This window comes from Undibacterium sp. (genome assembly GCF_030683615.1).
GTDB classification, from domain to species: Bacteria; Pseudomonadota; Gammaproteobacteria; order Burkholderiales; family Burkholderiaceae_D; genus Undibacterium; species Undibacterium umbellatum.
Genome location: NZ_JAUXQE010000005.1, coordinates 286,248 through 343,062, shown reverse-complemented (window position 1 = coordinate 343,062; position 56,815 = coordinate 286,248). Strand labels below are relative to the sequence as shown.

Sequence of the window (56,815 nt, the reverse complement as noted above, 5' to 3'; positions counted from 1 at the left end):
ATTTTAGCATCGCCCATGCAAATTGCTCGAAATTGTCAGGATATCTGTAAAGAAAGCAGTACACAGAAATTAAAACAGGCAATCGCCAGTTAGCCTGGAGAATTGCCTGTTTTTTTTACACTGCCAATTTATTACACAAACAAGTAATTTTTAACGGCTAAAGGGTTTACCGTTTACTGACAGACTGCCTTGCTTCCATTCAATTTTGGAATTCAACATCTTGCCATTACGCGTGATAAAACCTTGTCCTTCAAAAGCCGAGATTTGCTGATTCAGTGAAGCCAGCGCCGCCTTTTGCATTTCAGGGTCTTTTTGCGAGGTTCCAGCCATTTGAGCAACCAATGTCTCGGTTAAAGTGATATCCAGATTACTTTGTATTTTTGAAATCATCATTATGGGATTGGCGATATCAGTTGCTGTAGCACCAGCAAGTTTGGCAGAACCGACCAGCTTGGCCTCTCCATCGGCTGTCATCACACTCAGACGTTCCAGCACCAACTCTGGGTCTTTTTGCAAAATCAGCGGAGCGACTTCATCCCATACTACTTTCAACGTCCCCAACTTTTCTGGATCACTCATCGCGTTTGTATAGGCAGTAGAAATTTTCGCCAGCGATGGGCCGTGCAGGCGCTTGACACCATAGTCATAATGGAAGTCACTGAAAGCCTTCTGGTCCAGAACAAATTTGCTGACACCAATTTTTGCTGCCAAATCGACCAACTCATCTTTCATACTGGCATCAGTACTCAGCTTGAACTGTTCCAGCGTAAAGCTTTTTTGCGGCCCCTCAGGATCGGTGACATTGATGCTGGCGATCGAAGCTTCTGTCTTGCCCAGATAAAGGCTGTTGGCAGGATAAGCCCTGCTGACATCGCCTTTCAAGCTAATTGCACCCAGTTTGAATGACAGGCCATCTGCACCATCTACTGATAATCCGGGCGCGTTGAAATTGACATTGATATCTTTGTAATCTTTAACAAAGCCGACTTCCATCGTCAAACCCTGCCAGACGACTTTTTCTTTATCCTTTTCAAGCACAGTATTAAATGCCGGGCTGGAAATATTGACGCGACCGCCACCGCCGTAGTTCAACTTGGCAGAAATCTCCAGCGGATTGGCTGTACCAAATACCTTCGCAAGTTGCGCCTTGGTTTCTTCATCCAAAACCAGCTCTGTCTTGATGGAAGCTGCACCAAATCCGCTAAAACCAGGCAAGGGGCCGTGCTGAATACGATTGATAAAGCGCAGCTGTACAGGCTTGGCTGCTTTTTCTGTTGGGGCAGGCACAGTTTCAGCTGCACTTCCCGATGCATCTACTGGCTCTTCTGCAACATCGTCATCTGACTGATCTGCGGCATCTGGCCCAGGAAAATCAGGCTTTTTTAGGCCTGGGAGATTAGCCAGTGTCAATTCCAGCGTTGTCTCTTGCACCGATGAAAACACGCCACGCTGATAATCTTGCTTGATCACTTTGACATAGGGAGAAAACTTGGACTGATCATTGGATTCTGTCAGTTTGGCTTCCACCTGTTTTCCGGTGTACCAGGATGCTGCCGGATATGACGCCGCCAAAACCACTACCACCGCGATCAATTTCATACTTTTGTTCACAAACTTTCTCCGTTTAAACTGCCGATATGCCATTTTTTGGCTTTAGCCAATGTGGCCAGCGAGGAGTGTAGCAAGCTTCTTTTGGATTGTCATTCTTGCATTCTACAAAGCAGACTTAAGTATGTGAAAAATCCGGCATTTGGCCTGGCCTTACCATCAAAATAGGGATGGCAAGCTCCAGCTCGCCATCCCCGCACTTTTCAGGTATTTTCTTCAGTCTGTTTTAACTGCTCCGTATGGTTGCCAAAGCAAGTTCCGAAGTATTTAATGCTCCCTCAACAAAGCCCTGGTAATCGGAATAAGCCTCACCAACGATATGGATGTTCTTGGCACCGCTGCCAAAGTCAAATGCCTTGAAAACATCCATGACCTTCCATGAACGCACCCCTGGTTGCCAGCCGTGATTGGCCGCTCCATAAGGTGCCCTGGCCCAGTCGCGTATGCCATAGGTGACGATGGAATCCTTGATAAAGTCGCGTGTGTCTTCCAGCGATTTTTCTTCAAACATATGCTGGGCCTGGTCTGTCAGTTTCAAGCCGGAACGTTTGATATCGACGAGGCGTTTGACATCGCGCGCGACGAACAAAGAGAACGCATCGACGATCTTGACGTTCTGGTCGATCTCGGCGCGGTCATGCTTGTCGGTTTCCATGACATAGTGCTTCCAGAACTCTGTCGATGGGCGGTCCATGTACAGCAAGACCATGCCGTGACCATCCTTGTCCTGTCCTTGCGGGCGGCGGAAATAATGGATTTCACGGGTAGGCAGGCAACTCGCATATTGCTGCGGACGCTGCGAATAATCCCACCACGGTGAATCTGTGACGAAAAACAGTTTCAACATCGGGAAACCATTCACCGCATCTAGCTGTGAAGAGACGTGCTCAGGCAGGCAGGATGCCAGCTTCACCAGCGGCATTCTTGGCAAAGCCAGGATCAACCTGTCGGTCTGCAACTGTATATTGCCATTCTTGGTATGCACATCCAGCTCCAGCCTGGGCTGGCCCATCGCGATTTGCTTGAAGCTGGTCAGCATATGACCTCCCGCCAGAGTGACATTACTGAGGCCGCGCAACTTGGCCATCAGGCTCTCGGTCAGTTTTGCCGTGCCACCATCCACACTGGCCAGTTGCTGTCCTACGGTTTTCAGGGCGCGCAGCCACCAGATGATCCATTCGATTGCATTCAGGTTTTCCGGGATCATGTGATAGAAAGTGCCAGTATCGCGCAGCTTGGTCAGTGCCAGATGGCTGAGTGCACCTTCGGCAGACATGGCGTTCCAGAAACCCATGCTCCACAGCGGTTGGCCATTCAGTTGTGCATGTTTGCGCATGCGCTGGTAATCAGCCTCAGTTTGGGCATCTATCCAGGCCTGGTTTTGTGGGTCTTGCCCCAAGATCAGCATGATGCCGCGCTTGAGCAATTGCAGGGAATTGAGGCCCATTTCTTCTGCGGGCAAATCATAGGTTGGTGCGTTGACTTCTTCACCTTCGGGGCCGCTGAACTCGGTCAGCTTGACGCCGAGGTCACGGCACAATTTATCAAAGCGCGGTTGCAGGGTAGGCTCGAAACGCATGGGGCCCCATTCAGCAATGAAGCCATCCAGATCTTCAGTTTCTATGCGGCCACCCCAGCGGTCGGATGAGGCTTCCAGCACCACGACTTTTTGCCCGGCCAGCGCCAGACGCCAGGCGCAATACAGACCAGAAATGCCGCCGCCGGCAATAATGACGGGATGATAATTCATATCAGACCTCTAGTATTCATTTGTCCACTCGGACGAGAGCGTCATTTTGCCTGCAAGCGGCCTGAATATAATTCGTATTACTGATCAGTCCGTCATTATTTACCGTATTAAATAAGACACTAACGCTGACTCAAACACCACGCGCCCGGTCAGCATGAAATTGCTGGACAAACTCAGGGAAGCGCTCGTCATCGAGTGCTTTACGGATGTTTTTCATCAAATCCAGATAGTAATGCAGATTGTGAATGGTATTCAAACGTGCGCCCAGGATTTCACCGGTGCGGTGCAAATGATGCAGGTAAGCGCGTGAGAAGTTCTTGCAGGCATAGCATTCGCAAGTCGCATCCAGCGGCTCTTTTTCTTCCTTGTAACGCGCGTTCTTGATCTTGATATCGCCAAAGCGGGTGAAGATCCAGCCATTGCGCGCATTGCGGGTAGGCATGACGCAGTCAAACATGTCTATGCCATTGGCAACACCAGCCACCAGGTCTTCTGGCGTACCAACGCCCATCAGGTAATGCGGCTTGTTTTCTGGCAGCTTGGGGCCGACATGCGCCAGTACGCGCATCATGTCTTCTTTAGGCTCACCTACAGACAGGCCGCCGATGGCGATGCCGTGGAAATTCAGTTCATTCAAGCCAGCCAGGGATTCATCGCGCAGGTGTTCAAACATGCCACCCTGGACGATGCCGAACAAGGCATTCGGGTTTTCGCCCTGGTTGAATTCATCGATGGAACGCTTGGCCCAGCGCAAAGACATGCGCATGGATTTACCAGCTTCCTCAGTCGTCGCTGGTCTGCCATCGATCTCATAAGGCGTGCATTCATCAAATTGCATGACGATGTCAGAATTCAGGGAGCGCTGAATCTGCATGGAAATCTCTGGCGATAAGAACAGGCGCTCACCATTGATAGGCGAAGAAAACTTGACGCCCTCTTCGGTGATTTTGCGCATCGCACCCAGCGAAAATACCTGGAAGCCACCAGAGTCAGTCAGGATAGGTTTGTCCCAGCCCATGAAATCATGCAGGCCACCAAACTTGTTGATCACATCCATGCCAGGCCGCAGCCACAGGTGGAAAGTATTGCCGAGGATGATATGTGCATCAATCTCTTTCAATTCCAGCGGCGACATCGCCTTAACCGAGCCATATGTACCAACTGGCATGAAGATTGGCGTTTCTATTTCACCATGGTTGACTTTGACACGGCCACGACGTGCAGCGGTAGTTTTATCTTTTTTAATCAGTGTAAATTCAAGCATGGTCTTCCCCGGAGGAATTGGTCAGCAACATGGCATCGCCATAGCTGAAAAAACGATATTGTTGAGCAATTGCATGTGCATAAGCGGCGCGGACGCGATCATACCCGGCAAATGCCGATACCAGCATCATCAAAGTAGATTTTGGTAAGTGGAAATTGGTGATAAGCCTGTCTACGGTTTTGAATACATAGCCGGGCGTGATGAACAGGCGGGTGTCATCACTACCAGCCTGCAAGGCACCAGTTTGCGAGGCAGACTCGAGTGCGCGCATGCTGGTAGTGCCAACAGCGACCACTTTACCACCAGCGGCTTTGATGGACTGCACGGCGGCCACGGTCTCCTCTGGCACGGTATACCATTCGCTGTGCATCTGGTGATCTGCCAGGTTTTCGGTACGCACAGGCTGGAAAGTGCCTGCGCCCACATGCAGGGTCACATAGGCGAGTTTGATACCCTTGTCCTGGCAACGCTGCAAAAGCGCCTCGTCAAAATGCAGGCCAGCCGTTGGTGCAGCTACCGCACCCGGCACGCGGTTATACACGGTCTGGTAACGCTGCTCGTCAAAGTCATCTGCATCATGTTCTATATAGGGCGGCAAAGGCAAACGGCCATAAGTTTCCAGCAGCGTGAAGATATCAGACGGGAAATACAGGGTAAAAAATTCACCGACACGCTCACCGACGACCACGTCGAAACTGTCAGCCAAACGGATTTTACTGCCTGGCAGTGGCGACTTGGAAGCGCGCATCTGTGCCAGTACGCTGCGTTCCTTGTCATTATTCGACAGCACACGCTCCACCAGCATCTGTATCTTGCCGCCACTTTCCTTGACGCCAAAAAAGCGCGCCTTGAGTACGCGGGTATCATTAAATACCAGCAAATCACCGGCGCACAGTTGATCAATGACATCAGCAAAATGCCGGTCTGTCAATTGATCACCATCTACATGCAAGAGGCGCGAAGCGGTACGATCGGGCAAAGGAGTTTGCGCGATCAGTGCTTCAGGCAGTTCAAAATCAAAATCACTTAGGGAGTAAGACATGCAAAAATTCTACAAAAAACGAAGGTAAAACAGGAAAAACAGACATAAAGCTACTTTACACTGTATAAAATACCAGTAGAATGCACACTATCGTAGCAAACCCGGGTAAGATCACAGACAAACAGCCTGAAACCCAAGGTTTTGTGAATTTCCTGAAAAAAGTAAGCTAACAGCAAAACCCACCATTTTACACCCCATGGCCGCTGAAGACCAAAGTGCAAGTGCAGAGTTAAAAAATACACAAGCTGATCCAGCTATAGCTGGCATCACTGCCTTGCCTGAGTCCAGTCCCAAAAAAACCGTAAAAAAAACCAAAATTCCTCCTAACACCGCAGCCAAGGCCAGTGAAAAACTTGCCAAACTGGGCCTGCGCAAGGACATGGATTTTGTCTTGCACCTGCCCATGCGCTATGAAGATGAAACTGAAATCGTCAGCATGCGCGATGCCTCTTTCCGTGGTGGCAGCAGTGTGCAGGTTGAAGGTGTAGTCACAGAATGCGATATCCAGTACCGCCCGCGCCGCCAGTTGGTGGTCACCATTGCGGATGATAGCGGGCAAGTCGTGCTGCGCTTTCTGAATTTTTATGGCAGCCAGACCAAGCAAATGGCCGTAGGTGTAAGAGTGCGGGCGCGTGGTGAATTACGCCATGGTTTTTTTGGTGCAGAGATGGTGCATCCGCACTACAAGATCGTCAATGAAGGCGCGCCATTACCGACTGCACTGACACCAGTTTATCCATCTGGAGAAGGTGTGCCACAAGCTTTATTGCGCAAGGCCATTGCCAATGCCATGACACGCGTCAACTGGCGCGATACCTTGTCGCCTGCCCGGCTGGCCGACCTGCATTTGCAGGATTTTGAAAGCAGCATACGCACCCTGCATAATCCACCGCCAGATGTCGATCAACATAGCCTGATAGAACGCGAACACCCGGCATGGGAACGCATGAAATTTGATGAATTGCTGGCACAACAATTATCACTGAAGCGCGCACAAATTACCCGCCGCAGCAAAGGCGCAAATGCCCTGCCATTAGTGGGCGAACTCAGTAATGCTTTCCTGCTGAACCTGCCGTTTTCCCTGACCAGGGCACAAGAAAAAGTATTGGCCGAGATACGCGATGACTTGCGTGAAGCCTTCCCCATGCAGCGTCTGTTGCAGGGCGACGTAGGCAGCGGTAAAACCATCGTTGCGGCACTGGCAGCAGCGCAAGCCATAGACAATGGTTTTCAGGCAGCGCTGATGGCGCCGACAGAAATTCTGGCCGAACAGCATTTCAGGAAAATCGCTGCCTGGCTGGAACCCCTTGGTGTTAAAACCGCCTGGCTGACCGGCAGTCTGAAGAAAAAAGAAAAAGACGCGGCAAATGCATTGATCACTTCCGGCGAAGCACAACTGGTGATAGGCACCCACGCTCTGATACAAGACAGTGTGCAATTCAAGAAACTGGGCCTGGTTATTGTCGATGAACAACACCGCTTTGGCGTCAGCCAGCGTCTGAATTTGGCCAACAAGACTGAGGCAGGCAAGGTACCACATCAACTGATGATGTCGGCCACGCCTATCCCCCGCACACTGGCGATGACGTACTACGCTGATCTTGAAGTGTCCATCATTGATGAATTGCCACCAGGCCGCACACCTATCGTCACCCGCGTTATCGACCAGAACCGCCGTGATGAAGTCATTGCCCGCGTGCAGGCTGCAGGGCAGGAAGGCAAACAAGTTTATTGGGTATGCCCACTGATAGAAGAATCAGAAACCCTGCAACTGCAAACGGCAACTGACACGCACACCATGCTTGCCGAAGCCTTGCCAGAACTGAAGGTAGGTCTGGTACATGGCCGCCTGAAACCGGCAGAAAAGCAGGCCACGATGGAAGCCTTCATCCGCAATGACAGCCAGGTGCTCGTAGCTACCACCGTGATAGAAGTTGGCGTCGATGTACCGAATGCCAGTTTGATGGTGATAGAACATGCCGAGCGTTTTGGCCTCTCGCAATTGCACCAGTTACGTGGCCGCGTAGGCCGTGGTGCCGAAGCCAGCGTCTGCCTGTTGCTGTATCAAGGTCCACTGGGTGGCACTGCCAAGCAAAGGCTGGCCACCATGCGCGAGAGTAATGATGGTTTTGAAATTGCGCGCAAGGACCTGGAATTGCGCGGGCCCGGTGAATTTCTCGGTGCGCGTCAATCCGGCGAAGCCATGTTACGCTTTGCCAACCTGGAAACCGATCAATGGCTGGTAGATAAGGCACGCAATCTGGCCGATGAATTATTAAAAAATGACCCTGTCACCGTTGCCGCTCATCTGGAGCGCTGGCTGGGATATAAAGAAGAATTTTTACGAGTATAAAAACCTATGCTGAATATCGTTAATGTTGATGTCAATAATCCACAGCATGCCAAAAACCTGGTCAGCATGCTTAATATGTATGCGCTTGATCCCATGGGTGGTGGCGAAGCGCTGTCTGATTATGCACAAGCTAATTTCATTAGCGAACTCAAAAAACGCAATACCGTGCGCGCCATTCTCGCTTATGTGGATGATCAGGCTGCCGGTTTTGCGATTTGCATAGAAGGTTTTTCCACCTTTGCCTGCAAATCTTTATTGAACATCCATGACTTTGCTGTGCACCCTGATTTTCGTGGTCAGGGCATAGGTAATAAAATGATGCAGCACCTGACTGCACTTTCTGAACAACAGGGTTATTGCAAGATGACGCTGGAAGTATTGGAGGGGAATACCCGTGCGCAAAATCTATATCGTGCAGAGGGCTTCGCACCGTACAAATTAAACCCGGAATTTGGTGGCGCGATCATCATGCAAAAGAAAATTGGCCAAGCCTGATTTCATCACATTGCCTGATGGAGATCAGCCAAACTTCTCCACCATGAAATCCACAAAACTGCGCAGCTTGGGCGTGCGGTATCTGTCCTGCAGATAAACCACGCTCAGCGCACGACTGGGCAGTTCATAGCCGGGAAATAATTGCACCAAAAACCCGGCCTTCACATCTGCCTGCAACAGTATTGCTGGCTGCAAGACGATGCCCAGGCCATGCAAGGCAGCAACCCGTAAAGCCTGGCCATGATTGACTTGCAACCTGCCGGTAACGGGGATGCGATAAATCTCATCCTGATCCTGCATGCGCCAGTTGGTAATGGCTGCCGGACTAAAAGACAGACACTCATGCTGCATCAGATCTTCTGGCTTTTCTGGCATGCCCTTGCGCGCCAGGTAGTCAGGTGAGGCGCAGATCATCAAGCGATATGGGCGCAATGATTTGGCGATGAGTGCTGAATCGGGTAAATCACCTATGCGTATCGCCACTTCAAAACCCTCTTCGAGCATATCCATAACGCGATCAGACAAACTCACATCGACGCTGACTTCAGGATAGCGCGCCAGATATTCTGACAATGCAGGCATCAGCGCCTCAGTACCAAAACTGACTGGCGCAGTAATGCGCAGCTTGCCTGCCGGGGCCAGTTGCAGGTTTTGTGCCTGCTTATCGGTTTCAGCGACCAGCCTGAGGATCTCCTTGCAACGCGCATAGTAATCCTCACCAAAAGCAGTCAGGTGCTGACGCCGGGTAGTCCTTTGCAGCAATTGCATGCCCAGACGTTTTTCCAGCATACGCAAATGATTGCCCGCCATGGTAGCCGAAATCCCACAAGCCATGGCCGCCCTGCTCAGGCTGCCTTTTTCCACGGCAAGAACATAGACCTTCATGCTGTCGAGCAAATCCATTCAACACTCCTGATTATAGATGTATCAATCATAGACTTATTTATCTCATTTTAGTTTCAAATAAGAATAGAGCCTTGTTTGCAGCCTTCGCTGGCAAACAAAAGCAATTCCCACACAATTTTTGGAGCTATACCATGTCTATCACCACACTTGCCTCCCGTTTTGCCAACCGCACCGTTCTGATCACAGGCGGAGGAACCGGCATGGGCAAAGCCGCCGCCCTGCGCTTTGGCCGTGAAGGAGCCAATGTCGTCATCGCTGGCCGCCGTCCTGCAGAAATTAATCTGGTTGCCGACGAAATCAAGGTAGCAGGAGGTATTGCCCTGGCTATATCCGCCGATGTCTCTGATGCAGAACAAGTCCAGGCACTGGTGCAAAAAACCGTCTCCACTTTTGGTGGCTTGCACATGGCCTGGAATAACGCTGGCATCCTCGGCGGCTTCCAGCCCTTTCAGGAAACCAGCCTGGCTGACTTCGATGCCGTCATGGCGACCAATCTGCGCGGCGTCTTCGCCTGCCTGAAACACGAAATTGCCGCCATGCAGGCAGCCGGTGTCGGCGGAGCCATCGTCAACACCTCCTCCTGGACCGCTCACGGTGCCATGCCCGGCCTGTCAGCCTATGCCGCAGGCAAAGCCGCCCTTGATGCCCTGACGCGCACGGTAGCAGTCGAAGTCGGCCCCCTGCAAATCCGCATCAACAACGTCAGCCCCGGCATCATCGCCACCCCCATGGCAAGTGGCGTGCTTGCATCCAGAACATCTGCACTGCCGTTCGAGAAGCAAACCCCATTGCAGCGCATAGGCCAGCCCGAAGACGTTGCCGATGCAGTGCTGTGGCTATTGTCAGACGATGCGCGTTTTGTGACCGGGCAAAGTTTGCTGGTGGATGGTGGCTTTACCATAGGCGGCTTGCGTCCCTGGTTTAATGGGTTTGTGGCGGAGCATGTTTGAGGACGAGAACCTTTGTTGTACATTTGAGTTTTTATAAAAACGTCTATCCTTCGTGGATACAAGCCGGGTCTCGGCCCGGCGGCCGAAATACTTTCTTTGCTTCGCCAAAGAAAGTATTCAAAGAAAGGCGACCGCAGACTCGCCCTGCGGGTGCATACGCTACGCTCCAGCATAATTTTTTGTACTGCACAAACGGGTGCCCCCTTTAGGGGGCGACGACGCCTGGGTCGCCTTTTTGGCACACTTTTTTGGCGAAGCAAAAAGGTGTGTAGCTGCCGGTCTACCACCGGCCTGCAATCGTAATTCAACAAGTGCAGGCATTGGAAATGTGCATCGGTGATGTTCGGCATGCTACGAACGCGACTGGAGCGCCAGCCCGGTGGAATGACGTATTAAGGGGTTGGGTAAAATGTAAAGCAATGGCTTCGGCAAAAGCCATCCGAGAAAAACTGTATCAATTTGCCGGGATGTGCAAATCCACATAAGCAAATCCTCCCTTCCTACCCCATAGCCAAAATCACAACTACCGCCCTCACCTCATGTCAAGGTAAAATCCCCCGCAGACTTTTTCTGACTACAAACGCATAAATGCCAAACTCACCGGCTCGTGCACACACTACATAAGGATCAGCAATGACTATAGATTTCAAAGGCCGTGTCGCCATCGTGACCGGTGCAGGTGGTGGTTTGGGACGTGAACATGCGCTGGCGCTGGCTGCGCGTGGTGCAAAAGTGGTGGTAAATGATCTGGGTGGGGCGCGGGATGGTTCCGGCGGTTCGTCTGCCGCTGCGCTGGCCGTGGTCGAAGAAATCCGTGCTGCTGGTGGCGAGGCGATAGCCAATGGTGCATCGGTCACCGATTTTGACGCAGTACAAGCGATGGTGGCAGACACCATGGCACAATGGGGGCGGGTTGATATCCTGGTCAACAATGCCGGTATCTTGCGCGACAAGAGTTTTGCCAAGATGGACATTGTCGACTTCAAACTGGTGCTGGATGTGCATCTGATGGGTGCAGTACATTGCTGCAAGGCAGTCTGGGCCATCATGACAGAACAAAAATATGGCCGCATCGTCATGACTACTTCTTCTTCAGGTTTATATGGCAATTTTGGCCAGTCCAATTATGGTGCCGCCAAGATGGCTCTGGTTGGACTGATGCAAACGCTGGCGCTGGAAGGGGCAAAGTATGATATTCGTGTCAATAGCCTGGCACCTACAGCGGCAACACGCATGACGGAAAGCCTGTTCCCGTCAGAATTCCTGGCTGCATTGCAACCATCTGATGTGGTACCAGCCATGCTGGTACTGGCGTCTGAGCAGGCACCTAGCCGTGCCATCCTGTGTGCGGGCGCTGGCAGCTTTGAAGCCGCGAATATCACCCTGACACAGGGTGTCTGGGTAGGTCGCGGCGATGATGCACCTGAGCAACTGGCAGCACGTCTGGCTGAAGTTCGTCAACGAGATGGTGAAACTGTGCCAGAAAGCGGCGCAGCGCAAGGGCATCTGGAACTGACCAAGGCGATGAGCCAGACCAAAGGCTAATCCTGCACATGTTGATTCAAGAAGGAGTAGCACATCACGGCTACTCCTTTGTCATGCACCATAAATCAGGCTCAAGACACTGCGCCAGATCAATCATGATGCAAACAGTTTGCGACTCACAAAGAATTTAATTTCAAGCAGAGTATGTGCCAAAACAGGTAGATATCGTATATACAGTATGACTGTCAGAAAATACTCCCCCCTGTAATTGTTAAATTCAGGAAAAAATTTGCGCTCTGTACAAAGCTCTTGCTGACGCTGCCCTCAGTCTGTGCCAAACTAACGGCATGACACTCACAGAATTAAAATATATTGTTGCCGTAGCCCGGCAAAAACATTTTGGCCATGCGGCAGAAGCCTGTTTTGTCGCCCAGCCTACGCTGTCTGTCGCCATCAAAAAATTGGAAGATGAACTGGGCGTCACCATTTTTGAACGTGGTGGCACCGAGGTCTCGACCACCCCCCTGGGTGCACAGATTGTTGCCCAGGCTGAACGCGTGCTGGAACAAACTGCTGCCATCAAGGAAATCGCCAAACAAAACAAAGACCCGCTGGCTGGCCCTTTCCGGCTCGGCGTTATTTATACAATCGGCCCCTACTTGCTGCCTACCCTGGTGAAAACCATGATACAGCAGGTGCCGCAAATGCCTTTGGTGCTGCAAGAGAATTTCACCGTCAAACTAATGGAGTTATTGCGTCAGGGTGAACTGGATGCCGCCATCATGGCCCTGCCCCTGCCAGACCAGGGCATGATGATACAACCGCTATATGACGAGCCTTTTGTGGTTGCCATGCCGCGTGACCATGCATGGGTAGAGCGCAAGGAAGTCTCGGCCGAAGAATTGAAATCAGAAACCATGCTCTTGCTGGGTAATGGCCATTGCTTCCGCGACCAGGTGCTGGAAGTGTGCCCGGAAATGTCACGCTACTCGACTGCTGGTGATGGCATTGCACGTACCTTTGAAGGTTCTTCACTGGAAACCATACGCCATATGGTGGCTTCTGGCATAGGCATTACGGTATTGCCTATGGCATCAGTACCCGACATGGATGCCAAGGATGGCATGCTGCGCTACCTGCCCTTTACTGCACCGGCACCCGACCGTCGCGTCGTGATTGCATGGCGCAAGAGTTTTACCCGTCAGGCGGCGATTGAAGCCATACGCAAGGCTGTGCTGGATTGCGATCTGCCTGGCGTCACCATGCTGGACGAAGCGCCCAGCACTCAATAATTTTTATCCCCCCGTACCATGAGCAAAGTTGTGATAGCAACCGCACGCCTGCAATTGCGGGTACTGATGCCCGAACATGCCCCCATGATGCAGCAATATTTGCTGCTCAACCGTAGCCACCTTGCCCCATGGGAACCGGTACGTGACGAAGATTTTTTCTCCCTGGAAAAATGCGAAGAACGGCTGCTTTCCAGCTCACGCCTCATAGAAGCTGGTCTGGCCTTGCATTTTGCAGTTTGCATGGATGAAAAGATGATAGGCATTTGCAATTTCAGCAATATCGTCCGGGGTGTATTTCATGCCTGTCACCTGGGTTATGCAATTGCAGAAAAACAGCAAGGCCAGGGCTATATGCAGGAAGCAGTGAGGGCTGGCATTGCCCACATGTTCCAGCAACAGGGCCTGCATCGCGTCATGGCCAATTACGTGCCTGAAAACCTGCGCAGCGCCGCCTTGCTGGAGCGTCTGGGTTTTGAGAAGGAAGGCTATGCCAAGTCTTACCTCAAGATTAATGGCATCTGGCGAGACCATATTTTGACTGCCCTGGTCAATCAAAATAACTGAGCGAGACAATTAACCTCACAGTCACACCCTAGCAAACTGCTCATCTTTGAGTAGAGCGAAAAGTATATATTGCGGTCTTTTGCGAAACTCGCTGGTGAAATTAGGGTCTATCACAAAAAACCCAGTTCACCACATTTCTACAGAAAGCTTCAGTTCATGTCATTGTCCCGGATCCTGGCAGTACTCGCCTGCGCAGCAGCCAGCTTTTTAACCTTTGACAGCCTTGCACAAACCACTGGCGACACACAAAATTCCAGCCCTGCGGCCCATGGTGAGACCAGCCGCCCTAAAGTTGCCCTGGTTTTATCTGGAGGAGGGGCGCGTGGTTTCGCCCATATAGGTGTCTTGCGTGCCTTGCGCAAAATGCGCATACCGGTGGATATGGTGGTCGGCACCAGTATAGGCGCTGTCGTTGGTGGTGCTTACGCTGCCGGTCGCTCTGCGGATGAGCTGGAGCAAATCGTCCGTGAAACCGATTGGGAAAGCGTACTGGCTGACCGCCCGGCCCGCTATGACCTGGATTTCCGCCGTAAAGAAGAAGACTTGATGCTGCCTTCACGCATAGAATTTGCGGTCACCAAGTCTGGCGTATTTTTACCGCCAGCAGCCGCAGGCAATGCCGCGCTGGAAAACGCCCTGACGCGCCTGATGCCTGAAGGCATGCGCGACCAGCCAGTCAATCAATTGGCACTGCCCTTCCTGTCTGTCGCTTCTGATTTGCTGACTGGTGAGATGGTGGAATTGAATGACACCCCTCTGCTGATGAGCATGCGTGCCTCACTCGCCTTGCCGGGTGTTTTTGCCCCTGTGCGTATCAAGCAAAAACTGGTTGTTGATGGCGGACTGGTCAGTAACCTGCCGGTAGAGCTGGCACGTGCCATGGGTGCGGATATAATCATTGCCGTCAATGTCGGCACGCCCCTGGCGAAGGAGAACGAACTCAATAGTGCCATTGATGTCACCAAACAAATGCTGCAAATCCTGACTGAGCAAAATGTGCAGCGCTCGATCAAGGACTTGCGCAAGACGGACGTGTTGATAGCACCAGAATTATCCGGCATCAGCTTTCTCGATTTTGGGCAATTTCAGCGATCCATAAAAGCAGGCGAAATCGCCGCCAACAAAATGGCAGCGCAACTGACTGCCTTGCGCGTACCAGACGAGCAATACGCCATTTTTGAGGAGCAGCGTTCCAATATTAGCCAAACGACAAAAAAAGCCACTGATAAACTGCCGCTGGCAAAAATCGAAGTCGAAGGTCCTCGCTATATCAATCCCCAGGCATTGATAGCGCAGACTGGCTTGAAGCCCGGCCAGGCTCTATCCCAGGAGCAGATCAGGCAAGCATCCGCCAAGCTGTATGGCCGTGGTGACATAGACAATATAGAAACGATCATCTCTGACGAAGATGGCAAGCGCAACGTATTGATTAAACCATCAGAGTCAAATTCCAGCCGTAACAGACTGCGTGTTGGACTGGAACTGACCAGTGATTTTGCTGACGAAAATCGCTTTGGCCTGAGCGTCTTGCATATAGCATCTTCACTCAATACTTACGGTGCTGAACTGCGGAGCCATGCACGGATAGGTAGCATACGTCAGTTCGGCACACAATTTTGGCAACCACTGGCAACTGGTTCCCCCTGGTATATCGCCCCGTCTCTCGAATACAATGGCCGCTCCGTGGATTTGTATGACGAAGGTCGCAAGAGTCTGCGTATCGGTGTGCGTGGCACTCAAGCCAGTTTGGCGTTTGGACGCCAGCTTGACAACTGGGGCAATATAGAAGCAGGGGTCAGACGTAGTTTTGGCAAAGTCGATATTCTCTTGCCCGCAATAACGGTTCAAGACAGCTTGCGCGCCTATGGCACCACGCAATTCTTGCGCTTCCGTCTGGACACTCTGGATTCACTTGCCAATCCAACCCGAGGTGTTTTGTTGGATTCTTATTTCGAGCATTCGCCAGCAAAAGGATCAGTTGGACCATCACAAGCACAATCAGAAGTCTTGGCAATGGCTGCCTTTCAGTCTGGGGATTGGGCTGGCCACCTGTACGGAGAATGGGGTAAGTCCATGCAGGGCAACGCTCCCTCACCACTGGGTGGTTTCTTGCGTCTTTCAGGCACAGCAAATAATTCGCTTGAAGGGAGTACCTCGGCTTTTGCGCGTGTCGTTCTCGCACGCAAGATCGGATCCTTGCCCACGGCAGTTGGAGGAGCGATCAGAATAGGTTTTTCTGCAGAGTTAGGAAACAACTATGGTCGCGGACAGTCACTGAAGCTTGGAAATTTAAAACAGGCCGGCAGCGCCCACATATCTGTCGATACCCGTTTTGGCCCGCTGTTCTTTGGTGCCGGTGCAACGCGTGGCAATGGCTCTTCGCTCTATCTTTTCCTCGGTCCCATCTGGTGAATCTGGTGAGTCAAACCTTTGACTGGCGCTGCAGCCTCAGGGCGACGCAGCGCGGTAAAGGCAGAAAACTCCCAGGATCTGAAACCAACCAGCAGGGTAAAACCATCACGCTCTTCTGGCCTTAAACGACGGTCATCCTGATGCAAACGAGCCAGTTCAGCTGCCAGCTGCTGGATCTTTTGCACCATTTCCATGGCGCTATGCGATGACACTCTGGCTGGGACAAAAAGCAGGGTTTCGCCCTGTCCATCAAAACTGCCAGCAAAATAATCCCCTACCACCACATCACGGAAATACTGCTGTACCGGACCATCAGCACGCCAATGAAAAGCTGGCGAGACCTTCAGGCGATAGCGGTTCAAAGGGCGCAATTCTATGACATCCAGTTTATCCAGGGCGATCAGATGCAAGACGCATTCTGCTTCCGACAAGTGATAGGTTTCTATGATCTGCTCCAGGGTCCAGTGCCCCAGGCAACAAATCGCTACCAGTAATAACTTGGGGTCTGCCATCAGCGATTGTTCTTGCGCCAGGCTCAGGGTATCGGCATGGGGCGTGACATCGGCGGCCTGGCGCAATACATCTTCCATGGCGATGCCAGACGCCTTGCAGATTTCCGCCAGGCGCGACAGGCTCATATCCTTTTGCCCAAACATGCGCTTCATGCTGGATTCACTCATACCTATCCGCTCTGCCAGCATTTTGTACGTTACGCCTGCTGCACGTAATTCAGAACGCAAGACTTTCAAGACTAATTCGGGTGAGCTCATGAGGACATCCTGACTAAATGTGAAATTTTGCAAATGGTATCGCAATTCAACACCAAAGATACTGAATAACAATTCTTTCAGCAATTTTCTGGTACGTTTTTTTAATTATTGCGACACTTCGACCTGCAAATACGGTGTGAAGTTCAATAGCGGGAAATCTCAGAATTGAAATACGCTGATTGTGACCAAGTTAATGGCGATTTCAGCCGCGGTGATTCAGTCTAGAGGGAACAGGAATGAAAACAAGAAGCGATATGGGTGATAGCAGTGACACGATACGCAGATATGTCACAGCGCTACTCCTGACTATTGTCGTGTTTGGTCTCGGTTACATTTGTGGCCAGCAGACAGGCAAAGCTGTCCCAGCATTTGAGAAGGCGAATGGATTGAGTGGACCACCCAGTCGCGCCAGTGCGCGCTCTGAATTTTTTCAACAGCAAAAGCCGCAGCGCAAAGCTGCGCTGATAGTCTGAGTCACTCAGCAACCCTGACTACGTCAGATGCGTTTGGTAGTCACTGGATCAAACCAGTGCACGACATCCGGCGCAAAGCCAACCGATGTGCGTTGACCTGCTTGCACCGCCGTGCCTGCAGGTGTGCGTATAACCATGGGTTCACCACCGCATAGACCATGGACCAGCAAATCTGCCCCCAGCGACTCTACCAGTTGTACTTCAAGTGGCAAGCCTGGCATGCCTATGAACAAATGTTCTGGACGCACGCCCAGTATCAGTTCACGATTGGCGACGCACTCTGCTTGGCTTTGCGCCAGCGGCAATGACACCAGAGCCTTACCTATCTGCATTTGCCGGCCATTTTCTGTGAGCTTGCCACGCAAGAGATTCATGGGTGGAGAACCGATAAAGCTGGCGACGAAAGTAGTGGCTGGTGTTGCATACACTTCTGCCGGTGTACCTATCTGTTCAGCGACACCACCATTCATGACGATCATGCGCTGGCCCAGAGTCATGGCCTCGACCTGGTCATGGGTGACATACAGGCTGGTGGTGCCTAGAGCCTTGTGCAGGCGCTGGATTTCCAGACGCATTTGCACCCGCAATTTGGCATCCAGATTCGACAGCGGTTCATCGAATAAAAATACTGCAGGTTCCCTGACAATCGCACGCCCCATGGCAACCCGCTGGCGCTGACCGCCAGACAATTGGCGCGGAGTCCTGTCCAGCAAAGCACCCAGTTCCAGTATCTGCGCGGCTTTTTGTACCCTGGTTTCTATATCGGCTTTGGAAAAACCGCGTATCTTCAAACCATAAGCCATGTTCTGATACACGCTCATATGTGGGTAGAGGGCATAGTTCTGGAACACCATGGCAATATCCCTGTCCTTGGGTTCCAGCTCATTGACGACCCTGTCACCAATGACGATATCGCCAGAAGTAATTTCTTCCAGCCCCGCCACCATGCGCAAGAGTGTCGATTTGCCACAGCCAGAAGGACCAACCATGACGATGAATTCTCCATGGTTGATATCCATGGAAATGCCATGGATGACAGCAACTGCCTTATCGCCCTTGCCGTAAGTCTTGGTAACGTTTTTAAAGTGTAGTTGTGCCATAAGGTATTTGTATAACGTGTTTCTTTAATTTATTTTTCTGAGTCAACGAGACCTTTAACAAACCACTTCTGCATGATGACTACCACCAACCCAGGTGGCAACATCGCCAGTAACAGGGTCGCCATCACCATATTCCATTCGACTGCAGCATCTCCGCCCGCAATCATGCGTTTGATACCCACACCTATCGGGTACATATTCTGTTCTGTCGACACCAGCAAGGGCCACAGATACTGATTCCAGCCATAAATGAACATGATGACGAACAGGGCAATCACATTGGTACGTGAAAGCGGCCACAGAATATCTTTAAAGAAGCGCAAGGGACCAGCACCATCGATGCGTGCTGCTTCCGCCAGCTCATCGGGCACGGTTAAAAAAAACTGCCTGAACAAGAATGTCGCCGTTGCCGAGGCGATCAACGGTACAGTCAACCCGGCATAGCTATTGAGCATGGACAAGTCAGACACCACCTTATAAGTCGGACTGATACGCACTTCAACAGGCAGCATCAGGGTGACAAAAATCATCCAGAAAAACAGCGTACGGCCAGGAAAGCGGAAGTAAACGAGCGCAAAAGCAGACAACATGGAAATCGAAATCTTGCCGACGGCGATCATCAGCGCAGATACCAGGCTGACCCACATCATGCGCCCCACCGGGCTGCTGGCGACATTGCCTGATGTACCGGTCCCCAGCACTGCCTGCAGATTGATCCAGAGCTGGTCGCCCGGTATCAGGGACATAGGTGCCAGGGCAGACTGTTCAGCCGTCTGGCTGGCGGCAACAAAGGCAACATAGATGGGAAAAGCCACCAGGCTGACTCCAAGTATCAGGATAAAGTGGCTGAACATACCCAGAAAAGGTCGGCGTTCTATCATGCTCAATACTGCACTTTCTTTTCTATGTATTTGAACTGCAGCACAGTCAATGCAATCACTATCGTCATCAGTATCACGGACTGCGCGGCAGCACTGCCAAGATCACCGCCCTTGAAACCATCATTGAAAACTTTGAATACCAGAATCTCGGTATCCTTGCCAGGACCGCCCTGGGTGGTCGCCTCAACAATTGCAAAGGTATCAAAAAAAGCGTAGACGATGTTCACGACCAGCAAGAAGAAAGTTGTTGGTGTCAGCAATGGGAAAACGATGGTGAAAAAGCGCCTCCACGGCCCGGCACCATCTATGGCAGCTGCCTCTATCAGCGACTTGGGTATGGATTGCAAACCCGCCAGGAAGAATAGAAAGTTATAGCTGATCTGTTTCCAGATCGCCGCCAATACAATGAGTATCATCGCGTGACGGCCATTCAAGAGATTATTCCACTCAATACCAAAATGGCGCAGGCCATGGGCAACAATACCCAGAGTTGGATTGAGCAAGAACATCCACAGCACACCTACTACCACAGGTGACACCGCATACGGCCAGATCAGCATAGTCTTGTAGATGGAACTGCCCCTGACTACCCTGTCAGCAAAAACAGCCAGCAGCAAAGACAGGCTCAGGCCCAGAACAGCCACCAGACTGGAAAACAGCGCGGTGGTCTTGAATGCTGCCAGATAAGTCTCATCGGCAAACAACATCTTGAAATTATCAAACCAGACAAACTGCGTGGACATGCCAAAGGCATCCTGCAACAAGACGGATTGATACAAGGCCTGCACCGCAGGCCAGAAAAAAAACAGCACCGTTACCAATAACTGCGGCAAGAGCAACAGATAAGGCAACCAGGCCGAACGAAACCGCGCACGCTTTTCCAAAAAAACCTCTATTGAGTTAGGGACAGACCGAAAGGCTCACCACAGAGGCACCGAGACACAGAGAAATTCAAGAGAAAATCTGTGTAAGTCCAAGAGAAGTAAGCCTCAGCATTAAGCTTTTGACCTTCTCTGTGCACCTCTGTGTTGAGAGGTCTTGATCTTGACCTTACTTATTCGCTTTTTCGAAACGATCCAGCAATTCATTGCCCCGCAAAACAGCATTATCCAGCGCGGCCTTGGCTGATTTTTTACCACTCCAGACTGATTCCAGTTCCTCATCCATGATGGTGCGTATCTGGACAAAACTGCCCAGGCGAATGCCACGGGATTTGTCTGTGGTCTTGACAATCATCTGTTGCACGGCAACGCCAGGGCCAGGTGTTTTTTCATAGAAACCAGACTTCTTGGTCATCTCGTAGGCGGCATTGGTGATGGGTAGGTAGCCAGTTTCCTGATGCCATTTGGCCTGCACCTCTGGCTGTGAGAGAAACTTGTAGAACCTGGCGACACCCTTGTATTCCTCTGTCTTTTTGCCATTCATGCTCCACAGTGAAGCACCACCGATGATGGTGTTTTGCGGTGCACCTTTGACGTCTGAATAGTAAGGAAGCGGTGCGACGGCAAATTTGAACTTGGCATTCTTGGAAATATTACCGTAGGCAGAACTGGATGAAGTCAGCATGCCACATTCGCCAGAATAGAACTTGGCTTCCGGCTCATTCTTGCGACCTGCATAAGTGAAATAACCTTGCTTGGCCCAGTTTTCCAGATTTTCTATATGACGTACATGCAGCGGACTGTTGAATGTCAGGCGTGCGTCGAGGCCGCCAAAACCATTGCCTTTGGAAGCAAATTCCACGTTGTGCCAGGCTGAAAAACTTTCCAGATGCACCCAAGTTTGCCAGCCTGTGGTGTAAGCACACTTTTCGCCACTGGCTTTCAATCGACCAGCCGCAGCAACCACTTCCTGCCAGGTTGTCGGTGCCTTATTGGGATCCATCCCGGCTTTGGTGAACATATCCTTGTTATAGTAAAACACGGTAGTTGAACTATTGAAAGGGAAGGACAGCATTTCACCCTTGGGTGAAGTGTAATAACCTGCTACTGCGGCCACATAACCGGATGCATCGAATTTCTCACCTGCGACTTTCATGACTTCAGATACCGGCTTTACCGCCCCCTTGGCATACATCATGGTCGCCGTGCCAACCTCAAACACCTGCAAGATATGCGGCGCATTACCGGCACGGAAGGCCGCGATACCCGCCGCCAGGGCTTCGTCATAACTGCCTTTATAGACAGCAGTGACCTTGTATTCATTCTGGCTTTTATTGAACTGATCAGCCAGCGCGGTCACACGGTCGCCCAGTGCGCCTGTCATCGAATGCCACCAGTTTATTTCTGTCACTGCATGGGCAGAGCCGGCAAAGCTCATCAATACAGCGGCACTGGCCCAAGCCAGTTTGGTATGCAATTTCATAGATAGCCCCGGAAAACTCGTCATAATTATATGAATTTATTGCAACATCACGCCGAGCAGATGACCTGATGGTTTCAGGCTTTCAGGCAAGCTCTGAATGTAGCAAATCGCTAAGATATCACTCGAAACTACCCTCTGTATAGATAACACTTATAATTCTGCCATGCGCAACAACAAAGCTTAATCATGAATTTCTTGCTGACTCGCCTGGGCTGGTACATCAAACTGGTCAGACTACACAAGCCCATAGGCATACTTTTACTGCTCTGGCCAACTTTGGCAGCCCTGTGGATAGCTTCGAATGGCCAGCCAGACTGGCAACTGGTAGTGATTTTTAGCCTGGGTACGGCTCTGATGCGATCAGCCGGATGTGCGATTAATGATTATGCTGACCGCGATTTTGACCGCCACGTAAAACGCACGGCAGACCGGCCGCTGACCAGCGGCAAGATATCCGGCAAAGAAGCTGTGGGTGTTGCCGTTGTGCTGGCGCTGATTTCTTTTTGCCTGATCCTGCCCCTGAACAGTTTGACCAAGATGCTTTCAGTGGGCGCAGTAGTGGTTGCTGGTAGCTATCCTTATTTCAAGCGGTTCTTTGCCATTCCCCAGGCTTATCTGGGCATAGCCTTTGGTTTTGGCATCCCCATGGCTTTTGCCGCAGTGCAAAATACTGTACCTTTGGCGGCCTGGATACTGTTGCTGGCAAATGTTTTCTGGGCCGTTGCCTATGATACTGAGTATGCCATGGTGGACAGGGATGATGATTTAAAGATAGGCATCAAGACTTCTGCCATTACCTTTGGCAGCTATGATGTGTTCGCTGTTATGCTGTGTTACGCCATCAGTTTCGCGTTGATATCGCTGGTAGGCTGGCAATTGGGGCTGAGCACATGGTTTTTTGTTGGTATGGGTGTCGCAATAATTTTCGCGCTCTACCACTACACCCTGATACGCGAACGTGAACGCATGGCCTGTTTTGCAGCTTTCATCAATAACAATTGGCTGGGTGCCGCAATCTTTGCTGGCATTGCTATTGACTATGCAGTAAAGTAAGTCAATAACTTGCAACTTATCCAATGCATTTTTCTTGCGCTGACGCAAACTCCTCAGGCTCTTTTTGAATAGACTGAAGTTCACTTACCAACCAGAAAGGACGAATCATGAGTACAGTAGACGAACATAGAGAACAATTGATGAATGACTTGCATCTTGTCATCCGTGATGCTGAAGAACTATTGAAGAATACCGAACAGCATGGCAGCGAAGGTTTCCAATCTGCCAAAGCCCGATTTGAAAAAACCTTGAGAAATGCCAAGGCAGAAGTAGAACGTATAGAAGACCTAGTGGTTACCCGTACCAAGGAAGCTGCCAAAGCGACTGATGTGTATGTCAAGGAAAACCCATGGCAGTCTGCAGGTATTGCTGCTGGTGTAGGCTTGCTGGTGGGCTTGCTCATTGGCCGTAGCAGATAAGTAATGGCCATCAGCGACTCGCTGAGACAAGTTGTCACGACATTTGGCAATCTTGTCCACACCCGGCTGGAACTGGCTGCCGTCGAACTGGAAGAAGAGTTGGCGCACTTTTCTTCTGGTTTGCTTTGGTCATTGACAGCGCTTTTTTTTGCCGGCATTGCTGTCATGCTGGCGGTACTGACTGTGGTTGCCGCTTTTTGGGACACCTACCGCTATACGGTCCTGCTCAGTTTGCTGGCGCTGTTTGCGCTGCTCTCATTTGGCATATTCACCTGGCTACGGAGCAAATTCCGCCGCAAGCCTGGTTTCCTGTCACACAGTTTGGCTGAATTGAAAAAAGACGCTGCCAGCCTGCGTGGCAATGACGCCAGTGAAAAAGGACAGGTGTAAAGCATGGGCAATCATCAGGAAAGACTGGCATTGAGACGCCAGGCATTATTATTGAAGATACAGGCAGAACGCAGCCTGATGACAATACATTGTAAGGACTTCAAACAATCCATGGGCATGGCCGATGTCGCTGCAGGTTTGCTTGGCAAAGCCGGGCAAATAGCACGTCAACGCCCATTGCTAGGAGGTATAGCCATCGCAGCAATTTTGGTGCTAAAACCCAGAAGGATATTTTCTTTTGCAAAGTCTGCATTGCTGGGCTGGGAAACCTGGCGCAGCGTAGCGACGATAGTGCAACGCATGCGCGCAGATGCGATCGATACCAGTAACTGACAGTCAACTGCCAGGCAAGTAGTTCAGGCGATTGCTCCTGATGTAGCAATCGCCGCTGCCAGAGCTGATTCAAACAATAGCTTGCCTAATCACAGACTCTCTTTGCCAAACTCGTCACCCAGCTCTTTACCCCTGTGAGCGGCGGCCTTGATGGCATTCACAATGGCCAGTTTGACCCCAGCGTTTTCCATGCTGCTTAACGCTGCATAAGTAGTGCCACCCTTGGAGGTAACGCGTTCACGCAGCACACCGACTGGTTCCGTGGCCTGTGATGCCAGTTGCGCTGCACCGGTAAACGTCGTCATCGCCAATTGCAAACCCTGTTCCGGACTCAAACCCAGTTCGATGGCAGCCTGCTGCATCGCTTCAATGAAATAAAACACATAAGCCGGGCCGCTCCCCGATACCGCAGTCACCGCGTCCAGTAAACTTTCATCTTCCAGCCAGATGGTTGCACCCACCGCCTGCATGATATGTTCAGCCATTTGTTTTTGCTCTGCACTGACAGCGTCCAGGGCAAACAGGCCGGTCATGCCCTGGCCTATCAATGCCGGTGTATTGGGCATGGTACGCACAATTTTTTCATAGCCCCCAAGCCATCGCGCCAAATCAGTAGCACGTATCCCAGCAGCGATGGAGATCAGTAATTGCGCATCCACGTAAGGACCCAGCCCCTGCACAACTTCACGCAATTGCTGAGGCTTGACGGCCAGGATAATCGCATCCATCTCGGCCAGCCTGGCATCGATTGTCAGCGCTGTTGTCACACCATAGTCGCTGACCAGCTTGTCTAGCGACGCCTGGCTCAAGTCTATGACGTGGATATGTTCAGCAGTGGTAAGGTTTTTTAGCAAGCCGCCTATCAGTGCATTTGCCATATTGCCACCGCCTATGAAGGCGACTTTTTTCTTATTTTGCATAGTTCCGGTTTCCAAAAATAGCTGTTCCTATCCTGAGCATGGTACTTCCTTCGGCGATTGCCGCATGCATGTCCGCACTCATGCCCATGGACAGTGTATCCAGCGTTATTCCTGCAGCCTGTATGGCATCGCTCAACTGCTTCAATTGTCTGAATGCCTTTCTTTGCACCTGCTCATCATGGCTGGCTTCCGGTACGGCCATCAAGCCACGCAGTTGCAGACCCGGCAATACTGCAATTTTTTTTGCCAGCACCAAAGCTTCTTCAGGTAAAACGCCACTCTTGCTTGCCTCGCCACTAACATTAACTTGCAGACAAATATTCAGTGCTGGCATCTCTGCAGGCCTTTGCTCGGACAAGCGCTGGGCGATTTTTTCCCTGTCGACTGAATGTACCCAGGCAAAATGCTCGGCGATGGGGCGGGTCTTATTACTTTGTATAGGGCCTATAAAATGCCATTCGAGCTGAAGTTGCGGCTTTTTTGCCTGTACTTCCTGCATCTTCTCCAAAGCTTCTTGCAGATAATTTTCACCAAAACAGTGCTGACCCGCCTCTGCAGCTTCGATGACCGCATCAGCCGGAAAGGTTTTGGATACGGCCAGCAAGCGCAGTTGTTGCGGATCGCGCCCGTTGGCAAGCGCAGCAGCACGGATATCCGCAGTTACGGCTTGCAAGTTGTCAGAAATTGAGGACATAATCAGTAACCAAAAATCTATCTATTTCGTTGTGAACTGCTGGCAAAACTACCCTCCGCAGCTTAATATGGCTTTTATCACGCTATTAATCAATTACCCAACCAGATCAACAACGATCTCATTACCGGAATTATAAATGGACATTTCAGAACTGCTGGCGTTCTCCGTCAAGAACAATGCCTCCGACTTACACTTATCTTCCGGCTTGCCGCCCATGATACGGGTACATGGTGACGTCAGACGTATTAATTTGCCACCATTGGAACATAAAGATGTCCATGAGTTGATCTATGACATCATGAATGACTCACAGCGCAAAGCCTATGAAGACACGCTGGAGTGCGATTTCTCTTTCTCCATCCCTGGCCTGGCCCGCTTCCGTGTGAATGCGTTCAACCAGGAACGTGGTGCCGCTGCCGTTATGCGTACCATTCCATCCAAGATTTTGTCGCTGGAACAGTTGAACACGCCCAAGATTTTCGCTGAGCTGGCATTGAAGCCACGTGGCCTGGTACTGGTGACCGGACCTACCGGTTCTGGCAAATCAACAACCCTGGCTGCCATGGTGAACCATCTCAACGAACACGAATATGGTCATATCCTGACGGTCGAAGACCCGATAGAATTTGTGCATGAATCCAAAAAATGCCTGATCAACCAACGTGAAGTCGGCCCGCACACCATGTCTTTCAATAACGCTCTGCGCTCAGCTCTGCGTGAAGATCCTGATGCCATCCTGGTCGGTGAGTTGCGTGATCTGGAAACCATACGCCTGGCACTGACAGCTGCAGAAACCGGTCACTTGGTATTCGGCACACTGCATACCTCTTCCGCTGCCAAAACCATCGACCGTATTGTCGACGTTTTCCCCGCTGAAGAAAAAGAGATGGTGCGTTCGATGTTGTCGGAATCCCTGCAAGCAGTTATCTCGCAAACCCTGCTGAAAACCAAGGATGGCTCTGGCCGTGTGGCGGCACATGAAATCATGCTGGGTACGCCAGCGATACGTAATCTTATTCGTGAAGCCAAGATTGCACAGATGTATTCGTCGATACAAACTGGTAGCAATATTGGCATGCAGACCCTGGATCAAAATCTGACTGACCTGGTACGCCGCAATGTCATCTCGGTGGCAACTGCACGTGGCGCAGCCAAACAGCCAGACAATTTCCCAGGCTAAGAGATCAAAAGGACAAAAACATGGAACGCGATCAGGCCACCAAATTTATGAATGATTTGCTGAGGCTTATGCTCAGCAAAAACGGTTCAGACTTGTTTATTACGGCAGACTTCCCGCCGGCCTTCAAGATAGACGGACGGGTAACACCAGTCTCCAATCAACCATTGTCCCCTGCTCACACTATTGATCTTGCCCGTTCTATCATGAACGACAAGCAATCCTCAGAGTTTGAATCGACCAAAGAATGTAATTTCGCAATCAGCCCTGCGGGCCTGGGACGTTTCCGCGTCTCAGCCTTCATGCAACAAGGCCGCGTAGGTTTGGTATTGCGGACGATTACCACGGCTATTCCCAAGCTAGAAGACCTGGGGTTACCAGAAAACCTCAAAGAAATCGCCATGACCAAGCGCGGCCTGGTCATCATGGTGGGTGCTACCGGCTCGGGTAAATCCACTTCGCTGGCGGCCATGTTAGGTTATAGAAATGCGAATAGTTACGGCCACATCATTACTATCGAGGACCCGATAGAATATGTGCATCCACATATGAATTGCATCATTACCCAGCGTGAAATCGGGATTGATACCGAAGACTGGGGTGCAGCCCTGAAAAACTCCCTGCGCCAGGCACCGGACGTTATCCAGATTGGTGAGATACGCGACCGCGAAACCATGGACTTTGCCGTCGCCTTTGCAGAAACCGGCCATCTTTGCCTGGCTACTTTGCATGCCAATAGCTCCAACCAGGCACTCGACCGTATCATCAACTTCTTCCCTGAGGAACGCCGTGCCCAGTTACTGATGGATTTGTCGCTGAACTTGAAAGCCGTTATCTCCCAGCGCCTGGTGCCATTGAAAGGCCGCAAGGGTCGTGCAGCCGCAGTGGAAATCATGCTCAATACCCCGTTGGTTTCTGACCTGATCTTTAAAGGTGCAGTACATGAGATCAAAGAGATCATGAAAAAATCTCGTGAACTGGGTATGCAGACCTTTGATCAATCGCTGTTTGATTTACATGAAGCTGACGAGATCACTTATGAAGATGCCTTGCGTAATGCTGACTCGGTCAATGAACTGCGCCTGGCCATCATGCTCAAAGGCAAAGATGCCAAAGACAGGGACCTGACTGCTGGCACCAAACATCTGGGTATCGTATGAGTGCGCTCGCTTTTCAGGCCAATAATCTGCAGGGAGAGCCTGTCGATCTCAAGCAATATGCAGGCAAGGTATTGCTGATCGTGAATACCGCCAGCAATTGCGGTTTCACGCCACAGTACAAAGGCCTGGAAGCAATTTACCAGCAGTTCAGGGACAAGGGTGTAGAGGTGCTTGGCTTCCCCTGCAACCAGTTTGGTCATCAGGAACCTGGTTCTGCTGGAGAGATCGGCTCTTTCTGCGAAAAGAATTATGGTGTGACCTTCCCCCTTTTCGACAAAATAGATGTGAATGGCGACAAGGCTCACCCCTTGTTCCAGCACCTGAAAAGCCAGGCTCCTGGCTTATTAGGGAGTCAATCCATCAAATGGAATTTCACCAAATTCCTAGTGAAGAAAGATGGCACGGTCTTCAAGCGCTATGCACCACAAACAGCGCCCAAGGACTTGCTGGATGATATAGAAAAGCTGCTGGCCGAATAAACAAAAGAGCAATCATTGATTGCTCTTTTTTTGTGCTCCCAATTATCCAGGCTCAATCTCCGCTTCCTGAACTTGCATCATTTGATCAATTAATTCTACCCAATGTATCACTGGCGTATCAGTCCCTGATTGCAAATGCGTCAGGCAACCTATATTCGCAGACAAAATCATCTCGGCATCGGTCGCCGCCAGATTACGTAATTTGTTATCGCGCAACTGATAGGAAAGCTTGGGTTGCAAGACAGAATATGTACCGGCTGAGCCGCAACATAAGTGACTGTCGGCGCACAGCTTCACGTCAACGCCTATGGCCGTCAACAGGCCTTCGACCTTGCCGCGTATTTGCTGGCCATGCTGCAAGGTACAAGGTGGATGCCAGGCAATACGCTTGTTGATTTTACCTTGCAGGCACTGCACCAGTTGAGGCTGGAACTCAGGCAAAATTTCACTGAGGTCGCGTGTCAGTGCCGAGATTTTTGCAGCCTTTGCAGCATAGGCTTCATCATGCGCCAGCAAATGCCCATATTCTTTTACCGTGGCACCGCAGCCAGACGCGGTCATGACGATGGCTTCTGCACCAGCTTCCACATACGGCCACCAGGCATCAATATTCATGCGCATGTCATTGAGGCCATCTTCATGCTCATTCAAGTGATAGCGTATGGCTCCACAACAACCAGCCTTGGGGGCAATTTGCAATTGCACGCCCATGGCATCAAGCACCCTGGCGGTGGCAGCATTGATATTCGGTGACATGGCGGGCTGTACGCAGCCATCCAGCAAGAGCATCTTTCGGGCATGTTCAGTTTGCGGCCACAAGCCTGCATCTTGTGCTACCGGCACTTTATTTTGTAATGACTTGGGCAAGACTGCGCGCAGGCTTTGACCCAGCTTCATCGCTGGATTGAAGATCCATTTACGTGGCAGCACGGCTTTGAGAGCAGCACGATTCAGTTTTTGGAACAGCGGGCGACCTACCTGTTTTTCCACCACCTGGCGGCCTATATCCACCAGGCGGCCATATTGCACACCGGACGGACATGTGGTTTCGCAATTACGGCACGTCAGGCAGCGGTCCAGATGTTGCTGGGTTTTGACTGTAGCAGGCTTGCCTTCCAATACCTGCTTGATGAGGTAGATACGGCCACGCGGGCCATCGAGTTCATCACCAAGTAATTGATAGGTCGGGCAAGTGGCTGTACAAAATCCGCAATGTACACACTTGCGCAAGATATCTTCAGCCTCTTTGCCTTCGCGTGTGTCTTTGATGAAATCAGCGAGATTGGTTTGCATTGTCTTTACCAGCCTTTGTACATGCGACCGGGGTTAAATATACCGGCGGGATCAAAAGTATTCTTCAGGCGTCTGTGTATTTTTTCCAGTGGTGCAGACAGGGGGGCGAACACGCCTATGCTCTTGTCACCACCACGGAACAGGCTGGCGTGACCACCGGCAGCCAGCGCAGTCAGACGTATCAGCTCGGGTTTTTCTGTGCTGTAGAGCCAGCGCTGCGCCCCGCCCCATTCGATCATGGATTTGCCAGTCAGCTTCAAGGCGGCGCTGGTGGATGGCAGCGATAAGCGCCATAAACCATGCTCTTCTTCCTGCTGAAAAAAATCCTGGGTCTGTTCGCGCAAGGCTATCCAGAAAGCTGTAGCATCCTGCATTTCTTCACCACCCAGTCTGGCCTTGGCGGCACGCACTGCGGCTTCTGCACCTGAGAGGCGCAGCATCAGACGGCCTACATGCCAGCAACTGGCCGAGATAGGTAAAGCCTGGCCTGCCCACTGATTCAAACGCGTCAATGCGTCTGCCTCTGACAGGGCAAACACCAAGGTGGTTTCTGCAAAGGGACGTGGCAAGACCTTGATGGAAATATCCAGCAGCAAACCCAGGCAGCCCATGGAACCTGTCAGCAGACGCGAGACATCATAGCCTGCGACATTCTTCATGACCTGACCACCAAATTCCAGCACCTGCCCTTGCCCATTCATGAGGCTGACACCCAGTACAAAATCACGCGCAGCACCTACGGCTGGCCGCCGGGGGCCAGACAAGCCTGCAGCCACGACACCGCCTATGGTGGTGGTAGCGCCAAAATGCGGCGGCTCAAATGCCAGCATCTGGTTCTGTGCCGCCAGGGCAGTTTCTATTTCTGCCAGCGGTGTGCCGCTGCGGGCAGTCAGCACCAGCTCAGTCGGGTCATATGCCAGGATGCCGCTATAAGCGCGGGTATCCAGTACCTCACCCTGCACTTCCTGCCCATACCAGTGCTTGCTGCCACCGCCCTGTATCTGCAATGCGATACCGCTGGCGCTTGCTGCCAATATGCGTTCACGAAAATTGTCTAGCGTCGTTTGCATGCCATCGTCCAATTAAGTCTAGCCTCTGTCTTTAAAAACGCGGCAAATCAGGGAATTTCAACACACCTTTTTTTACATGCATGCGGCCGTATTCGGCGCAGCGATGCAGAGTAGGTATGGCTTTGTCTGGATTAAGCAAGGCTGCAGGATCGAAAGCCCGTTTCAAGGCGAGGAAGGCAGTAATCTCTTCACTGGAAAACTGTACGCACATGGAATTGATTTTTTCTATGCCCACGCCATGCTCACCGGTGATCGTGCCACCGACCTTGACACATAACTCCAGTATCTCGGCACCAAATTCCTCGGCCCTGTGAAATTCCCCTTCTTTATTCGCATCAAATAAAATCAGCGGGTGAAGATTGCCATCGCCAGCATGAAAGACGTTGGCGCAACGCAGGCCATATTTTTCTTCCATGGCTGCGATACCGATCAGGACTTGCGCCAGATGTTTGCGCGGGATGGTGCCATCCATGCAGTAATAATCGGGTGAAATTCGGCCAGCAGCGGGAAAAGCATTCTTGCGGCCAGACCAGAAACGCAGGCGTTCTGCCTCTGTATTGGAAACTGCCAGCGCAGTCGCGCCTGCCTGCTCCAGCACGGCACTCATGCGGGCAATTTCTTCTTCGACTTCTTCTATGGTACCGTCTGATTCGCAGAGCAGAATGGCCTCGGCATCGGTGTCATACCCTGCCTGCACAAAGGGTTCGACCATGCGCGAAGAGGTCTTGTCCATCATCTCCAGCCCGGCCGGGATGATACCTGCGGCGATCACGCTGGCCACAGCATTGCCACCTTTGACGACGTCATCAAACGAAGCCATGATCACACGTGCAGCTTGCGGCTTGGGAATGAGTTTGACGGTCACTTCAGTGACGACTCCGAGCATGCCTTCCGAGCCTATGAACACTGCCAGCAAATCCAGACCAGGCGCATCCAGCGCTCCGCCACCCAGCTCTATGACTTCGCCTTCCATGGTAATGGCGCGCACGGCCATGACATTGTGTACCGTAAGGCCATATTTGAGGCAATGCACACCACCAGAATTTTCTGCCACATTGCCGCCTATGGTGCAGGCGATTTGCGAAGACGGGTCGGGCGCGTAATACAAGCCGTGAGCTGCTACAGCTTCAGAGATGGCGAGATTACGCACACCTGGCTGTACCACCGCAGTGCGGGCATAGGCATCGACCTTGAAGATCTTATTGAGTTTGGCGGTTGACAACACCAGGCCATCAGCAATCGGCATGGCCCCGCCAGACAAACCAGTGCCAGCACCACGCGGCACGATGGCGATCTGCTTGTCACGGCAGATATTGATGATGCTGATGACCTGGCTTTCATTCTCTGGCAGTGTCACCACCATGGGTAACTGGCGGTAGGCAGCCAGGCCGTCACATTCATAAGGACGGGTATCTTCTTCATCATACAAAATGCAATGCGCAGGCAATTGCTGACGCAGTGCGCGCACAAGATCTTGCTGGCGTGAAGATATGGCGAGGGATGCTTCCATGCTGGCTCCTGTTGATTCAAGGAGTGTAATCAGCTTTCCCTGTCTTGTGATGAATTGTTATTAGAAAATGCGGCAAATACTTTTCATTGTTCCTTGTAGAAGTGCTGTATGCAACAGCTTGCCAAGGAGAGCATAGAAGAGAATTACAGAGCGGGAAATTTTCAGCTTTGTCGACACAGAAGATTAAATTACCTAGCGCCGGCTTTGACCAGGGCATCTATCATTTTCTTGTTTGGCTTGGCTACTACCTTAGCCCATGACAAAGGCTTATCACCGTTAGGTGCAGTCGCAGTCACGTCAGCTTTTTTTGCTGATAAAAAGTTGGACTGTTTTCAGCTTAATTGACATCACTGCAGAGAATAAAGATGTTTGCCCGTCACCATTCGTGGACTCTATACTGGCCAGCTTTAAGCAATGCCAGGATAATGTCGTTATTACCCTTCAATGCTGCCAGCTTCATGAAAGTGAGGTGGCGCGGCTGTCTTCCTGCAAGCCCCAGATTGATCTAGTCCTCAATGCGTTTTCTACGACTGAGCGTTACTGTCAACAATCGCGTTGAGCATGGCAATGTACTGGCGGCATTCTGACTTGCTCAAATCGCCTTCGCCAGCATATGCTGTCATCGCTACAATGATTTTAGAAAATAAGCATGCAAAAAACAAAAGGACGCCGAAGCGTCCTTTTCCAGGAAATCAACAAAGATTATCTTGGCAATTAAGCTGAGAATGAAGAACCGCAACCACAGGTGGTTGTTGCATTCGGGTTCTTGATCACGAACTGTGCGCCTTCGAGGTCATCCTTGTAATCGATTTCTGCGCCAACCAGGTACTGGTAGCTCATGGAATCGATCAGCAAATGGACGCCATTCTTGGTCATGGTCGTATCATCTTCATTGGTGATCTCATCAAATGTGAAACCATACTGGAAACCTGAGCAACCACCGCCTTGTACGAAGACGCGCAGTTTCAGGTCAGGATTACCCTCTTCTTCAATCAGCTGGGCTACCTTGGCAGCGGCGCTTTCAGTGAAAACAATGGGTGCGGGCATTTCGGCAACAGCGTTCATAATTACTCCTTCAGACTATTTACCATCATTATAGACCCGCACAGAAATCTATGCATTGTTCGCCGCGAGTTTCAATACAGGTTCTTGTGCCAGGTCATGGCTAAGCTTGCCAGAAACCACGGCACCACTCAGCATTTCCAGTGTTTTGTAGTGCACATCTCCGAATATTTGTGCTTTTGGCTGTAATTCAAGCAATTCTGACGAAAATACCGGTCCATGGATGACGCCATTCACCACGATATGGGCGGCGCGGACTTCACCATCAATTTTTGCCTGCTCAGAAATTATCAGCATGCTGGATGCTTCAAGCTCAGCGACGACATTGCCACGAATATGACCATCAATACGCAAACCGCCTTTGAAGTGCAAATCGCCTTGTATGACGGTGGTTGCACCGATGAGGCTATCTATGGTGTTCTTGGTTTTTCGATTAAACATTCTTGCTCCCTTTTGAGGAAATGCGCCAGAACCCGCAGCGTATGAGAAATGCTATTTTTAGCAATTGCAGCAGTTTCTTTGCGTGGTTTTAAATTGACCGCTTATAAATTGACCATTTGTTGAGCACGGATCTGACCATTGGATAACACTTTGGCCTGCACACCTTTAACCGTAGCACCCTCTGGCAAGGTAATCGTACCTTCCAGCCTTTGATAATGACGGAATGACAATTTTAGCTTTCCGGCATCGCCCGACTTAGGATCGGGAAACAGCATCGTAGCAGGTTTACCAACTTGTACCAAGTTCAGGCTGAATTGCATTTCCCCAGTGAAATCCCGGCCATTCTTTCCGCCTTGCATAACCAGCGCCCTATAGCGCAATTGACCTGGGCCGAGCATTTCCACCTTGAAATTTTGCAGGGAAATTCCTTCGGCTCCTACCGCCGAGGGTGTCAGGCTTTCAAAAAATGCCAGATCATCCTTGAGCTTGAGATTTTCTGTCGTCAAGGCCTTGACCTGGTCAGTCAATTGCTTTTGCGTGGACTTGTCGATATTGACCGTGCTTTCTATGGTATTGGCCGTCAGCGATAACTTGTCACGCTCAGCAGTCAGCTCCGTTATTTTTTCTTTCAATTCTTCAACTTCATCGGCGCTGACCTTGGAACCAGAGGCAAAACTCTTGCCAAGATCATAAGTCCACCAGGCAATACCGGCAGCGATCGCTATGACGACGCCAGCCATGGCAACCTTGAATGTCCAAGGCTGCTCATGGGTAATCGTCATTTTTGGCGCAAGAAAGCGCTTGGGAGTCAGACGTGACTTTGCCATGACCACGCTTATGGCATGACCGGTACGTGCATCAGCCCGGTGCTTTCTTCCAGGCCAAACATCAGGTTCATACACTGCACAGCCTGACCAGATGCACCTTTCACCAGATTGTCCTGCACTACCAGTATAACGACAGTATTGCCATTATTTGGCCTGTGCAAAGCCAGGCGCAACGTATTCGAGGCGCGGGTAGAACGGGTCTCCGGATGTGAGCCAAATGGCAATACATCGACAAAGATTTCATCCTTGTAGGCGTTTTCAAACAGGGCTTGCAAGTCTTCGTTGCTGATTTCTGTGTTCAGGCGGGCATACAGGGTGGAATGCATGCCGCGTATCATCGGCACCAGATGCGGTGTAAACAGCAGGCCGATCTGGTCTTTGCTGATGCGCTGCAATTGCTCTATGGTCTCAGGGGTATGCCTGTGGCCGGACACGCCATAGGCTTTGAAGGTGTCACTGGTTTCCGAGAACAACAGACCCAGCTCAGCCTTGCGGCCAGCACCGGAGACACCAGATTTGCAGTCAGCGATCAGGTTGCCAGCATCAATAATGCCAGCCTTCAGCAGAGGGGAAAACCCCAGCTGCATGGTGGTTGGATAGCAGCCTGGATTGCCAACCACTCTGGCAGTCTTGATGGCGTCACGGTTCAGTTCTGGCAAGCCATACACGGCTTCTTCCAGCACCTCGGTACAGGTATGCGGGATGCCATACCATTTTTCAAATTCAGCCACGTTCTTCATGCGGAAATCTGCTGCCAGGTCGATGACCTTGACGCCAGCGGCCAGCAATTCTGGTGCCTGCGCCATGGCGACGCCATGTGGGGTGGCAAAGAAGACGACGTCGCATTCTTTGAGGTTGGCTTTGTCAGGCGCAGAAAAAGCGATGTCCACGCGCCCGCGCAAGGAAGGATACATTTCAGAAACCAGCAAGCCATCTTCCTTGCGGGAAGTGATCGCCGTGATGTGCGCCTTCGGATGAGTGGCCAATATGCGCAGTAATTCTACCCCGGTATAACCCGTGCCACCTACAATGCCAATTTTAATCATATGCTTTCCTTGCAAGAAATTTTGACGCTATTCTAGCAGCATAAGAGTCCATGCCGTAGAGACTGAAAAAACTCGTTACATGCTCCAAAGCAAAAAAGCCGCCCATACAGGCGGCTTCTTTGTAGCAATTGCTTCCAGCGATAAAAAATTAACGCTTGGAGAATTGTTTTGCGCGACGTGCTTTGCGCAGACCAACTTTTTTACGTTCAACTTCGCGAGCATCACGAGTAACGAAGCCTGCTTTTGACAATTCTGGTTTCAAAGCTGCATCGTAGTCGATCAGAGCACGAGTGATACCGTGGCGAACAGCACCAGATTGGCCGGATTCGCCGCCGCCGTGAACGTTAACCATAATGTCGAATGTTTCGAGATTATTAGTCAGTTCCAGAGGTTGACGGATGACCATCAGGCCAGTTTCACGAGAGAAATACTCGTTTGCTGGTTTGCCGTTGACAACGATCTTGCCGCTGCCGGATTTCAGGAATACGCGAGCAACTGCGCTCTTGCGACGGCCAGTTCCGTAGTTGTAATTACCGATCATGGCTAATCCTTAGATGTCGAGTACTTGTGGTTGCTGAGCTGCATGCGGATGTGTTGCATCTGCATATACTTTCAGCTTCTTGATCATTGCATAGCCGAGTGGGCCTTTAGGCAACATGCCTTTGACAGCTTTCTCGAGTGCACGACCTGGAAAACGCTCTTGCATTTTCTGGAAATTTGTTTCATAGATACCGCCTGGATAACCAGTGTGACGGTAGTATGTTTTGTTCAGGGCTTTAGTACCAGTCACGCGCAGTTTGCCTGCGTTAACAACAACGATAAAATCGCCTGTGTCTACGTGTGGTGTAAATTCTGGTTTATGTTTGCCGCGTAAACGGAGTGCCACTTCGCTGGCAACACGTCCGAGTACTTTATCTGTCGCGTCAATCACGAACCAGTCGCGCTGAACCTCATGGCCCTTAGCGGAAAAGGTTTTCATGTTGAATCCTAATAAAAGTTAAAAACGCCCTCAAATATTCTGTGTTTTTGGTGGTTCTGCCATTAATTTCAGCAGACTCGTCCTTATCACTTCTCCCTTGGGCGATCAGGGAGTCGGAAATTATAGTATTTTCAAAGACTTAGTGCAAGAACTGTTTAATTTTTGTGCAGACTTTGTTGGAAGCAAGTGGCAATACAGGCAAAAAAAACCCGAAGACTGGCTTCGGGTTGAATCCACCAAAAGGAGTAGGTGGAGGAGACAATTGCAGGGTTAGTTAACAGACTTACTATTAACTAACCGATGGGTCAATAATAGGATAAGAAATTGTGCAGTGCAAGGTAATTTACAGTTTGTTGCGCAAAATTTTACGATTCTGCGCAATAGGCTACAATTTATAGATGGTATTTTCTTTGATAACGAGAGGGTGGAAGTATGGAAGCTACAGTACGTTGGACGGGCTCATCTGGCATGTCTTTTCTGGCAGAGACGGGTTCTGGTCATGCCGTTTTAATGGATGGCGCACCCGATGGTGGTGGCCGCAACCTGGCACCGCGCCCTATGGAAATGGTGCTACTGGGTACAGGAGGTTGCTCAGCATATGACGTAGTGCTGATTTTGCGCAAGGGCAAACAGGATATCCGTGGCTGCGATGTCAAGCTGACGGCAGAACGCGCAGAAATTGAGCCTAAGGTATTCACGAAAATCAATTTCCACTTTGTCGTACGTGGCCGTCAATTAAAGCCAAATTTGGTAGAGCGCGCCATCAAGCTGTCACATGAAAAATACTGCTCTGCATCCATCATGCTGGCAAAGACTGCGGAGATGACGCATAGCTTTGAGATTATTGAAGATCTTGAACTGGCTTCAGAGCATCAGACCGCTGCTTGATTGTCTTCATCCGGCTTACCAAAAACATCTGTGTAAGTCGGATAAGAAGAACAATAAACGATAACGAAAATAATAAATGACATGACTGTTAACAACATCACACCAATGTTGATGTCAAATCCCAGAAAAATTATCGCCAACGGGCTAACTAATATTGAAAGACCATACCAGGCAAGGAAATAAACAAGAAATGCCTTCCAAGAATGAAGTACCGCAAAAAAACTGTAAAACATGGATTTAATCAAAGTCATGCGCTGCCAGGCTATTAACGGGACGCTGTACCAGAACGCCATGGCAAATGGAATATAGATCAGTACAGTCAACAAGATCGCCTTGACTGGCAAAGCCTTCTCCAGACTGCCTGCGTCCATAGGTCCGGTCTTCGCCGCTGCCTTCATGAACTCCGACAGCGCCTCGTCATTGATCAAGTTCGAGAACCAATAGGTAAAAAAGAGTGCTGCTATGCGAAGCAGGCCAGAACCCAGCAAGGCAGCCGCATGCGGGGACTGAAAGCCAGTGAACAGTAATCCCGGTGTTATTTTTTGCTCATTTTCAAGATACCGGCAGGCTTGCATAAATCCCACTGAGAATACCGGAAACAAAAACAAGGTAAGAAATTGGCCGGCTACTGGAATGAACCTCAGTAACTGCGTCAACATCATCCACAAAAAAAACAGGCTGAGTAATTCCATAGGACGCTTGCGAAACAAAACAAAGCCCTGCTTTACCCATGTCCAGCCGGACTGTGCGTTAATTACTTTCATCATACTGCAGGCAGGGCTGGTACCTGGCCTGATTCGCGCAAGCGCAGGATGCGCTCAAAATGGGCAGGGTCATGCGGCGTCAGCATTTCAGCATCCCTGGGCTGATAAAAGTCATACAAACGCGACAGCCAGAAACGCAGTGCCGCAGCACGCAACATTGGTTGCCAGGCAATACATTCTTCTTTAGTGAAGGGGCGCACGGCATGATAGGCATTCAGCATGGCTAGCACGCGCTCTTCATCGAGCACACCAGTAGCCACATCAATACACCAGTCATTGACAGTCACTGCCACATCAAAAATCCATGTATCACAACCAGCAAAATAAAAATCAAAGAAGCCTGTCAGGCGCTCACCGTCAAACATGACATTATTGCGGAACAGGTCTGCATGGACGGGCCCGGTTGGCAAGGCGCGGTAAATTGGCGTACTGTCAAAAGCATCCTGGAAATGCACTTCTGCACGCAGCAGGTGCTGCAATTCATCCGAAAGAAAAGGTAAAACCTTGGGCGTGGTGGCATGCCACCAATCAAGCGAGCGCAAGTTTGGTTGTGCGATATTGAAATCTTGCGCCGCTAGATGCATGCGCGCCAGCATGCTGCCTACGGCAGCACAATGTACCGGCTGTGGCGTCATCTGTGAACTACCTTCCAGCTTGCTGACAATAGCGGCAGGCTTGCCATGCAAAGCAACTACTAACTCACCCTGATCATTGGCGATAGGCGCTGGCACCAGTACCCCGCGATCAGCCAGGTGACGCATGAGTTTCAGGTAAAACGGCAATTGCTCGAAACTCAGATTTTCAAAAATCGTCAATACGAACTCGCCTGCTTCGGTATTGATGAAAAAGTTGCTATTTTCTATGCCTGAAGCGATGCCCTTAATATCCAGGGCTTTACCCAAAGGGAATTGCTGCATCCAGGGGCCAAGGTCTTCCAGACTTACCGGTGTAAAAACTGCCATGTCAATTAAAGATAAGAGCTATAGTGAATACTTACTTTGATGCAGCAGAACTGGCTGTTGCAGCTGATTTTGCTTGCGCGGGTGCCAAAACATCAGGTGGGTTACCCTCTTTGACTTCTTTCTTGCCACCGAACTCCAGGATAGTCCATTGCGCTGCCCGATTGGCATCACCCTGCACTGTTCCTTTGGGGGCATTTCCCACTTCAGGATCAGCTTTGACCGTGTAATTGCTTTTTCCTGATTTGACCTGGACTTCAGTCACCTTGCCGCCATTGCTGCGCTTTTCCATCATCTTGTTTTTTGGCTCAGGCTTGCTGACAGATATCCCTTTGGGGTCAGAAACTTCTTCCAGCTTCTCAAGCTTGGGAGGCGGCGGCACATCAGCCTTGGAAGGGGTTTGCGCGAAAACTGCTTGCGTTGCAGTACAAGTCAGCATAAGCATCAGCAGGGATGCAGATTTTTTTGTGATTTTCATGTTGAAGCCCAGGAGCGAATTATATAGGCATTGTAACAAAGCCCAGACTGGACTGACAGGAATATCCGGAATGTTGCCAGCACAAAGCAATTTTCATTGAGCATACGCTGGAATTACAACGTCGCAGGAATTCACAAAAAAAAAGAGTGCCCATACAGGACACTCTTCTCTTTTAACGCATGAAGGGACTAGCCCTTCATGGAATTAGAACTGGTGACGTACGCCAGCAGTCAATTCTTTTACAGATGCGCCGTTAACAGCTGCCAACTCTCTGGAAGTTGAATCTTGTGTCAAACGTGCAAATGCAGCGTACAGGTCAGTACGCTTGGACAGATTGTAGTTGTAAGCAATCGCGAATTGTTTTGCATCGCCAACAACTTTACCTGCTGCAACTGGAGTGTCGTTTTTCACTTGTGTGAAACCAGCAAATACTTTGCTGTTTGCATCAACTGGAACTGTCACAGCCAATGTATAGGCTTTCTTTTCCAAAGTCAGATCATCTGTCGTTTTTTGATAGATGAATACTGGCTTGGCTACACCGAAATTGTAAGATGCTGCAACAGAAACACCTTTCTTGGCGTTAGTGAACAGTTTAGCGTCTTGCGCGCTGTCTTTCAGGTAGTTAAAGCCAACTTCCAGAGCATCAACTTTGTAGCCCAGTGTCAAGCCCAGGGAACGACCAGCAGAATTGTTACCTGCTGCTTCACCGAAACCGTATTGACCAGCAGCAGAGAAACCACTCAGGTTACCTGGTGTGTAATAGAAAACGGAATTGCTTACGCGGCCTGTGGAGTTAGCATTGACGCCAGCAACAGTTGCAGAGCCACCAACGAAGTACAAAGCGCGAACGCCATTGCCGTTGTTAACCAAAGCAGAGCCAAACGGATCAAAATTGTCGAAGTATTTCAGAGTTGGAGACTTGTCACGACCGAAATCAACTGCACCGAAATCGCCAGACAGACCAACTGTGGAACGACGACCGAAAGTACGGCCTTGATCGGATTCGCCTGTATCAACCTGAACGCCTTGTTCCAGAACGAAGTTTGCTTTCAAACCGCCGCCCAGATCTTCAACGCCTTTGAAGCCGATACGGGAACCTGCTTCTTGACCACTTTGGATCTTGTTGAAGCGACCAGCTGGAGTACCGTTGTCCAGGCTTTGGAAGCCAACGTCTACAACACCGTAGATAGTCACTGTAGATTGTGCGAAAGCCGCGCCAGAGAAAGCACCCAGCAGAGCGAGTGCGAAAATTGATTTTTTCATTATCATGTATCCAAAAATGAATGTTAAGTTTTTACCAACATCATCAAGCACGGTAAAAACAGAAGCACAGGTGTTTTACAGCCTTGAATCAGCAAGAGATCCAATGACAAGCGGCACGATACCTGTGAAAAGTGACAACTTGATGAATTCAATGTGTTTAGAAAGCTACACTTTAAATAAGTTCGCAAAATAAAGACACGATGGATATCTTATTTGCATATGCGGAACGAATAGTACACAAAAACCAGGAAATCTGCTGACACACCTGATATTGCACCATTGTTGCAAAGCACCAATTATATAAGGCTGGCAATACGCATTTCAAGTAACTGACTTGAAATTTATTTATTCTCTCGCTTTTCAATATATTAACGAGGATTTTTATTGACTATTCAGCCAGAATTTATTCTATAGATTCCCAGGCATTTTGCTTTTGTGCAATTAAGGCGCGCGAGTACGCACGACCGGTGTACCACATGACCGCACCTATGCCAGCACAGGCAAACTGGCCCAGCGCCAATGTCAGGACAGAATGGTCCAGTGCAGGCGCGGCGACGCCTGCGATGACTGCCCCCAGCAGTGTCACCGTTGCAGACTGGCAAGAGGCAACAATGCCCCGTATATTCGGGAACAGGTCCAGCACCAGCAAGGTCGCTCCTGGTGCCACCAATGACATGCCAAAGGTATAAAAAAACAGCGGGGTCACTGACCACAGGAGTATGGGCGGCGAAAAATAATGGAATATGACGTTAAACAGGGACGCCCCAATTAAAAAGCAAAATCCTATGCTGACTTGCTTCCACACGGTCATTCTGCCTGCCAGCCGGTTGGCAGCCAGTGCACCAAAGAAAATCCCACCTACCGAGGGCACAAACTGCCAGCCGAATTGATCAGGCCCCAAATGCAAATGCTGTGTAATGAAAGCAGGAGCGGCTGAAACATAGAGAAACAGGCCGGCAAAATTAAAGGCTATCGTCCCAGCTTTCAAATGGAATAGTGGGGACTTGAAGACATTTTTATAACTGGTCCATAAAAATTCTGCACTAAAAGGCTGGCGCTTATCCATGGGCAAAGATTCTGGCAAATACTTGTAGCTGGCCCACCATAAGGCTACCGTATAGCCAAACAATAAAAGGAAAATCGCCCGCCAGCTCAGGAAACTGACCACCCAGCCGCCCAGGATAGGAGCAATTGCAGGCGCAATAGAGAAAATCATGGTCACCAGCGACAGCAAACGCTCGGCCGGTGCACCTGCATACAAGTCGCGTATGATGGCGCGCCCCACTACCATGCCCGCACCAGCGGACACGCCTTGCAGGATGCGGAAGCCCCACAAGTAATGAATACTGTGCACCGAGGCGCACCCAAAGCTGGCTACGGCAAAGACCGCCAGAGCAACCAGGATAACATTGCGTCTGCCAAAAGCATCTGACAGCGCGCCATGCCATAAAGTCATGACGGCAAAGGACAGCATATAGGCCGTCAGCGTCTGCTGTACTTCCAGTGGGCTGGCATGCAGGGTAGCCTGGATGTTGGGGAAGGCAGGGAGGTAAGTATCTATGGAAAACGGACCAAGCATGGCCAAAGCAGCCAGTAAGGTCGCCAGGCCAGCATTGCTGATCTTGGTTGCAGAGGACATGGGCAAATTCAGTGTTGCGCCTGATAGCCAGGGCGGCTATCAGGCATGAGACTACAAATTGGGTGGCCGAATACCAGAAGCGAATACTACGCTGCGATTCAGATACCACCCATACAAAGGTATTTCATTTCCAGATATTCATCCATGCCATATTTGGAGCCTTCTCGCCCCAGGCCGGATTGCTTGACGCCGCCAAACGGTGCTACTTCATTCGAGATCAGGCCGGTGTTGATACCCACCATGCCGTATTCCAGTTTTTCAGCAACCCGCCACACGCGACCTATGTCGCGTGAATAAAAGTATGACGCCAGGCCAAAGTCGGTGTTATTCGCAGCGGCAATGACTTCTTCTTCGGTATTGAACTTGACGACTGCGGCCACAGGGCCAAAGGTCTCTTCATTCATGATTAACATGCCAGGTGTGACATTCGACAGCACAGTTGGTTCATAAAAAAGTTTGCCAGCTTCCAGCAATTTGCCGCCCGCCTGTAAGCTTGCACCTTGATTGAGGGCATCGGCCACATGTTCTTCTACCTTGGCGACTGCCTGTGCATCGATCATCGGCCCCTGGTTGATGCCAGCACCAAAGCCATCACCTACCCTGATTTTTTTTGCCCCGGCTGAGAGTTTTTCGACGAAGGCATCGTAAATTGATTCATGCGCATAAAAGCGATTGGTACAGACACAGGTCTGGCCAGAATTACGAAATTTAGATTGCAGCGCACCTTCGACAGCAGCATCCAGGTCAGCATCTTCAAACACAATGAAGGGAGCATGGCCACCCAGTTCCAGCGCCAGTTTTTTTACTGTCTGGGCAGATTGCCGCATGAGAATGCGGCCTACCGGCGTTGAACCTGTAAACGACAAATGTCTGACCACAGGGCTATCGCACAAGACCTTGCCGACAGCGATGGATTGCTCAGAGTCAGCAGTCACAATATTGATGATGCCTGCGGGGATGCCAGCTCTGTGCGCCAGCTCTGCCATGGCCAGTGCGGACAAAGGTGTTTGTTCGGCTGGCTTGATAACGATGGAGCAACCGGCGGCGACCGCAGGAGCCACCTTGCGCGTGATCATGGCGATAGGGAAGTTCCACGGCGTGATGGACGCGCAGACACCAATAGGCTGCTTCAGAACCACCATGCGCTTGTCGCTCCAGGTCGATGCCATGACATCACCAGATACGCGCTTGGCTTCTTCGGCAAACCATTCTATGAAGCTGGCACCGTAAATAACTTCACCCTTGGCTTCTGCCAATGGCTTGCCCTGCTCTGCCGTCATGATGGCAGCCAGGTCGTCGGCATTTTCTATCATGAGGTCAAACCATTTACGCATGAGCATAGCGCGCTCTTTGCCAGTCTTTGCGGCCCAGAGTGGAAAGGCAACTTGCGCAGCCTTGATGGCGGCTTCGGTATGACTGGCGTCCAGATTGGGAACCGTGCCCAGTATTGCCAGCGTGGAAGGATTATTCACTTCAAAACTGGCCGTACATGAGACCCACTCACCATTGATGTAAGCCTGGTCACGCAATAAGGATGGGTCTTTCAAATTCAAATGCTTTGCTGTTGCTTCCAGTGCCATGACTACATCTCCTTGCAGAATCTTGAAGTGAAGCCTCAAGCCTAAAGCAAAACGGCCAGGTCTGCTGCGACAGGGCCGTTTTTTCAGTAACTTATTGCCACAGCATGAAAATTATTCAGCTATATCTTTAGGCTTGGCTTCTTCCCTGCGGTTAAAGCCGGCCACCATGTCAAAGCGGAACAAGCGGCATTCCAGTGCGCCATTGAAGAATGGTGTCTTGCGTGACTCTTTCAGGCGCAGCATCTTGGGCAAACCCAGATCAGCAGTAAACAGAAAAACACTCCAGCCAGCAAAACGCTGCTTGAGCGTAGTACTGAAGGCACTGAAGAAATCTTTGGCCATGTCATCATCTTCCATCGAGCTGTCGCCGCGCACACCGATACGCTCGCCGTAAGGTGGATTGGTCAGCAAGATACCTGGCTCTGTCGTTGGTGCCTTGATTTCCTGCGCTTCTATCTGCTTGAGTGGCACGTCAAAACGTATGCCTGCCTTGTTAAGGTTATTGCGCGTCATGACTATCATGTCGCCAGAAATATCGCTGCCGAAAATCGTTGGTTCAGCAGGCAGAGGATGTGGCTTGGCGCTGGCCTTGATCTGTGCCCAGGCGTCAGCATCGAACTGATGCATTTTCTCGAACGCAAAATCACGCTTCAGGCCGGGCGGTATGCCTGCCAGGATTTGCGCTGCTTCGATCAGGATGGTGCCTGAACCGCACATGGGGTCAAACAAAGGTGTGCCAGGTTTCCAGCCTGCAGTACGCAACAAACCTGCTGCCAGATTTTCACGCAAGGGTGCATCACCGGTTTCCATACGCCAGCCGCGCTTGAACAGAGGCTCGCCAGAGATATCCAGATACACCGTGAAATTGCGCGCATCCATGAAACCGACGATGCGCATGTCAGGGTTCTTGGTATTGACTGAGGGACGTTGGGTAAACTGGTCGCGAAAACGGTCGCAAATTGCATCCTTGATTTTGAGCGTGGCAAAATCCAGGCTCTTCAAGGGTGACTTGACTGCAGTGACATCGACACGAATGGTGTGGTGATAACCAAACCAGTCTTCCCAGGGCTGATCCAGCACCAGGTCGTAAATATCGTTTTCATTGGTATAGCCAGAATGCGCCATACGCATCAGCACGCGCGATGCAATGCGTGAATGCAGGTTGATACGCCAGCCATCATGCAGGCTACCTGAGCAATGTACGCCACCCGGCACCTGATTGTGTACAGTCATGGTTTTATCCATGGCTGCAATTTCCCCCAGCTCTTCAGCCAGGGCGATTTCCAGGCCACGTGGGCATGGGCAAAAATAAGAATAACGCGTCATAGGAGTACCCTTTATCCGTTAATAAAAACTATGGTGAATATTCACCGCCATTTGTTGGCCTGGAGTTCTGCACTCCAGGTCAACTCTACATTCAAACCTCGGGAATCTTTGATTAAGTGTAGCGAGCGGCGCTAGTTTGGGTTAAGAAGCGCAGTCGTACGACTGTACGGCGAGCATCGCAGGCCCAAAATAGCGTCGCGCAGTAACTTAATCAAAGGTTCCCTAGAAAGGTTTGACGACAACCAAAATCAATATCGCCAGCAACAAAATTACCGGCACTTCATTAAACCAGCGGAACCAGACATGGCTGCGCTTGTTAACACCCTTCTCAAACTTTTTCAACAAGCTGCCACAGGCATGATGATAGCCTATCAGCAAGATCACGAAAGTCAGCTTGGCATGCAGCCAGCCATTACCCGGCCCCTTGCCTATGCCATAGACTAGCCATAACCATAGACCAAAAATCAAAGCTAACACTGCCAATATTGTCATGAAACGGTAAAGCTTGCGCGCCATCAGCAAAAGGCGCTCTGTCGTGAGCGCATGATTTTCCATCGCCAGATTGACCAGGATGCGTGGCATATAAAACAGGCCCGCGAACCAGGATGTGACGAACAGAATGTGTAAAACTTTTACCCAGAGCATGGCTTACTTTCCTTAATGGTGCGACATTATTACTGGCGTACTTCGCCGTGGCCAAAAACCACATACTTCACCGAAGTCAGCCCTTCCAGACCAACCGGGCCACGTGCATGCAGCTTGTCATTCGAGATACCAATCTCGGCACCCAGGCCATATTCAAAACCATCGGCAAAACGGGTGGAGGCATTCACCATCACCGAGGCAGAATCCACTTCGCGCAAGAAACGCAGGGCGCGGCTATAGTCTTCTGTGATAATGGATTCTGTATGCTTGGATGAATAATCATTGATATGCGTGATAGCCTCATCAAGATCAGCCACCACCTTGATGGCGAGGACAGGAGCCAGGTATTCAGTACTCCAGTCCTCTTCTGTTGCTTTGGCCAGATGCGGGTAGCCTGCCAGAATTGCAGCGGCGGCATCGTCACAACGCAATTCAACCTGCTTGCCTGCATACAGTTCAGCCAGTGAGGGCAAGACTTGCGCGGCGATGTCTTGTGCGACCAGCAAGGTTTCCATGGTGTTGCAGGTGCCGTAGCGGTGGCACTTGGCATTGAATGCCACGTCAACCGCTTTTTTGAGGTCAGCCTTGTCATCAATATACACATGGCAGATGCCATCGAGATGCTTGATCATGGGCACAGTCGCTTCTTGCATCAAACGCGCAATCAGGCCCTTGCCTCCGCGCGGGACAATGACATCGACATATTGCGGCATAGTGATCAGTTCACCGACAGCAGCGCGGTCTGTGGTCTCGACGATCTGCACCGCGTCAGCAGGCAAACCGGCACCGGCCAGGCCTTCCTTGACCAGTTTCGCTAAAGCCTGGTTGCAATGTATGGCTTCTGAGCCACCGCGCAAGATGGTGGCATTACCACTCTTGATACACAAGCCAGCCGCATCTACTGTGACATTCGGGCGTGCTTCATAAATGATGCCTATAACACCCAGTGGCACCCGCATTTGCCCTACCTGTATGCCGGTGGGGCGGTATTTCATGCTCGAGATTTCGCCGATAGGGTCAGCCAGGCTGACGATCTGTTCCAGACCTTCGGCCATAGTGGCAATCGCCTTGTCGGACAGGGTCAGCCGGTCAAGCATGGCTGCTTCCATGCCTGCTGCTTTGGCAGCAGCGAGATCAAGCTCATTGGCGGCGCGCAAGGCGGCAGCTTCACGCCTGATGGCGGCAGCGATCAGGGACAGGGCCTTATTCTTGGCGGCAGTATCGGCTTTGGCCATGGCGCGTGATGCCGCGCGGGCACGGATGCCGAGGGCGTTCATGTAGTGCTTGATATCCATATCGTCATTGAGAGAACCAACTGGCCCCCATATTCGTTGATCAGCCACCAGCAAGGTGGCGAGGGAATTCATTTCAGTTTGATAAACCGTTGCTATCAGATGCAGGCCAAACAACTTTTCAAGCTGCTTTCGCCACCCTCAAACCCAATTGCAATAAGGCATCCCAGGGATCACCTGCAAATGCCTTCGCTCGTAAACCTTTTACCATCTTATCGACTTGTGACGCTTCTTGCAGCGCGGCCCGCAAATTTGCCAGGCTGACGCGGCGCAAGGCAGGATCCATGAGTTTTTCCCTAGGTCCCCAGATGCGATATTCTTTCAGCAAGGCTGACAAAGGCCTGCCCTGTGCCATACCAGACTTCAATTTCAGCAGGGTGCGTATTTCTTCTGCCATGGCCCATAAGACCAGGGGTAATGCTTCGCCCTCGCCTTTCAAGCCATTTAACATGCGTACCAGTCTTGCTACATCACCGGCCAGCATGGCTTCATTGAGTTTGAATACATCATAACGTGCCACATTCAGCACGGCATCATGGATTTGTTCAAAACTCAGTTTGCCCGGCGGATGCAGCAATGCCAGCTTCTGGATTTCCTGATGGGCCGCCAGCAAGTTGCCCTCTACCCTGTCGGCAATGAAATCCAGGCTTTGCCTGTCTGCGCTTTGTTGTTGCAAAGACAGGCGGGTGTTGATCCAGCCTGGCAGTTGATTGCGCTCTACCAGCGGGATATCGATATACACCGCGGCTTGCTGCAAACTGCCTACCCAGGCGGCTTTTTGCGTGGCCCAGTCCAGTTTGGGCAGGGTGATCAGGGTCAGGTTATCTGGCGACAGATTCGTCACATAATCCTGTAAAGCCTGGCCACCATCCTTGCCGGGTTTGCCAGTAGGGATACGCAAGTCGATGAGTTTTTTATCGCCAAACAGGGATTGCGACTGATTCGCTGCCAGCAAGGCACCCCATTTAAAACTGCGTTCCACCGTCAGGATTTCACGTTCGTAAAAACCCTGCGCCTTTGCGGTGCGGCGTATTTTGTCTGCCGCTTCCAGCGCCAGCAAATGCTCATCACTGGTGATCACATACAGTGGCGCCAGTGTTTTCGCCAGATGGCCATCAAGGGCATCGAAGCGTAATTGCATATTAATCGTCCATCTTTACAACGGCCAGGCGACGCATGATTTGCTGCACCAGGTCACTTTGCATATCACGGTACAGCAAGACTTCTTCTGCCTCTTTCGCCAATACCTGGGTTTCATTAAAGCTGATATTACGCTTGAGCTGTATGTCTACTGGCTCCAGGAATTCCTTGCCTACGCTATTGCGGACGCGGAAGCGAAAGTTATAAATCAAATTGTATTCACGCACGCGGCCCTGGCTATTCAGGGACAGGATTTGCTTGTCCCTGGTTTCGGCCAGCACTTCCAATACCACCTGAGCAGCCTTGGCATCCGACATGATCTGGGTCTGACCATTGGCACGGATATGGCGGCGCAATTCGCCTCCCAAAGCTGAAGCCTCAGGCAAACCTATATAAATGCTCTTGAATGGCAATGCCACCGGACCACGCAGAGCAAAGCCACAGGCCGACAACAACATGATGGACATGATGGCTGCCAGCCATTGCAGACGCTTTACATACTTTGCTTGCATGTGGTTTTCCCTGTTACTAATAGAAGTATTTTTCAATGACTATCTTCAGGCAACGATATTCACCAGCTTGCCAGGCACGATGATAATTTTCTTGGCTGCGCCTTCCATGAATTTCTGTACGCTTTCATTAGCCAGGGCAGTCGCTTCTATGGTTGCCTTGTCAGCATCCTTGGCGACCTTGATGCTGCCGCGCAGTTTGCCATTGACTTGTACCATCAGCTCGATTTCATCCTGCACCAAAGCAGCTTCATCTACCAGTGGCCACGGCGCATCGATGATTTCACCAAGCTCTGTCGCCAGACCCAGTTCCTGCCACAGTACATGGGTAATATGCGGACATACCGGATACAGGCCACGCAGCAAGATGCTGAAAGCGTCGCGCAAAGCTGCGGCGCTGCCTTCGGCTTCTGACTTGAAGGACTCTATGGTATTGAGCAACTTCATCGCGCCAGAGACAACGGTGTTGTATTGCAGGCGATCATAGTCGGCATCAATCTGCTTCAGCGTCAAATGTACTTCACGGCGCAGGGCCTTGACGTCATTTGCATACGAAGCAGGTGCAGTAGGTGCAACAGCGCCAGCAGCAATCGCGCCAGACAGTTTCAATGCAGAAGCCCACAGGCGGCGCAGGTAACGTGATGCCCCTTCTACACCGCTGTTGCTCCAGGCAGCACTTTGATCCGGAGGACCGGCAAACATGGTGAACAGACGTGCGGTATCAGCGCCGAACTGCTCGATAATGTCTTTCGGTTCGACCACATTGTTCTTGGACTTGGACATCTTTTCGATGCCGCCCATTTGCACAGGTTGACCATCGCTTTTCAGCGATGCCGAAACTGGACGACCTTTGTCATCATGCTGGACTTCAATTTCATTCGGATAGAACCAGATCTTCTTGCCGCTGACATCTTCACGATAGTAAGACTCGTTGAGCAACATGCCTTGGGTGAACAAGTTCTTGAAAGGTTCATCGATCTTGACCAGACCCAGGTCACGCATGGCCTTGGTCCAGAAGCGCGCATACAGCAAATGCAAAACCGCATGTTCGACACCGCCTATGTACTGGTCCATCGCCATCCAGTAATCATTGCGTTCATCGACCATCGTCGTTGCATCCGGGCAGGTATAACGCATGAAATACCAGCTGGAATCAACGAAAGTGTCCATAGTGTCGGTTTCACGGTGTGCCGGGCTGCCGCATTTAGGGCAAGGCACATTCAGGAAATCTTCACGCTGCTTCAACGGATTGCCAGAACCGTCAGGGATGCAGTCAGTTGGCAATACCACTGGCAAATCTTCATATGGCACAGGCACATCACCACAGCTGTCGCAGTGGATGATAGGGATGGGTGTACCCCAGTAACGCTGACGGGAAATACCCCAGTCACGCAAACGCCAGGTGGTTTTCTTTTCGCCCAGACCTTTGGCCACCAGGTCATTTGCTACTGCATCAACAGTAGCCTTGAAGCTCAGGCCATCATACTTGCCGGAATTGACGGTGACGCCACGCTGTTTGTCGCCATAGGATTCTGCCCATACGTCAGTCGTGAAACTTTCACCTTCGATAGCCACTACTTGCTTGATGGCGATATTGTATTTTTTCGCGAAAGCAAAATCGCGTTCATCATGCGCAGGCACGCCCATGACTGCGCCATCGCCATAGGTCATCAAGACATAGTTACCAACCCAGACTTCGACTTGCTCGCCAGTCAAAGGATGAGTCACGAAGAGGCCAGTAGGCATGCCCTCTTTTTCCTTGGTAGCCATTTCGGCTTCTGTCGTGCCACCGGCTTTACATACTTCGATGAAGGCTGCCAGTGTTGCATTATTCTTTGCTGCCAGCGTGGCGATAGGATGTTCTGCCGCTACTGCGCAGAAAGTCACGCCCATGATGGTGTCAGGACGGGTAGTAAACACATACATTTTGCCATCTTGTACCAGCGCGCCAGTTTCGTCAGCGATCTGATGTGGAAAAGCAAAGCGTACGCCTTCGCTCTTGCCTATCCAGTTACGCTGCATGGTACGTACTTGCTCAGGCCAGCCGTCCAGATCGTCGATGCTGTTCAGCAATTCGTCTGCATATTGGGTGATGCCAAAGTAGTAGCCAGGGATTTCGCGCTTTTCTACCAGAGCACCTGAGCGCCAGCCGCGGCCATCAATCACCTGCTCATTCGCCAGCACGGTTTGATCAATTGGGTCCCAGTTCACAACCTGAGTTTTTTTGTAAGCGACGCCTTTTTCCAGCATCTTCAGGAACAGCCACTGGTTCCAGCGGTAGTAATCAGGGTCGCAGGTTGCAACTTCACGCGTCCAGTCAAATGCCAGGCCCAGGGGCTGCATTTGCGACTTCATGTCTTCAATATTCGAGTAAGTCCATTCTGCTGGCGACTTTTTATAGGCAATCGCTGCATTTTCTGCTGGCAGGCCAAATGCATCCCAGCCCATGGGCATAAGGACGTTATAGCCCTTCATGCGCAACTGGCGTGCCAGCATGTCGTTGATCGTGTAATTGCGCACGTGGCCCATGTGCAACTTGCCAGATGGGTAAGGCAGCATGGAGCAAGCGTAGTACTTGCCTTTAGGAAAACGTGGATTGTTTTCTACTGCCTTATAGGCATCGATCTTTTTCCAATGGGATTGCGCCGATTGTTCGACGTCAGAGGGCGTGTATTTTTCTTGCATGGCGTAAGCAGAAGTAGAAGCGAAAATGACTCAGAACCTTTGATTATAACTGGTTCAGACACATTATTGAGGAAAGCCTTGCTGGCCAAGGCTGACAGTGTGAATTAAGAGAGGATCGCTGGCTTTGAGTACCAGCAGACCATCAGGGCTTTTTAGCTTGCTTGCTGTCAGTGACGAAAGAAATCTTCGCCATGCCCTGGGATTGTGCAGCAGCCATGACCTTGGCGATAATTTCATAGCGGGTGGCTTTGTCAGCCCGTAACTGTATTTCGGCCTGCTTGTTCTTTTTTGCCTGTACAGCCAGTTTTGACTCCAGCTCCATCATGGCCAGTACCTGGTTATTCCAGTAAAGGATGCCATCGGCGTCAAATGAAATACTGACTGTATCAGCTTGCTCTGGCGCAGCTTCAGATTGCGCCTGTGGCAAATCGAGCTTGACCGCATGTGTCATGAAAGGTGCTGCAATGATGAAAATGACAAGCAAGACCAGCATGACGTCAACCATGGGGGTGACATTGATGTCCGCCATCGAAGTCAAAGGACGGGAAGAAGATTCGCGCGGCGTATGAAATTGACCGAATGTCATCTTTTAATATAAATATCAAGACTTGCTCATGTGAGCATGCAAGTCAAAGGCAAAGCCATCAAGTTCAGCCAGGGTAATCCGGTTGATGCGGTTAAAAGCGTTATAGGCCAGCACGGCAGGTATTGCCACCAGCAAACCCAGGGCAGTCATGATCAAGGCCTCGCCCACTGGTCCGGCCAGCTGATCGATTTGCACGAGGCCGTTCGAAGAGATCGCAGTCAGGGCACGGTAAATACCCCACACCGTCCCCAGCAAACCAACAAAGGGGGCGGTTGCACCTACTGATGCCAAAAAGCTTAAACCAGTTTCCAGCCTGACGGTCAGCCCTTGCAATTCCTGGCGCAGGCTGCGCGTCAAAATTTCACTGAGCCCGGTATTGGCTGACAGCGTGGCACTGCGTTGTGTTGCATCGCTGGCAGCATGGGCAGCTTCTGCCAGACTGATAAAGACCTTGGACTGATCAGCCAGACGCAGGGAAGACAAGGCATCGGCCATGCTGGGAGCGCGCCAGAATGTATGCAAGGCAGGCGCGGCTTTACGGATGCGCCAAAAACTCCAGGTTTTCATCATTATCAGCGTCCAGCTAAGCACTGACATCAACAATAATAGCCAGCCGACCAGATGCCCCATGGCATCGGCCTGTTCCCAATAATGTGCAATTGCAGAATTCATGTCTATGCCAATAGCTACTATGCAAACAGATTAACGCAAACCCAGCACATCGTACATATCAAACAAGCCCACCGACTTGTTTTCGAGGAAACGTGCGGCACGCAAGCTGCCATGCGCATAAGTCACACGGCTGGATGATTTGTGGCTGATTTCCACACGCTCACCAATGCCGGCAAACAGGACCGTATGGTCGCCAACGATGTCGCCGCCACGGATGGTGGCAAAGCCGATGGACGATGGATCGCGTTCGCCTGTCACGCCTTCGCGGGCAAATACACCCACTTCATTGAGGTCACGGCCCAGGGCATCGGCAATGACTTCTCCCATTTTCAGGGCAGTGCCGGAAGGTGCATCGACCTTGAAACGGTGGTGGGCTTCGACGACTTCTATGTCATAGCCCTCGGCAAAGCTTTTGGCTGCCATTTCCAGCAATTTCATGGTGACATTCACGCCCACACTCATATTCGGCGCGAATACGATGGCCGTTTTTTCTGCAGCAGCGGCAATCGCTGCCTTGCCAGCATCATCAAAACCTGTAGTGCCTATGATCATTTTGATGCCATGTGCGGCACAATATTCAAGATGCTTGAGCGTACCTTCAGGACGGGTGAAATCGATGAGATAACTGGCATTCGCCAGTCCTGCCGCCAGATCAGCAGTAATGGCGACACCCGATGGCTTGCCCAAACTGGCAGCAGCATCTGTCCCCAGCGCCGGTGAGGCTAGCACGTCCAGCGCGCCAACCAACACCATATCATCGGCATTACTGATCGCTTCGACCAGCATTTTCCCCATACGGCCAGAAGCGCCGGCCACGGCAATTTTGAGTGCTGTCATGTTAGTTTATTTCTATTTTTTCTTCGGAGCGTCGGTTTCCACGATCGATTGCACACGATTCAAGCCCAGGGCTGACTCAGTAATGCGAGCCAGGTATTCTTTTTCCGTTGGCAAATTACCACCTTCGAACTTGGCAACCGTACCGTTTTTAAAATACACAGAAACCCGGCTGGTAATGCGTTCGCCATTTGGCTTGATCAGGCGGAAAGGATAATCCCAGCGGTCTTCATGGAACATATCTGTCAGCAAGGCCGTGCCCAGTACAAAACGCACTTGCTCGCGCGTCATGCCTTCTTTTAATTGGGCCACCATTTCCTGAGAAACAAAGTTTCCTTGCTGTATGGAAACGCGATAAGGCGAAATGAAAGTCAGTATCTTGGCAAAACCGCTAGGTTCTACCACTTGCGCACCATTAGTGTCACTCGGCGTGCCCGAAGTTGCATATACTGAAGTCTTGTCAGCGGACGACAATATACCCAGTGGAGACGTACATGCTGCAGTCAGAGACGCCAGCAAAGCCAGGCCCGCTACGCGGCTCATCTTCTTCCGTGTTACTTTTGAAAACAACAGTTGCATAGATAACCTCTTAATTGAGCAACAAGCCCTAAAACCCGATATCATAAAGCAGATAGCAATTTTTTGATCGAAAACATGACAAACAGTACCCCCAACCTCAAGGCCAGCGGTCTGAAAGCCACTCTGCCCCGACTGAAAATCCTGGAAATCTTCCAGAACAGCCGGGTACGTCATCTGACAGCAGAAGATGTGTATAAGATCCTGCTGAATGAAAATATGGATGTTGGCCTGGCAACGGTATACCGCGTGCTGACCCAGTTTGAACAGGCCGGCCTGTTAAACCGCAATCATTTTGAAACTGGCAAAGCCATTTTTGAATTGAATGAAGGTTCACATCATGATCACCTGGTCTGCCTCGACTGTGGCCGTGTAGAAGAATTTTTTGATGAAGAGATCGAACAGCGCCAGCAAACTGTGGCCCTCGACCGCGGTTTCAAGATTGCTGAGCATGCGCTAGCGATTTATGGCAATTGCACCAAGCCGAATTGCGAACACAAGGGATAAGTCAAACCTCAAACGTGCTTCTTTTTTCAGACGTATCAATTGACTGAAAATCTTCTGATACGTCTATCTATTGATCTTGCCTACCACCCCGGCCACAGTATCAATAATTTTTTGCGCATTAAATGGCTTTAGGATATATCCATGTATCCCTGTTTTAACGACCTCTGTAATCGTTTCCTGATCCTTATTTGCGGTCACCATCAGCACTCTGGTATCTGGCAGCAAATCCCTTATACGAGGCAAAATTTCTGTGCCACTGATTTTTGGCATGACAATATCAAGCATGATCAAATCTGGTTTTAGTTTAAGCGCCAATTCCAAACCACTACCGCCATCAGTTGCTTCGCCGACAACGTTATACCCCTCACTGCGCAATATAACCCTGAGCACTTCGCGGGTTACATCATTGTCATCAATCAATAAAATCTTTGCGTTTTTCTTTTCCATAGCAACCCTGCTTCGGATGAATGTTTACTTACACGCATCGCCAATTGACATCGTGCCTTATTGACTTAATGCATTAGATAATAATTTTGCCGTAATGTCTACGATGGGTATGACCCTTTCATATGCCATGCGGGTGGGGCCGATGACGCCCAGGGTACCCACTATCTTGCCATTCACCTCATAGGGAGCAGTGACTATACTCATTTCTTCCATCGGCACAAGTTGCGAATCACCACCGATGAATATCTGTACGCCCGTTGCCTTGCTGGAGACATCCAGTAATTGCATAAGGCTGCTTTTCTGTTCAAACATATCAAACAATTTGCGCAATGACCCCATATTTGAAGACAGATCTTGCACATTCAACAAATTGCGCTCGCCAGAGATGACGACTTCATCATTATCCTCATCCATGGCATTACTACCAGCTTCGACGGCGGCTTGCATGAGCCTGGTCATATCATTCTGCAATTGCCGCAACTCGCTATTGATACGCGAACGTGCGTCGCTGAAGCTCAGCCCACCGAAATTCTGATTCAGATAATTGGCAGCCTGCACCAATTGGGTAGGTGTATAGTCAACATCCGTCAATAAAAGACGATTATGAACTTCGCCACTTGGAGTAACAACTACCAGCAAGATGCGCTTTTCTGACAGGCGCAAAAATTCAACTTGCTGGAACATCGACTCTGTACGTGGTGTCATGACAACACCGGCAAATTGAGACAGAGACGATAATATCTGCGCTGCATTGGCAATCAACTTTTGCGGCGACTGCGCATTCATAGGAGATTGCAGACTGGAGTGCAGGCGAGTATCCATGTCGCCTCCATGAATATCTTGCACAGTGAGCAATTTATCGACGAAAACGCGATACCCTCTGGGGGTAGGGATACGGCCAGCAGAAGTGTGCGGGCTAGCGACGAAACCCATTTCTTCGAGATCTGCCATGACATTGCGTATCGTCGCTGGCGATAATTCCAGGCCGGATATTTTTGACAAGGCGCGGGAACCCACAGGCTGGCCATCAGCGATATAACGCTCGACCAGGGCTTTTAATAAAGTTTGTGCGCGGATATCTAGGTGCATGGTTTCATTTTATGCGTTCATGACTGACATGAACATAGAAAAATTCATAGCCAAAAAGTCAGCTCATGCAGATTGGCAAATTCTGCATCGGGCTTGATATGGAGATGGCGCTCATCTTCAATTTTTAAACCCTGACGGTTCATCCAGCCGCCTTTTAATCCCGCCTGTTGTGCACCTTGCACATCAAGCAATAAGTCATCGCCTACATACAAGACCTCTGCTGGTTCCAGCCCCAGCTCCTGACAAGCAGCCAAAAATATTCTGGGATCAGGCTTGGCACAACCAAACCGAAAGGCAGCGATAGACACCTTGAAATGATGGGCCAGACCTATCGCCTGTAAATCCGCAAAGCCATTCGAGACCGTGCCTAAGGC

57 protein-coding genes (1 of these 57 running past the window's edge) are annotated in these 56,815 nt (G+C 50.7%); 17 read left to right on the top strand and 40 right to left on the bottom strand.

Features of this window, described 5'->3' with window-relative positions; translation table 11 throughout:
- Positions 1–150: 150 nt before the first annotated feature.
- The 4 genes from Q8K39_RS02850 to queA form a co-directional block, all read right to left on the bottom strand.
- Positions 151–1,599, bottom strand: a complete 1,449-nt coding sequence (locus Q8K39_RS02850) for a YdgA family protein (protein WP_305258201.1) — start codon at positions 1,597–1,599, stop codon at positions 151–153.
- A 235-nt stretch (positions 1,600–1,834) separates the two neighbouring features.
- The gene (locus Q8K39_RS02845; protein WP_305258200.1) at positions 1,835–3,358 is read right to left on the bottom strand and encodes an FAD-dependent oxidoreductase; all 1,524 of its coding nucleotides are present in this window, start codon (positions 3,356–3,358) and stop codon (positions 1,835–1,837) included.
- A 130-nt stretch (positions 3,359–3,488) separates the two neighbouring features.
- Positions 3,489–4,622 (bottom strand): tRNA guanosine(34) transglycosylase Tgt, encoded by a 1,134-nt coding sequence (gene tgt, locus Q8K39_RS02840; protein WP_186952183.1) that lies wholly within the window; start codon positions 4,620–4,622, stop codon positions 3,489–3,491.
- Complete coding sequence (gene queA, locus Q8K39_RS02835; RefSeq protein WP_305258199.1) at positions 4,615–5,664, bottom strand: tRNA preQ1(34) S-adenosylmethionine ribosyltransferase-isomerase QueA; 1,050 nt, start codon at positions 5,662–5,664, stop codon at positions 4,615–4,617. The genes tgt and queA overlap by 8 nt, the downstream gene beginning before the upstream one ends.
- A 196-nt stretch (positions 5,665–5,860) precedes the next feature.
- On the opposite strand from queA, the gene recG reads away from it, so the two are divergent.
- Together recG and Q8K39_RS02825 are read left to right on the top strand one after the other, a co-directional pair.
- Positions 5,861–8,017: an ATP-dependent DNA helicase RecG gene (gene recG, locus Q8K39_RS02830; RefSeq protein ID WP_305258198.1), complete on the top strand. Its 2,157-nt coding sequence runs from the start codon at positions 5,861–5,863 to the stop codon at positions 8,015–8,017.
- A gap of 6 nt (positions 8,018–8,023) precedes the next feature.
- On the top strand, positions 8,024–8,512 hold the full coding sequence (locus Q8K39_RS02825; protein WP_305258197.1) for a GNAT family N-acetyltransferase: 489 nt from the start codon (positions 8,024–8,026) through the stop codon (positions 8,510–8,512).
- A gap of 24 nt (positions 8,513–8,536) precedes the next feature.
- Here the strand turns inward: Q8K39_RS02825 and Q8K39_RS02820 are convergent, their stop codons facing one another.
- On the bottom strand, positions 8,537–9,415 hold the full coding sequence (locus Q8K39_RS02820; RefSeq protein WP_305258196.1) for a LysR family transcriptional regulator: 879 nt from the start codon (positions 9,413–9,415) through the stop codon (positions 8,537–8,539).
- Between the two features lie 134 nt (positions 9,416–9,549).
- Here Q8K39_RS02820 and Q8K39_RS02815 point away from each other — a divergent pair, with 134 nt between their 5' ends.
- The 5 genes from Q8K39_RS02815 to Q8K39_RS02795 all read left to right on the top strand — a co-directional run bounded on the left by Q8K39_RS02815 (position 9,550) and on the right by Q8K39_RS02795 (position 16,121).
- Complete coding sequence (locus Q8K39_RS02815; RefSeq protein WP_305258195.1) at positions 9,550–10,368, top strand: SDR family NAD(P)-dependent oxidoreductase; 819 nt, start codon at positions 9,550–9,552, stop codon at positions 10,366–10,368.
- 633 nt (positions 10,369–11,001) lie between these two features.
- Positions 11,002–11,913, top strand: a complete 912-nt coding sequence (locus Q8K39_RS02810; RefSeq protein ID WP_305258194.1) for an SDR family NAD(P)-dependent oxidoreductase — start codon at positions 11,002–11,004, stop codon at positions 11,911–11,913.
- 287 nt (positions 11,914–12,200) lie between these two features.
- Positions 12,201–13,145 (top strand): hydrogen peroxide-inducible genes activator, encoded by a 945-nt coding sequence (locus Q8K39_RS02805; RefSeq protein WP_305258193.1) that lies wholly within the window; start codon positions 12,201–12,203, stop codon positions 13,143–13,145.
- Between the two features lie 18 nt (positions 13,146–13,163).
- Positions 13,164–13,709 (top strand): ribosomal protein S5-alanine N-acetyltransferase, encoded by a 546-nt coding sequence (rimJ, locus tag Q8K39_RS02800; protein ID WP_305258192.1) that lies wholly within the window; start codon positions 13,164–13,166, stop codon positions 13,707–13,709.
- A 156-nt stretch (positions 13,710–13,865) separates the two neighbouring features.
- Positions 13,866–16,121, top strand: coding sequence for a patatin-like phospholipase family protein (locus tag Q8K39_RS02795; RefSeq protein ID WP_305258191.1), 2,256 nt, complete (start codon positions 13,866–13,868; stop codon positions 16,119–16,121).
- Here the strand turns inward: Q8K39_RS02795 and Q8K39_RS02790 are convergent.
- Positions 16,094–16,891, bottom strand: a complete 798-nt coding sequence (locus Q8K39_RS02790; protein ID WP_186952173.1) for a helix-turn-helix transcriptional regulator — start codon at positions 16,889–16,891, stop codon at positions 16,094–16,096. The genes Q8K39_RS02795 and Q8K39_RS02790 overlap by 28 nt on opposite strands.
- A 236-nt stretch (positions 16,892–17,127) precedes the next feature.
- On the opposite strand from Q8K39_RS02790, the gene Q8K39_RS02785 reads away from it, so the two are divergent.
- Complete coding sequence (locus Q8K39_RS02785; RefSeq protein ID WP_186952172.1) at positions 17,128–17,364, top strand: hypothetical protein; 237 nt, start codon at positions 17,128–17,130, stop codon at positions 17,362–17,364.
- 23 nt (positions 17,365–17,387) lie between these two features.
- Here Q8K39_RS02785 and Q8K39_RS02780 read toward each other — a convergent pair whose 3' ends face one another.
- The 4 genes from Q8K39_RS02780 to ugpB form a co-directional block, all read right to left on the bottom strand.
- Entirely contained in the window at positions 17,388–18,464 is a 1,077-nt protein-coding gene (locus tag Q8K39_RS02780; protein ID WP_305258190.1) for a sn-glycerol-3-phosphate import ATP-binding protein UgpC, read from the bottom strand.
- A gap of 29 nt (positions 18,465–18,493) precedes the next feature.
- Positions 18,494–19,345: a sn-glycerol-3-phosphate ABC transporter permease UgpE gene (gene ugpE, locus Q8K39_RS02775; RefSeq protein ID WP_305258189.1), complete on the bottom strand. Its 852-nt coding sequence runs from the start codon at positions 19,343–19,345 to the stop codon at positions 18,494–18,496.
- Between the two features lie 2 nt (positions 19,346–19,347).
- Positions 19,348–20,229: a sn-glycerol-3-phosphate ABC transporter permease UgpA gene (ugpA, locus tag Q8K39_RS02770; protein ID WP_305258188.1), complete on the bottom strand. Its 882-nt coding sequence runs from the start codon at positions 20,227–20,229 to the stop codon at positions 19,348–19,350.
- A gap of 166 nt (positions 20,230–20,395) precedes the next feature.
- Positions 20,396–21,709 carry a sn-glycerol-3-phosphate ABC transporter substrate-binding protein UgpB gene (gene ugpB, locus Q8K39_RS02765; RefSeq protein ID WP_186952168.1) on the bottom strand — a complete coding sequence of 438 codons (1,314 nt, stop codon included), beginning with the start codon at positions 21,707–21,709 and terminating at the stop codon, positions 20,396–20,398.
- A gap of 186 nt (positions 21,710–21,895) precedes the next feature.
- Here ugpB and ubiA point away from each other — a divergent pair, with 186 nt between their 5' ends.
- From ubiA to Q8K39_RS02745, 4 genes are all read left to right on the top strand, one after another.
- Positions 21,896–22,762 carry a 4-hydroxybenzoate octaprenyltransferase gene (gene ubiA / locus Q8K39_RS02760; protein ID WP_305258187.1) on the top strand — a complete coding sequence of 289 codons (867 nt, stop codon included), beginning with the start codon at positions 21,896–21,898 and terminating at the stop codon, positions 22,760–22,762.
- Positions 22,763–22,869: 107 nt separating this feature from the next.
- Positions 22,870–23,181 (top strand): YqjD family protein, encoded by a 312-nt coding sequence (locus Q8K39_RS02755; protein WP_186952166.1) that lies wholly within the window; start codon positions 22,870–22,872, stop codon positions 23,179–23,181.
- 3 nt (positions 23,182–23,184) lie between these two features.
- Positions 23,185–23,571 carry a phage holin family protein gene (locus Q8K39_RS02750; protein WP_305258186.1) on the top strand — a complete coding sequence of 129 codons (387 nt, stop codon included), beginning with the start codon at positions 23,185–23,187 and terminating at the stop codon, positions 23,569–23,571.
- A 3-nt stretch (positions 23,572–23,574) separates the two neighbouring features.
- A complete protein-coding gene (locus Q8K39_RS02745; RefSeq protein WP_305258185.1) occupies positions 23,575–23,904 on the top strand; it encodes a YqjK family protein in 330 nt (109 codons plus the stop codon).
- A gap of 89 nt (positions 23,905–23,993) precedes the next feature.
- On the opposite strand, the gene proC is transcribed toward Q8K39_RS02745, so the two are convergent.
- Positions 23,994–24,824, bottom strand: a complete 831-nt coding sequence (proC, locus tag Q8K39_RS02740; RefSeq protein WP_186952163.1) for a pyrroline-5-carboxylate reductase — start codon at positions 24,822–24,824, stop codon at positions 23,994–23,996.
- Positions 24,814–25,518 carry a YggS family pyridoxal phosphate-dependent enzyme gene (locus Q8K39_RS02735; protein ID WP_305258184.1) on the bottom strand — a complete coding sequence of 235 codons (705 nt, stop codon included), beginning with the start codon at positions 25,516–25,518 and terminating at the stop codon, positions 24,814–24,816. The genes proC and Q8K39_RS02735 overlap by 11 nt, the downstream gene beginning before the upstream one ends.
- Before the next feature lie 136 nt (positions 25,519–25,654).
- Here Q8K39_RS02735 and Q8K39_RS02730 point away from each other — a divergent pair, with 136 nt between their 5' ends.
- From Q8K39_RS02730 to Q8K39_RS02720, 3 genes are read left to right on the top strand one after another with little or no spacing between them, the layout of a single operon-like run.
- On the top strand, positions 25,655–26,698 hold the full coding sequence (locus Q8K39_RS02730) for a type IV pilus twitching motility protein PilT (RefSeq protein ID WP_186952161.1): 1,044 nt from the start codon (positions 25,655–25,657) through the stop codon (positions 26,696–26,698).
- 20 nt (positions 26,699–26,718) lie between these two features.
- Positions 26,719–27,855 (top strand): PilT/PilU family type 4a pilus ATPase, encoded by a 1,137-nt coding sequence (locus Q8K39_RS02725; protein WP_305258183.1) that lies wholly within the window; start codon positions 26,719–26,721, stop codon positions 27,853–27,855.
- Positions 27,852–28,334, top strand: a complete 483-nt coding sequence (locus tag Q8K39_RS02720; protein ID WP_305258182.1) for a glutathione peroxidase — start codon at positions 27,852–27,854, stop codon at positions 28,332–28,334. The genes Q8K39_RS02725 and Q8K39_RS02720 overlap by 4 nt, the downstream gene beginning before the upstream one ends.
- 42 nt (positions 28,335–28,376) lie before the next feature.
- Here the strand turns inward: Q8K39_RS02720 and glcF are convergent, their stop codons facing one another.
- The 9 genes from glcF to rplM all read right to left on the bottom strand — a co-directional run bounded on the left by glcF (position 28,377) and on the right by rplM (position 36,562).
- The gene (gene glcF / locus Q8K39_RS02715) at positions 28,377–29,627 is read right to left on the bottom strand and encodes a glycolate oxidase subunit GlcF (protein ID WP_305258181.1); all 1,251 of its coding nucleotides are present in this window, start codon (positions 29,625–29,627) and stop codon (positions 28,377–28,379) included.
- A gap of 5 nt (positions 29,628–29,632) precedes the next feature.
- Positions 29,633–30,697 carry a glycolate oxidase subunit GlcE gene (glcE, locus tag Q8K39_RS02710; protein WP_305258180.1) on the bottom strand — a complete coding sequence of 355 codons (1,065 nt, stop codon included), beginning with the start codon at positions 30,695–30,697 and terminating at the stop codon, positions 29,633–29,635.
- Positions 30,698–30,728: 31 nt separating this feature from the next.
- A complete protein-coding gene (locus Q8K39_RS02705; protein WP_305258179.1) occupies positions 30,729–32,207 on the bottom strand; it encodes an FAD-linked oxidase C-terminal domain-containing protein in 1,479 nt (492 codons plus the stop codon).
- 714 nt (positions 32,208–32,921) lie between these two features.
- Positions 32,922–33,272, bottom strand: coding sequence for an iron-sulfur cluster insertion protein ErpA (gene erpA / locus Q8K39_RS02700; RefSeq protein ID WP_110255173.1), 351 nt, complete (start codon positions 33,270–33,272; stop codon positions 32,922–32,924).
- 48 nt (positions 33,273–33,320) lie between these two features.
- Positions 33,321–33,710, bottom strand: a complete 390-nt coding sequence (locus Q8K39_RS02695) for a polymer-forming cytoskeletal protein (RefSeq protein WP_305258178.1) — start codon at positions 33,708–33,710, stop codon at positions 33,321–33,323.
- Positions 33,711–33,811: 101 nt separating this feature from the next.
- Entirely contained in the window at positions 33,812–34,537 is a 726-nt protein-coding gene (locus Q8K39_RS02690) for a DUF6776 family protein (RefSeq protein WP_305258177.1), read from the bottom strand.
- An 8-nt stretch (positions 34,538–34,545) separates the two neighbouring features.
- The gene (gene argC / locus Q8K39_RS02685) at positions 34,546–35,583 is read right to left on the bottom strand and encodes an N-acetyl-gamma-glutamyl-phosphate reductase (protein WP_305258176.1); all 1,038 of its coding nucleotides are present in this window, start codon (positions 35,581–35,583) and stop codon (positions 34,546–34,548) included.
- 148 nt (positions 35,584–35,731) lie between these two features.
- Positions 35,732–36,124: a 30S ribosomal protein S9 gene (rpsI, locus tag Q8K39_RS02680; protein WP_110255177.1), complete on the bottom strand. Its 393-nt coding sequence runs from the start codon at positions 36,122–36,124 to the stop codon at positions 35,732–35,734.
- A 9-nt stretch (positions 36,125–36,133) separates the two neighbouring features.
- A complete protein-coding gene (gene rplM / locus Q8K39_RS02675) occupies positions 36,134–36,562 on the bottom strand; it encodes a 50S ribosomal protein L13 (protein WP_110255178.1) in 429 nt (142 codons plus the stop codon).
- 432 nt (positions 36,563–36,994) lie between these two features.
- Between rplM and Q8K39_RS02670 the strand changes: the two genes are divergently transcribed.
- Positions 36,995–37,450, top strand: coding sequence for an OsmC family protein (locus tag Q8K39_RS02670; RefSeq protein WP_305258175.1), 456 nt, complete (start codon positions 36,995–36,997; stop codon positions 37,448–37,450).
- On the opposite strand, the gene Q8K39_RS02665 is transcribed toward Q8K39_RS02670, so the two are convergent.
- The 16 genes from Q8K39_RS02665 to Q8K39_RS02590 form a co-directional block, all read right to left on the bottom strand.
- Positions 37,435–38,214: a BPSS1780 family membrane protein gene (locus Q8K39_RS02665; RefSeq protein WP_305258225.1), complete on the bottom strand. Its 780-nt coding sequence runs from the start codon at positions 38,212–38,214 to the stop codon at positions 37,435–37,437. The genes Q8K39_RS02670 and Q8K39_RS02665 overlap by 16 nt on opposite strands.
- A complete protein-coding gene (locus tag Q8K39_RS02660; RefSeq protein ID WP_186952150.1) occupies positions 38,214–39,176 on the bottom strand; it encodes a homoserine kinase in 963 nt (320 codons plus the stop codon). Before Q8K39_RS02660 ends, Q8K39_RS02665 begins: the two co-directional genes overlap by 1 nt.
- A 31-nt stretch (positions 39,177–39,207) precedes the next feature.
- Positions 39,208–39,651, bottom strand: a complete 444-nt coding sequence (locus Q8K39_RS02655) for a hypothetical protein (RefSeq protein WP_305258174.1) — start codon at positions 39,649–39,651, stop codon at positions 39,208–39,210.
- A gap of 204 nt (positions 39,652–39,855) precedes the next feature.
- Positions 39,856–40,914 (bottom strand): porin, encoded by a 1,059-nt coding sequence (locus tag Q8K39_RS02650; RefSeq protein WP_186952148.1) that lies wholly within the window; start codon positions 40,912–40,914, stop codon positions 39,856–39,858.
- Positions 40,915–41,317: 403 nt separating this feature from the next.
- A complete protein-coding gene (locus Q8K39_RS02645) occupies positions 41,318–42,553 on the bottom strand; it encodes a multidrug effflux MFS transporter (RefSeq protein WP_186952147.1) in 1,236 nt (411 codons plus the stop codon).
- 98 nt (positions 42,554–42,651) lie between these two features.
- A complete protein-coding gene (locus Q8K39_RS02640; RefSeq protein WP_186952146.1) occupies positions 42,652–44,133 on the bottom strand; it encodes an NAD-dependent succinate-semialdehyde dehydrogenase in 1,482 nt (493 codons plus the stop codon).
- A gap of 111 nt (positions 44,134–44,244) precedes the next feature.
- The gene (locus Q8K39_RS02635; RefSeq protein WP_305258173.1) at positions 44,245–45,459 is read right to left on the bottom strand and encodes a class I SAM-dependent RNA methyltransferase; all 1,215 of its coding nucleotides are present in this window, start codon (positions 45,457–45,459) and stop codon (positions 44,245–44,247) included.
- 222 nt (positions 45,460–45,681) lie between these two features.
- Positions 45,682–46,104 (bottom strand): CopD family protein, encoded by a 423-nt coding sequence (locus Q8K39_RS02630; RefSeq protein ID WP_186952145.1) that lies wholly within the window; start codon positions 46,102–46,104, stop codon positions 45,682–45,684.
- A gap of 29 nt (positions 46,105–46,133) precedes the next feature.
- The gene (locus tag Q8K39_RS02625) at positions 46,134–47,399 is read right to left on the bottom strand and encodes a glutamate-5-semialdehyde dehydrogenase (RefSeq protein WP_305258224.1); all 1,266 of its coding nucleotides are present in this window, start codon (positions 47,397–47,399) and stop codon (positions 46,134–46,136) included.
- Positions 47,400–47,517: 118 nt separating this feature from the next.
- Complete coding sequence (gene holA / locus Q8K39_RS02620; protein WP_305258172.1) at positions 47,518–48,537, bottom strand: DNA polymerase III subunit delta; 1,020 nt, start codon at positions 48,535–48,537, stop codon at positions 47,518–47,520.
- 1 nt (position 48,538) lies between these two features.
- Complete coding sequence (lptE, locus tag Q8K39_RS02615; RefSeq protein ID WP_305258171.1) at positions 48,539–49,048, bottom strand: LPS assembly lipoprotein LptE; 510 nt, start codon at positions 49,046–49,048, stop codon at positions 48,539–48,541.
- Between the two features lie 45 nt (positions 49,049–49,093).
- Positions 49,094–51,730, bottom strand: coding sequence for a leucine--tRNA ligase (gene leuS, locus Q8K39_RS02610; RefSeq protein ID WP_305258170.1), 2,637 nt, complete (start codon positions 51,728–51,730; stop codon positions 49,094–49,096).
- 142 nt (positions 51,731–51,872) lie between these two features.
- Positions 51,873–52,316, bottom strand: a complete 444-nt coding sequence (locus Q8K39_RS02605; protein WP_305258169.1) for a biopolymer transporter ExbD — start codon at positions 52,314–52,316, stop codon at positions 51,873–51,875.
- Between the two features lie 15 nt (positions 52,317–52,331).
- A complete protein-coding gene (locus Q8K39_RS02600; protein WP_370868545.1) occupies positions 52,332–52,994 on the bottom strand; it encodes a MotA/TolQ/ExbB proton channel family protein in 663 nt (220 codons plus the stop codon).
- Positions 52,995–53,018: 24 nt separating this feature from the next.
- A complete protein-coding gene (dapB, locus tag Q8K39_RS02595) occupies positions 53,019–53,825 on the bottom strand; it encodes a 4-hydroxy-tetrahydrodipicolinate reductase (RefSeq protein WP_305258167.1) in 807 nt (268 codons plus the stop codon).
- 12 nt (positions 53,826–53,837) lie between these two features.
- Positions 53,838–54,365 (bottom strand): outer membrane protein assembly factor BamE, encoded by a 528-nt coding sequence (locus Q8K39_RS02590; protein WP_305258166.1) that lies wholly within the window; start codon positions 54,363–54,365, stop codon positions 53,838–53,840.
- Between the two features lie 111 nt (positions 54,366–54,476).
- Here Q8K39_RS02590 and fur point away from each other — a divergent pair, with 111 nt between their 5' ends.
- Positions 54,477–54,905 carry a ferric iron uptake transcriptional regulator gene (gene fur, locus Q8K39_RS02585; RefSeq protein WP_186952138.1) on the top strand — a complete coding sequence of 143 codons (429 nt, stop codon included), beginning with the start codon at positions 54,477–54,479 and terminating at the stop codon, positions 54,903–54,905.
- Between the two features lie 63 nt (positions 54,906–54,968).
- Here the strand turns inward: fur and Q8K39_RS02580 are convergent, their stop codons facing one another.
- The 3 genes in view from Q8K39_RS02580 to Q8K39_RS02570 are tightly spaced (at most 57 nt apart) and all read right to left on the bottom strand, a layout consistent with a single transcriptional unit that may run on beyond the window.
- Positions 54,969–55,352, bottom strand: a complete 384-nt coding sequence (locus Q8K39_RS02580) for a response regulator transcription factor (protein WP_186952137.1) — start codon at positions 55,350–55,352, stop codon at positions 54,969–54,971.
- Positions 55,353–55,409: 57 nt separating this feature from the next.
- Positions 55,410–56,441 carry a heat-inducible transcriptional repressor HrcA gene (gene hrcA / locus Q8K39_RS02575; protein WP_186952136.1) on the bottom strand — a complete coding sequence of 344 codons (1,032 nt, stop codon included), beginning with the start codon at positions 56,439–56,441 and terminating at the stop codon, positions 55,410–55,412.
- 44 nt (positions 56,442–56,485) lie between these two features.
- Positions 56,486–56,815, bottom strand: partial view of an HAD family hydrolase gene (locus Q8K39_RS02570; RefSeq protein WP_305258165.1) — the 3' end only. It continues 357 nt past the right edge of the window; 330 of the gene's 687 nt are visible here — the last part of the coding sequence; its start codon lies off the right edge, out of view; the stop codon is at positions 56,486–56,488.

Bases quoted from the DNA above. Each gene is read 5' to 3' on its own strand.
- Q8K39_RS02580 (WP_186952137.1), bottom strand. From the start codon at position 55,352: ATGGAAAAGAAAAACGCAAAGATTTTATTGATTGATGACAATGATGTA.
- Q8K39_RS02655 (WP_305258174.1), bottom strand. From the start codon at position 39,651: ATGAAAATCACAAAAAAATCTGCATCCCTGCTGATGCTTATGCTGACT.
- Q8K39_RS02755 (WP_186952166.1), top strand. From the start codon at position 22,870: ATGAGTACAGTAGACGAACATAGAGAACAATTGATGAATGACTTGCAT.
- rimJ (WP_305258192.1), top strand. From the start codon at position 13,164: ATGAGCAAAGTTGTGATAGCAACCGCACGCCTGCAATTGCGGGTACTG.
- Q8K39_RS02810 (WP_305258194.1), top strand. From the start codon at position 11,002: ATGACTATAGATTTCAAAGGCCGTGTCGCCATCGTGACCGGTGCAGGT.
- Q8K39_RS02720 (WP_305258182.1), top strand. From the start codon at position 27,852: ATGAGTGCGCTCGCTTTTCAGGCCAATAATCTGCAGGGAGAGCCTGTC.
- Q8K39_RS02725 (WP_305258183.1), top strand. From the start codon at position 26,719: ATGGAACGCGATCAGGCCACCAAATTTATGAATGATTTGCTGAGGCTT.
- ugpB (WP_186952168.1), bottom strand. From the start codon at position 21,709: ATGAAATTGCATACCAAACTGGCTTGGGCCAGTGCCGCTGTATTGATG.
- Q8K39_RS02705 (WP_305258179.1), bottom strand. From the start codon at position 32,207: ATGGAAGCATCCCTCGCCATATCTTCACGCCAGCAAGATCTTGTGCGC.
- erpA (WP_110255173.1), bottom strand. From the start codon at position 33,272: ATGAACGCTGTTGCCGAAATGCCCGCACCCATTGTTTTCACTGAAAGC.
- Q8K39_RS02640 (WP_186952146.1), bottom strand. From the start codon at position 44,133: ATGGCACTGGAAGCAACAGCAAAGCATTTGAATTTGAAAGACCCATCC.
- argC (WP_305258176.1), bottom strand. From the start codon at position 35,583: ATGATTAAAATTGGCATTGTAGGTGGCACGGGTTATACCGGGGTAGAA.
- Q8K39_RS02750 (WP_305258186.1), top strand. From the start codon at position 23,185: ATGGCCATCAGCGACTCGCTGAGACAAGTTGTCACGACATTTGGCAAT.
- Q8K39_RS02665 (WP_305258225.1), bottom strand. From the start codon at position 38,214: ATGAAAGTAATTAACGCACAGTCCGGCTGGACATGGGTAAAGCAGGGC.
- Q8K39_RS02820 (WP_305258196.1), bottom strand. From the start codon at position 9,415: ATGGATTTGCTCGACAGCATGAAGGTCTATGTTCTTGCCGTGGAAAAA.
- ugpE (WP_305258189.1), bottom strand. From the start codon at position 19,345: ATGATAGAACGCCGACCTTTTCTGGGTATGTTCAGCCACTTTATCCTG.
- Q8K39_RS02670 (WP_305258175.1), top strand. From the start codon at position 36,995: ATGGAAGCTACAGTACGTTGGACGGGCTCATCTGGCATGTCTTTTCTG.
- Q8K39_RS02645 (WP_186952147.1), bottom strand. From the start codon at position 42,553: ATGTCCTCTGCAACCAAGATCAGCAATGCTGGCCTGGCGACCTTACTG.
- Q8K39_RS02845 (WP_305258200.1), bottom strand. From the start codon at position 3,358: ATGAATTATCATCCCGTCATTATTGCCGGCGGCGGCATTTCTGGTCTG.
- Q8K39_RS02745 (WP_305258185.1), top strand. From the start codon at position 23,575: ATGGGCAATCATCAGGAAAGACTGGCATTGAGACGCCAGGCATTATTA.
- glcF (WP_305258181.1), bottom strand. From the start codon at position 29,627: ATGCAAACCAATCTCGCTGATTTCATCAAAGACACACGCGAAGGCAAA.
- Q8K39_RS02695 (WP_305258178.1), bottom strand. From the start codon at position 33,710: ATGTTTAATCGAAAAACCAAGAACACCATAGATAGCCTCATCGGTGCA.
- Q8K39_RS02825 (WP_305258197.1), top strand. From the start codon at position 8,024: ATGCTGAATATCGTTAATGTTGATGTCAATAATCCACAGCATGCCAAA.
- fur (WP_186952138.1), top strand. From the start codon at position 54,477: ATGACAAACAGTACCCCCAACCTCAAGGCCAGCGGTCTGAAAGCCACT.
- Q8K39_RS02630 (WP_186952145.1), bottom strand. From the start codon at position 46,104: ATGCTCTGGGTAAAAGTTTTACACATTCTGTTCGTCACATCCTGGTTC.
- rplM (WP_110255178.1), bottom strand. From the start codon at position 36,562: ATGAAAACCTTTTCCGCTAAGGGCCATGAGGTTCAGCGCGACTGGTTC.
- glcE (WP_305258180.1), bottom strand. From the start codon at position 30,697: ATGCAAACGACGCTAGACAATTTTCGTGAACGCATATTGGCAGCAAGC.
- proC (WP_186952163.1), bottom strand. From the start codon at position 24,824: ATGCAAAATAAGAAAAAAGTCGCCTTCATAGGCGGTGGCAATATGGCA.
- lptE (WP_305258171.1), bottom strand. From the start codon at position 49,048: ATGCAAGCAAAGTATGTAAAGCGTCTGCAATGGCTGGCAGCCATCATG.
- tgt (WP_186952183.1), bottom strand. From the start codon at position 4,622: ATGCTTGAATTTACACTGATTAAAAAAGATAAAACTACCGCTGCACGT.
- holA (WP_305258172.1), bottom strand. From the start codon at position 48,537: ATGCAATTACGCTTCGATGCCCTTGATGGCCATCTGGCGAAAACACTG.
- Q8K39_RS02795 (WP_305258191.1), top strand. From the start codon at position 13,866: ATGTCATTGTCCCGGATCCTGGCAGTACTCGCCTGCGCAGCAGCCAGC.
- Q8K39_RS02690 (WP_305258177.1), bottom strand. From the start codon at position 34,537: ATGGCAAAGTCACGTCTGACTCCCAAGCGCTTTCTTGCGCCAAAAATG.
- Q8K39_RS02815 (WP_305258195.1), top strand. From the start codon at position 9,550: ATGTCTATCACCACACTTGCCTCCCGTTTTGCCAACCGCACCGTTCTG.
- Q8K39_RS02590 (WP_305258166.1), bottom strand. From the start codon at position 54,365: ATGAGCCGCGTAGCGGGCCTGGCTTTGCTGGCGTCTCTGACTGCAGCA.
- ubiA (WP_305258187.1), top strand. From the start codon at position 21,896: ATGAATTTCTTGCTGACTCGCCTGGGCTGGTACATCAAACTGGTCAGA.
- Q8K39_RS02605 (WP_305258169.1), bottom strand. From the start codon at position 52,316: ATGACATTCGGTCAATTTCATACGCCGCGCGAATCTTCTTCCCGTCCT.
- recG (WP_305258198.1), top strand. From the start codon at position 5,861: ATGGCCGCTGAAGACCAAAGTGCAAGTGCAGAGTTAAAAAATACACAA.
- queA (WP_305258199.1), bottom strand. From the start codon at position 5,664: ATGTCTTACTCCCTAAGTGATTTTGATTTTGAACTGCCTGAAGCACTG.
- Q8K39_RS02735 (WP_305258184.1), bottom strand. From the start codon at position 25,518: ATGTCCTCAATTTCTGACAACTTGCAAGCCGTAACTGCGGATATCCGT.
- Q8K39_RS02625 (WP_305258224.1), bottom strand. From the start codon at position 47,399: ATGGATATCAAGCACTACATGAACGCCCTCGGCATCCGTGCCCGCGCG.
- dapB (WP_305258167.1), bottom strand. From the start codon at position 53,825: ATGACAGCACTCAAAATTGCCGTGGCCGGCGCTTCTGGCCGTATGGGG.
- hrcA (WP_186952136.1), bottom strand. From the start codon at position 56,441: ATGCACCTAGATATCCGCGCACAAACTTTATTAAAAGCCCTGGTCGAG.
- Q8K39_RS02780 (WP_305258190.1), bottom strand. From the start codon at position 18,464: ATGGCACAACTACACTTTAAAAACGTTACCAAGACTTACGGCAAGGGC.
- Q8K39_RS02650 (WP_186952148.1), bottom strand. From the start codon at position 40,914: ATGAAAAAATCAATTTTCGCACTCGCTCTGCTGGGTGCTTTCTCTGGC.
- rpsI (WP_110255177.1), bottom strand. From the start codon at position 36,124: ATGATCGGTAATTACAACTACGGAACTGGCCGTCGCAAGAGCGCAGTT.
- Q8K39_RS02785 (WP_186952172.1), top strand. From the start codon at position 17,128: ATGAAAACAAGAAGCGATATGGGTGATAGCAGTGACACGATACGCAGA.
- Q8K39_RS02730 (WP_186952161.1), top strand. From the start codon at position 25,655: ATGGACATTTCAGAACTGCTGGCGTTCTCCGTCAAGAACAATGCCTCC.
- Q8K39_RS02635 (WP_305258173.1), bottom strand. From the start codon at position 45,459: ATGACGCGTTATTCTTATTTTTGCCCATGCCCACGTGGCCTGGAAATC.
- Q8K39_RS02805 (WP_305258193.1), top strand. From the start codon at position 12,201: ATGACACTCACAGAATTAAAATATATTGTTGCCGTAGCCCGGCAAAAA.
- Q8K39_RS02850 (WP_305258201.1), bottom strand. From the start codon at position 1,599: ATGAAATTGATCGCGGTGGTAGTGGTTTTGGCGGCGTCATATCCGGCA.
- Q8K39_RS02790 (WP_186952173.1), bottom strand. From the start codon at position 16,891: ATGAGCTCACCCGAATTAGTCTTGAAAGTCTTGCGTTCTGAATTACGT.
- leuS (WP_305258170.1), bottom strand. From the start codon at position 51,730: ATGCAAGAAAAATACACGCCCTCTGACGTCGAACAATCGGCGCAATCC.
- Q8K39_RS02660 (WP_186952150.1), bottom strand. From the start codon at position 39,176: ATGGCAGTTTTTACACCGGTAAGTCTGGAAGACCTTGGCCCCTGGATG.